At 42.0% G+C, this 57,671-nt stretch carries 44 protein-coding genes and 2 tRNA genes (2 of these 46 cut by a window edge); 24 read left to right on the top strand and 22 right to left on the bottom strand.

Annotated features, from left to right (window positions below):
* The 3 genes from feoB to glmS form a co-directional block, all read left to right on the top strand.
* A protein-coding gene (gene feoB, locus J3U75_RS08825; RefSeq protein WP_267391592.1) for a Fe(2+) transporter permease subunit FeoB crosses the window boundary here: on the top strand, positions 1 to 120 show its 3' portion. Its footprint begins 2,205 nt before the window's first position; the window shows 120 of its 2,325 coding nt (coding positions 2,206–2,325); its start codon lies beyond the left edge, outside the window; its stop codon occupies positions 118 to 120.
* Between the two features lie 133 nt (positions 121 to 253).
* Positions 254 to 580: a FeoC-like transcriptional regulator gene (locus J3U75_RS08820; RefSeq protein ID WP_267391591.1), complete on the top strand. Its 327-nt coding sequence runs from the start codon at positions 254 to 256 to the stop codon at positions 578 to 580.
* A gap of 353 nt (positions 581 to 933) precedes the next feature.
* Positions 934 to 2,775 (top strand): glutamine--fructose-6-phosphate transaminase (isomerizing), encoded by a 1,842-nt coding sequence (glmS, locus tag J3U75_RS08815; protein ID WP_267391590.1) that lies wholly within the window; start codon positions 934 to 936, stop codon positions 2,773 to 2,775.
* Positions 2,776 to 2,841: 66 nt separating this feature from the next.
* Here the strand turns inward: glmS and J3U75_RS08810 are convergent, their stop codons facing one another.
* Complete coding sequence (locus J3U75_RS08810; protein ID WP_267391589.1) at positions 2,842 to 7,098, bottom strand: hypothetical protein; 4,257 nt, start codon at positions 7,096 to 7,098, stop codon at positions 2,842 to 2,844.
* A 611-nt stretch (positions 7,099 to 7,709) separates the two neighbouring features.
* On the opposite strand from J3U75_RS08810, the gene hutW reads away from it, so the two are divergent.
* Genes hutW through J3U75_RS08795 form a run of 3 tightly spaced genes read left to right on the top strand, consistent with a single transcriptional unit; the run spans position 7,710 to position 10,291 of the window.
* Positions 7,710 to 9,092, top strand: a complete 1,383-nt coding sequence (gene hutW, locus J3U75_RS08805; RefSeq protein ID WP_267391588.1) for a heme anaerobic degradation radical SAM methyltransferase ChuW/HutW — start codon at positions 7,710 to 7,712, stop codon at positions 9,090 to 9,092.
* A 42-nt stretch (positions 9,093 to 9,134) separates the two neighbouring features.
* Positions 9,135 to 9,647 carry a heme utilization cystosolic carrier protein HutX gene (gene hutX / locus J3U75_RS08800; RefSeq protein WP_267391587.1) on the top strand — a complete coding sequence of 171 codons (513 nt, stop codon included), beginning with the start codon at positions 9,135 to 9,137 and terminating at the stop codon, positions 9,645 to 9,647.
* Positions 9,647 to 10,291, top strand: a complete 645-nt coding sequence (locus J3U75_RS08795) for an NAD(P)H-binding protein (RefSeq protein ID WP_267391586.1) — start codon at positions 9,647 to 9,649, stop codon at positions 10,289 to 10,291. Before hutX ends, J3U75_RS08795 begins: the two co-directional genes overlap by 1 nt.
* A 108-nt stretch (positions 10,292 to 10,399) precedes the next feature.
* Here the strand turns inward: J3U75_RS08795 and J3U75_RS08790 are convergent, their stop codons facing one another.
* From J3U75_RS08790 to J3U75_RS08780, 3 genes are all read right to left on the bottom strand, one after another.
* Positions 10,400 to 10,738 (bottom strand): zinc ribbon domain-containing protein YjdM, encoded by a 339-nt coding sequence (locus J3U75_RS08790; RefSeq protein WP_267391585.1) that lies wholly within the window; start codon positions 10,736 to 10,738, stop codon positions 10,400 to 10,402.
* Between the two features lie 113 nt (positions 10,739 to 10,851).
* Positions 10,852 to 11,640: a YaaA family protein gene (locus J3U75_RS08785; RefSeq protein WP_267391584.1), complete on the bottom strand. Its 789-nt coding sequence runs from the start codon at positions 11,638 to 11,640 to the stop codon at positions 10,852 to 10,854.
* A gap of 306 nt (positions 11,641 to 11,946) precedes the next feature.
* A complete protein-coding gene (locus J3U75_RS08780; RefSeq protein ID WP_100140785.1) occupies positions 11,947 to 13,338 on the bottom strand; it encodes an NAD-dependent succinate-semialdehyde dehydrogenase in 1,392 nt (463 codons plus the stop codon).
* A 473-nt stretch (positions 13,339 to 13,811) separates the two neighbouring features.
* Here J3U75_RS08780 and J3U75_RS08775 point away from each other — a divergent pair, with 473 nt between their 5' ends.
* Positions 13,812 to 14,363, top strand: a complete 552-nt coding sequence (locus J3U75_RS08775) for a flavodoxin family protein (RefSeq protein WP_100140719.1) — start codon at positions 13,812 to 13,814, stop codon at positions 14,361 to 14,363.
* A gap of 114 nt (positions 14,364 to 14,477) precedes the next feature.
* Here the strand turns inward: J3U75_RS08775 and J3U75_RS08770 are convergent, their stop codons facing one another.
* On the bottom strand, positions 14,478 to 15,458 hold the full coding sequence (locus J3U75_RS08770) for a TerC family protein (RefSeq protein WP_323811362.1): 981 nt from the start codon (positions 15,456 to 15,458) through the stop codon (positions 14,478 to 14,480).
* A gap of 1,158 nt (positions 15,459 to 16,616) precedes the next feature.
* Here J3U75_RS08770 and J3U75_RS08765 point away from each other — a divergent pair.
* The 3 genes from J3U75_RS08765 (at position 16,617) to J3U75_RS08755 (ending at position 19,053) form a co-directional block, all read left to right on the top strand.
* Positions 16,617 to 17,579 carry an urea transporter gene (locus tag J3U75_RS08765; RefSeq protein WP_267391583.1) on the top strand — a complete coding sequence of 321 codons (963 nt, stop codon included), beginning with the start codon at positions 16,617 to 16,619 and terminating at the stop codon, positions 17,577 to 17,579.
* A gap of 491 nt (positions 17,580 to 18,070) precedes the next feature.
* Positions 18,071 to 18,271, top strand: coding sequence for a hypothetical protein (locus J3U75_RS08760; RefSeq protein ID WP_267391582.1), 201 nt, complete (start codon positions 18,071 to 18,073; stop codon positions 18,269 to 18,271).
* A 302-nt stretch (positions 18,272 to 18,573) separates the two neighbouring features.
* Complete coding sequence (locus tag J3U75_RS08755) at positions 18,574 to 19,053, top strand: contact-dependent growth inhibition system immunity protein (RefSeq protein ID WP_267391581.1); 480 nt, start codon at positions 18,574 to 18,576, stop codon at positions 19,051 to 19,053.
* Between the two features lie 257 nt (positions 19,054 to 19,310).
* Here J3U75_RS08755 and rpmE read toward each other — a convergent pair whose 3' ends face one another.
* Both rpmE and cysS read right to left on the bottom strand, forming a co-directional pair.
* Positions 19,311 to 19,526, bottom strand: a complete 216-nt coding sequence (gene rpmE / locus J3U75_RS08750; protein WP_100090964.1) for a 50S ribosomal protein L31 — start codon at positions 19,524 to 19,526, stop codon at positions 19,311 to 19,313.
* Positions 19,527 to 19,814: 288 nt separating this feature from the next.
* Entirely contained in the window at positions 19,815 to 21,224 is a 1,410-nt protein-coding gene (gene cysS, locus J3U75_RS08745; protein WP_267391580.1) for a cysteine--tRNA ligase, read from the bottom strand.
* Positions 21,225 to 21,525: 301 nt separating this feature from the next.
* On the opposite strand from cysS, the gene J3U75_RS11345 reads away from it, so the two are divergent.
* On the top strand, positions 21,526 to 22,221 hold the full coding sequence (locus J3U75_RS11345) for an OmpA family protein (protein ID WP_100151878.1): 696 nt from the start codon (positions 21,526 to 21,528) through the stop codon (positions 22,219 to 22,221).
* A 1,217-nt stretch (positions 22,222 to 23,438) separates the two neighbouring features.
* On the opposite strand, the gene yidC is transcribed toward J3U75_RS11345, so the two are convergent.
* Genes yidC through rpmH form a run of 4 tightly spaced genes read right to left on the bottom strand, consistent with a single transcriptional unit; the run spans position 23,439 to position 25,824 of the window.
* Complete coding sequence (gene yidC / locus J3U75_RS08735; protein ID WP_267391579.1) at positions 23,439 to 25,094, bottom strand: membrane protein insertase YidC; 1,656 nt, start codon at positions 25,092 to 25,094, stop codon at positions 23,439 to 23,441.
* A gap of 21 nt (positions 25,095 to 25,115) precedes the next feature.
* Entirely contained in the window at positions 25,116 to 25,325 is a 210-nt protein-coding gene (yidD, locus tag J3U75_RS08730; RefSeq protein WP_267391578.1) for a membrane protein insertion efficiency factor YidD, read from the bottom strand.
* Positions 25,322 to 25,681, bottom strand: coding sequence for a ribonuclease P protein component (gene rnpA / locus J3U75_RS08725; protein ID WP_267391577.1), 360 nt, complete (start codon positions 25,679 to 25,681; stop codon positions 25,322 to 25,324). The genes yidD and rnpA overlap by 4 nt, the downstream gene beginning before the upstream one ends.
* A gap of 8 nt (positions 25,682 to 25,689) precedes the next feature.
* Positions 25,690 to 25,824, bottom strand: coding sequence for a 50S ribosomal protein L34 (gene rpmH, locus J3U75_RS08720; protein ID WP_004283944.1), 135 nt, complete (start codon positions 25,822 to 25,824; stop codon positions 25,690 to 25,692).
* Between the two features lie 222 nt (positions 25,825 to 26,046).
* On the opposite strand from rpmH, the gene dnaA reads away from it, so the two are divergent.
* The 5 genes from dnaA to J3U75_RS08695 all read left to right on the top strand — a co-directional run bounded on the left by dnaA (position 26,047) and on the right by J3U75_RS08695 (position 35,139).
* The gene (gene dnaA, locus J3U75_RS08715; RefSeq protein WP_267391576.1) at positions 26,047 to 27,672 is read left to right on the top strand and encodes a chromosomal replication initiator protein DnaA; all 1,626 of its coding nucleotides are present in this window, start codon (positions 26,047 to 26,049) and stop codon (positions 27,670 to 27,672) included.
* 15 nt (positions 27,673 to 27,687) lie between these two features.
* Positions 27,688 to 28,791 carry a DNA polymerase III subunit beta gene (gene dnaN / locus J3U75_RS08710; RefSeq protein WP_267391575.1) on the top strand — a complete coding sequence of 368 codons (1,104 nt, stop codon included), beginning with the start codon at positions 27,688 to 27,690 and terminating at the stop codon, positions 28,789 to 28,791.
* 310 nt (positions 28,792 to 29,101) lie between these two features.
* Positions 29,102 to 31,492: a DNA topoisomerase (ATP-hydrolyzing) subunit B gene (gene gyrB / locus J3U75_RS08705; RefSeq protein ID WP_267391574.1), complete on the top strand. Its 2,391-nt coding sequence runs from the start codon at positions 29,102 to 29,104 to the stop codon at positions 31,490 to 31,492.
* Positions 31,493 to 32,134: 642 nt separating this feature from the next.
* Positions 32,135 to 32,860, top strand: a complete 726-nt coding sequence (locus J3U75_RS08700) for a hypothetical protein (protein ID WP_267391573.1) — start codon at positions 32,135 to 32,137, stop codon at positions 32,858 to 32,860.
* Positions 32,854 to 35,139, top strand: a complete 2,286-nt coding sequence (locus J3U75_RS08695; RefSeq protein WP_267391572.1) for a DEAD/DEAH box helicase — start codon at positions 32,854 to 32,856, stop codon at positions 35,137 to 35,139. Before J3U75_RS08700 ends, J3U75_RS08695 begins: the two co-directional genes overlap by 7 nt.
* A 421-nt stretch (positions 35,140 to 35,560) precedes the next feature.
* Here J3U75_RS08695 and J3U75_RS08690 read toward each other — a convergent pair whose 3' ends face one another.
* The 4 genes from J3U75_RS08690 to J3U75_RS08675 form a co-directional block, all read right to left on the bottom strand.
* Complete coding sequence (locus J3U75_RS08690; protein ID WP_267391571.1) at positions 35,561 to 36,535, bottom strand: hypothetical protein; 975 nt, start codon at positions 36,533 to 36,535, stop codon at positions 35,561 to 35,563.
* 316 nt (positions 36,536 to 36,851) lie between these two features.
* Positions 36,852 to 38,072 carry an RtcB family protein gene (locus tag J3U75_RS08685; protein WP_267391570.1) on the bottom strand — a complete coding sequence of 407 codons (1,221 nt, stop codon included), beginning with the start codon at positions 38,070 to 38,072 and terminating at the stop codon, positions 36,852 to 36,854.
* Between the two features lie 58 nt (positions 38,073 to 38,130).
* Positions 38,131 to 39,708, bottom strand: coding sequence for a slipin family protein (locus tag J3U75_RS08680; RefSeq protein WP_267391569.1), 1,578 nt, complete (start codon positions 39,706 to 39,708; stop codon positions 38,131 to 38,133).
* Positions 39,709 to 39,984: 276 nt separating this feature from the next.
* A tRNA-Leu gene (locus J3U75_RS08675) sits at positions 39,985 to 40,056 on the bottom strand.
* 320 nt (positions 40,057 to 40,376) lie between these two features.
* Between J3U75_RS08675 and rtcR the strand changes: the two genes are divergently transcribed.
* The gene (rtcR, locus tag J3U75_RS08670; protein WP_267391568.1) at positions 40,377 to 41,990 is read left to right on the top strand and encodes an RNA repair transcriptional activator RtcR; all 1,614 of its coding nucleotides are present in this window, start codon (positions 40,377 to 40,379) and stop codon (positions 41,988 to 41,990) included.
* A 130-nt stretch (positions 41,991 to 42,120) separates the two neighbouring features.
* On the opposite strand, the gene galU is transcribed toward rtcR, so the two are convergent.
* The 4 genes from galU to ampD form a co-directional block, all read right to left on the bottom strand.
* Positions 42,121 to 42,987: a UTP--glucose-1-phosphate uridylyltransferase GalU gene (galU, locus tag J3U75_RS08665; RefSeq protein WP_100151929.1), complete on the bottom strand. Its 867-nt coding sequence runs from the start codon at positions 42,985 to 42,987 to the stop codon at positions 42,121 to 42,123.
* Between the two features lie 11 nt (positions 42,988 to 42,998).
* On the bottom strand, positions 42,999 to 45,419 hold the full coding sequence (gene ligA / locus J3U75_RS08660) for an NAD-dependent DNA ligase LigA (RefSeq protein WP_267391567.1): 2,421 nt from the start codon (positions 45,417 to 45,419) through the stop codon (positions 42,999 to 43,001).
* 88 nt (positions 45,420 to 45,507) lie between these two features.
* Entirely contained in the window at positions 45,508 to 46,770 is a 1,263-nt protein-coding gene (locus J3U75_RS08655; protein ID WP_267391613.1) for a cell division protein ZipA C-terminal FtsZ-binding domain-containing protein, read from the bottom strand.
* Between the two features lie 107 nt (positions 46,771 to 46,877).
* Complete coding sequence (ampD, locus tag J3U75_RS08650; RefSeq protein WP_267391566.1) at positions 46,878 to 47,462, bottom strand: 1,6-anhydro-N-acetylmuramyl-L-alanine amidase AmpD; 585 nt, start codon at positions 47,460 to 47,462, stop codon at positions 46,878 to 46,880.
* A gap of 236 nt (positions 47,463 to 47,698) precedes the next feature.
* Between ampD and J3U75_RS08645 the strand changes: the two genes are divergently transcribed.
* A tRNA-Phe gene (locus tag J3U75_RS08645) sits at positions 47,699 to 47,774 on the top strand.
* A gap of 211 nt (positions 47,775 to 47,985) precedes the next feature.
* On the opposite strand, the gene J3U75_RS08640 is transcribed toward J3U75_RS08645, so the two are convergent.
* Complete coding sequence (locus J3U75_RS08640; protein ID WP_267391565.1) at positions 47,986 to 48,375, bottom strand: MarR family winged helix-turn-helix transcriptional regulator; 390 nt, start codon at positions 48,373 to 48,375, stop codon at positions 47,986 to 47,988.
* A 69-nt stretch (positions 48,376 to 48,444) separates the two neighbouring features.
* On the bottom strand, positions 48,445 to 48,876 hold the full coding sequence (locus J3U75_RS08635) for a hypothetical protein (RefSeq protein ID WP_267391564.1): 432 nt from the start codon (positions 48,874 to 48,876) through the stop codon (positions 48,445 to 48,447).
* A gap of 377 nt (positions 48,877 to 49,253) precedes the next feature.
* Between J3U75_RS08635 and J3U75_RS08630 the strand changes: the two genes are divergently transcribed.
* The gene (locus tag J3U75_RS08630; RefSeq protein ID WP_267391563.1) at positions 49,254 to 51,125 is read left to right on the top strand and encodes a non-ribosomal peptide synthetase; all 1,872 of its coding nucleotides are present in this window, start codon (positions 49,254 to 49,256) and stop codon (positions 51,123 to 51,125) included.
* Positions 51,126 to 51,193: 68 nt separating this feature from the next.
* On the opposite strand, the gene J3U75_RS08625 is transcribed toward J3U75_RS08630, so the two are convergent.
* Positions 51,194 to 53,287, bottom strand: a complete 2,094-nt coding sequence (locus J3U75_RS08625) for a condensation domain-containing protein (protein WP_267391562.1) — start codon at positions 53,285 to 53,287, stop codon at positions 51,194 to 51,196.
* Positions 53,288 to 53,713: 426 nt separating this feature from the next.
* On the opposite strand from J3U75_RS08625, the gene J3U75_RS08620 reads away from it, so the two are divergent.
* The 5 genes from J3U75_RS08620 to J3U75_RS08600 form a co-directional block, all read left to right on the top strand.
* Entirely contained in the window at positions 53,714 to 54,655 is a 942-nt protein-coding gene (locus J3U75_RS08620) for an ABC transporter permease (RefSeq protein ID WP_267391561.1), read from the top strand.
* Complete coding sequence (locus tag J3U75_RS08615) at positions 54,655 to 55,599, top strand: iron chelate uptake ABC transporter family permease subunit (RefSeq protein WP_100151897.1); 945 nt, start codon at positions 54,655 to 54,657, stop codon at positions 55,597 to 55,599. Before J3U75_RS08620 ends, J3U75_RS08615 begins: the two co-directional genes overlap by 1 nt.
* Complete coding sequence (locus J3U75_RS08610; protein ID WP_100156536.1) at positions 55,596 to 56,366, top strand: ABC transporter ATP-binding protein; 771 nt, start codon at positions 55,596 to 55,598, stop codon at positions 56,364 to 56,366. Before J3U75_RS08615 ends, J3U75_RS08610 begins: the two co-directional genes overlap by 4 nt.
* Before the next feature lie 2 nt (positions 56,367 to 56,368).
* Entirely contained in the window at positions 56,369 to 57,355 is a 987-nt protein-coding gene (locus J3U75_RS08605; RefSeq protein WP_323811361.1) for a siderophore ABC transporter substrate-binding protein, read from the top strand.
* Positions 57,356 to 57,457: 102 nt separating this feature from the next.
* A protein-coding gene (locus J3U75_RS08600; RefSeq protein WP_323811360.1) for a TonB-dependent siderophore receptor crosses the window boundary here: on the top strand, positions 57,458 to 57,671 show its 5' portion. Its footprint extends 2,051 nt past the window's final position; 214 of the gene's 2,265 nt are visible here — the first part of the coding sequence; it begins with the start codon at positions 57,458 to 57,460; its stop codon lies off the right edge, out of view.

Genomic DNA, 57,671 nt, shown 5'->3' with positions numbered 1-57,671 from the left:
GGTGTAGCTATTTTACTGATCCTCGTAATCTGTGCCATGAAAATCATCGGTAGCCGGCGCCAAACCTGTCAGATAGCCATGAAAACCTGTCCACATAGCAAAGGCAGCTGCTGCCACTGACCAGATGCACATTTTTACCAGCCGCTAAAACAGATTTACCCAAACAGATAGTGATATCTGCCCTATCGTCACTATCTGTTTGTTTTCAGATACCTAACCAACAGGAACCATAAAAGCACAGGATAGACAAAATATGCTCATCACTGCCATTCGCGATTACCTTATCAGCATCGGACAGGCCAGCCTGCAAGATTTAGCACGCCATTTCCAAGTACAGGAAAGCGCTATGGAACAAATGCTCAGCTTTTGGCTGCGTAAAGGAACCATACGCCAAATTAGTCTTACTCAGCCCGGATGTAGTCCAAACCAATGCAGCAACTGCTTCGCCTGTCCCGATGGTGCCAAAAAAATTTATCAGGTCATCAGCAGCCCCCGCAAAACCATCCCCATCACCTCCGCACAACACAGCATCGAAAAAAGCCAGATTCAGTCAAAATTGATTAGCAAAGTGACAGCATAAATCAATACCAGCAACATACCGCATGTAAGTACAACCGCCGTCGACCAGCATATAAAAAATCAACTTTATTGATAAATAAAAATAAATTTTCCTAAATCATTAACACAACCCAACCACATCCCTACCGAATAAACAAACACTCAGCTGCCTGCATCAGCAAACATTACTGTGCAAAACGCCTATTTCCATTACAATCGTCTTCTTAAGCAATTGAAAACAGCATAGACAGGCATGGCACTGCGCACCAAATAGACGACCGCTGCATTCATCTCTCATACACAACAGCCGCGGCCAGTCTTACCCTTCACACGCGCAGCCACACCAGCAACCAGCCTGTAGTAAAAGGATAAAACATGTGTGGCATAGTTGGCGCCATTCGCGCTCAGAATAACGTAGTAGAATTTTTAACCAGCGGTCTGGAACGACTGGAATATCGCGGTTATGACTCCTCTGGTATTGCCGTCTGGACACCCAATGGCATAGAGCGCGTACGTCGCGTCGGCCGCGTTAAACTAATGGAAGAAGCCGCACAAGCCGCAGGTCTAAAAGGCAGCCTTGGCATCGGCCATACCCGATGGGCAACACACGGCGGTGTTACCGAACCCAATGCCCATCCCCATATTTCAAATAACCTGATAGCCATCGTCCATAACGGCATCATCGAAAACTTCGAAAGCGAACGCAACCGCCTCGAAGCACTGGGCTATCAGTTCACCTCACAAACCGATACCGAAGTGATTGCCCACAGCATTCATTACGAATACACCCACAGCAGCAATGGCAACCTTTTTCAAGCAGTACAACACGCCTGCCAGCGTTTCCAAGGAGCCTACGCCATCGGCGTTATCGCTCGCGATAACCCCGAAAAACTGGTAGCCGCCCGCATGGGCTGCCCGCTGTTAGTGGCACTGGGCGAAAACGAAAGCTTTATCGCCTCGGATGTCTCCGCTGTAATTGCCTATACACGCCGCGTGGTATTCTTGGAAGATGGCGATATCGTACAGTTATCCACAGACGGCATCGACCTGCTGCTCGACAAACACCAGCAACCGGTGGAACGCGAAATCAAAATGTCCGAACTGTCACTCGCATCGCTCGAACTTGGCCTGTACAGCCACTTTATGCAGAAAGAAATCCACGAACAGCCCAAAGCCATCACCGACACCGCCGAAGTATTTTTAGTTGGCGGCTTCGAACCGGCCAACTTCGGCATTAATGCTGCCGCCATCTTTGAGCGCATTCGCAGCATCAAAATTCTTGCCTGCGGCACCTCCTACTACGCCGCCCTAACCGCACGCTACTGGCTCGAAGCCATCGCCCAGATACCCACCGATGTGGAAATTGCCAGCGAATACCGCTACCGCAAAGTGATTGCTGACCCCGAACAACTGGTGATTACTATTTCCCAGTCCGGCGAAACCCTCGACACCATGGAGGCGCTCAAATATGCCCAATCACTGGGCATGCAGCACAGCCTCTCTATCTGCAACGTAATGGAATCTGCGCTGCCGCGCGAAAGCGAGCTGGTACTGTATACCCGTGCCGGTGCCGAAATCGGCGTTGCTTCCACTAAAGCCTTCACCACCCAGCTAGTGGCCTTGTTTGGTCTGGCGGTTACCCTAGGCAAAATGCGCGGACTGGTTACCCCTGAGGAAGAAGAGCAATACACCAGCGAACTGCGCCTGCTACCGGGCAGCATCCAGCATGTACTTAATCTGGAACCGCAAATCGCCGGCTGGGCAAACCAGTTTGCTGCCAAAAACAACGCCCTGTTTCTCGGCCGCGGCATCCACTACCCCATCGCCCTTGAAGGTGCACTGAAACTGAAAGAAATCACCTATATTCATGCAGAGGCTTATCCTGCCGGCGAACTCAAACACGGGCCATTGGCACTGGTAGACCAGAATATGCCGGTAGTGGTTATCGCGCCCAACGACAGCTTACTTGAGAAAGTCAAAGCCAATATGCAGGAAGTTGCAGCACGCGGCGGCGAACTGTTTGTCTTTACCGATTTAGACAGCGAATTCACCGCCGGCGAAGGTGTACATGTTATTCGCACACCACGACATATGGGTGTACTGTCGCCAATTGTTCACACCATACCGGTACAGCTACTGGCGTATCACACCGCACTGGCACGGGGTACCGATGTGGATAAACCGCGTAATCTGGCAAAATCGGTGACGGTGGAGTAAGTTTAATTTTATTTTCCATGGTTAAAGCTAAATAAATCCTCTACTTAAATTCAAAACGTAGGGGATTTATAATTTCATCTTGCAATTATTGTTTATTTTACTGGAAAACTTTTTCTTACCCTTATTTTTATCTTCGTAATCATTTAACATCGATGAAAATTTGCCTTTTATTTTTTTATCTGAACCGGACAAAAAGTAGACTCCTGAAAGTTCATTAGTTTTATATTTATCAAAGCCAGCACCTGCACACTTTTTAAAAAAAGATTTCTCACCTTCAAATGTCCAAAAAATCTGCAAATTATTTTTAGAAAGAAAATCTAAAAAAGGTTCTTTTTTAATCAAAAGAGTATATTGATTTTCTGATACATCATTCACAAAAATGCAAATGGGTTCCTTATTTTTATTAGCCCATTCGTAGAAACTATCATTACAGCTCAAATCCATTTCATTATATATTTCTCGACAGGGAATTATTGCCCAATAACTTTTATTACCATAAATTTCTTCCCATTTATGATTGATGACACATGGTAAAATATTAAACGATTTTTCTAATTCAGATGTCCCTGAATCGAGTTGAATACATTCCCACATATTATGTGGAAGTCCTGTAAAAGATTGCATTAAATAGAATTTTTTATAATCTATATTATAAATAGTAAATGCTTCATTTTTGATAATTCTATGAAAGGAAAATTTTTCAATCATTGATTTCACTTCATTAAATTCATTTATTTTTACAAAATAGCCATTAATTGAGAACCTAAAATTTTTAAATTCTTTTCTAAAATCCAATTTATCCGGTTCATCCTGATTAATGATTCTTTTCAGTACTAACCATTTTTCGCCATTTATTGTTTGTTCAATCAATGCAGGAATATCAGGTATATCTTTGAAGTTTTTAATCCAAATATTTTGATTTTTCTTCCAAAAATCTTGCGCAATGAAGCGTAAATCTTTTCTAAGTTTATAGTGAAATGTTTCCTCTTGATTAGAAGGCAAAATATATATTTGTATTTTGGGTAAAGCAAATTCATCAATTTCTTTTAGCCATTCATTTTTTTTGTCATGACTATTTTCAGTTACGAAAACCTGATAGTTATCCATTACTCTGGCTAATACTTCACTCAAAGCCAACCATTGGTATTTCTTACCAATACGCTCTATTTTATCGTAGCGATTGTTATCAGATATGTATTTATCAAATGATGCATGTTTATCTTCATCATACCCGTATTTTGTAAATATTAAATAGCATGCATAATTACTTAATAAGTTAGCATTGATACCTTCAACTTGTTTAAAACTTTCATTCCAAAATCTTAAGCTTGCTTCAAACACATAACGGCCAAAATCACCATATTCACCTGAATTTCTGCCTAACCCTGGACGCATCGAATGTGTTATTATTTGCTGATGCAGTGTAGTAAATTTATTATCGATTTCTTCATTCGTTGGCAAACGTTCAGGTAAGATACTGTTATAGGGTGGCGTTATTCTATTACGAATCTGTAAAACCTTCTCTATAGAATATTCATTTTTTAATAATGAAAACTCTATAATATAGCGAGCATGGTCTCGAACAATAACATTTGGGCAGATTTCTTCACCATTGGCTTTATTAAAAATAGAATTATCAATCGTATTTGCTAATTCTTTCAGACCACCTAAGTTTTCTGAATTTAGTGCCGCAGCTTCAATGGCGGCCAATATTCCTTGCAATATATAAGGGTCATTGATTTTTTCAAATAACTTAAAAATTTTATTAGCCAAAGTTAAACGATTAACAAACAAATAAGATAATGAAATTAATGCATTATTACGTTGTTTAATATATGTTACAGGCAGTACCCAACATAATGATATGGCTATTAATGATAGCATCTCTATATCATATTCTTTGTTTTTATTTTGTCTGCACCATTCCAATAATCTTTTAATGGCAAGAAATTTGTTCTGATAGCTCTGCAAGTTTTTTAAATACGATACTAATCTCGCTGACCATTGGGCATCTCTATCTCCCATAGACATAGGAAATAGTAGCTTATTCAGATAATAACTATTAAGTGGATTTTTAGGTTCAATTGCTAACTGATATATAGAATCTATAAAAATATTGTTATCGACTCTATCAAGATTTTGAATTATAAAATTGGTCAAGTGTGTTACATTTATAGATTCTGGCCTTCGCCAAGGCAGATTTCTGATAACAAGATTGATTATATTCGAACGATATTGACTCCCTCGGTTATTCCATATATCTGTTTCAAACAATTCGAATCCTAACTGCTCTGGGATTAAAACACTGAAAGCTTCCCATAACTTTTGATGTTGATAAAATTCAAAAGTAAAATTTTGCCCTTGATTTGTATTTAACCAATTATTAAATTGGTGAACATTAGCTATATCTTGCAGGATAGACTGAGCAGATAAAAAATCACCTATTCGCTCGTATGTGAAATAAATAAATTCTTTTTCATTTTGCGTAAATGTATTCAAAAAACCTTTTTTTTGCAGTAAATTTATAAGTTTTTTGACTGAATCAATATCAATTACATCTTGTAACTCTTTTCTGATGTACTGCCGAATTGACACATAGTCTGTACATATTCCATTAAGATTATCTTCTACAATTTTATTTATAACACGCTGAACCAAATTTAAACTTAATGGCTCATCCATTTCTTCAGCAATTTCTCTCTCAACATTTTGAACATAACTGAAAATAAGTAAATTTATCCCAATTCCACCTTTAGGTATTATTTTATTTGGCTGTTTCTGCAAATTTTCGCAATATAATTTTAGATATAGTGGATTATTAAACTCGCGATTAAGTAAAGGAATTGTCGGATACGGAAGGTTATAAAGATCAAAAAAAGATTCTATAGCTATTAATCCATTTTCAGCAAAACCTTGATGCTCAATTATACAAATTTGCTTTTTTATTTCTGGATTCAATTTTTCATATATAACTTCTTGATAAGTATTCCGAATACTTAAAATTAGCCCAATATATGGATGTTCTTGAATTTCTCTGATAAAACTATTTAAATTATTCTGCCATAACAATTTGTCTCTACTTTCGTTTAACGCATCAATTACAAGAAAAATCCTTTCTTTTTGGGCTTCAGCAATTGAATCAAGAATAGATAAAAACAAATTAGACGACATATCAGAACCTAAATTTAATTTATTATCTATAATCTGTCGCCAAAGATTTGAACTTTCTGTAAATTGCTGTCCTAGAAAAAAAAGAGAAAATTTATTATTATCGTATCTAAAATTTATTAGATCGGCTAACAAATGAGATTTACCCACACCTGCTTCACCAGTTAACCATAGAACATTTCCATTGAATAACTTAATTTCATTTGAATTTAATATTTCATCAAATAATGAATTTAAATACATTAAAATAATATCAACATCTTTTTTAATATCGATATTTTCATTAACTAATTTATTTTCAGCAAACTTACAAATCTTCAGTATAAATGATCTTATACATTTACTGATAGCATTAACAGGAATCTTATTCTCAATATTGTAATTATTTAAATTTAATTTTCTTCGTAAATGTTTAAATTTTTTTTCAGCTTCATTTTTTAAGTCTGGAAACTTTGACAGTGAAGGAATTTCTTTATAAATTTGAATTAATATATCATTAATATTATTTAAAATATCCTTATTATATTTTTTATCTCGAGATAATGCTTTAAATTTTTCTGAAATTGGCAACTTTATATTAAATTTCGGAGTATATCTACGACCCAAATCTTCAATGGCAAGTTTATTTTGCCTTTTGAACCAATCACTATTAAATATTTTTTTTTGAAACCAAAAATATATTCTTCCTTCATTTTTTTTCAGCGATAAAAAACCAATTAACTCAGAACTACCCCAGAATTTTATGTCAACCTCCCTTCCCTTCTCCTTAGCCCATTCTTTCCATTCCAGCACTTTGTTATCCCATTTGTTTCTAAAAGATTCTTTTCCTTTTACACAAGGATTATTTCTATCCAGCGGTACACATAGAAAAAAATGGGTCAGATTAGGATAATTAGTCACGGCGTTTTCAAAAGAATCTTTTATTTGCTGCCATTGAATACTGGTAAAACTATACAGAAAATATTTAGCCTGCCAGCCATACACCCTGCCATCATCAAATTTGCAGATGGCTTCCAGTCCTCCGTCTGGGGTACCAAAGCGTGTAAATTCGCCTTCATTACCAAACTCCTCCCGAGCCAACTGGCACACCAGTTCTTCGAAAGCATTATTCTGGGAACCATTAAACGGTCGGATTTGGTGCCAGTCTATTACCATGTTCTCACTCAGCTTAATTCATCAGTTATTCATATACTTTATGTTTTAATTTTAGCAAAGAATAAGCTAGGACAATGACTACTTAGACCAAATTATCCGGAGGGCTAGCTAAAACAGAACAGAATTAAAAAAGTGAGGACTAAAAATAACCGCAGTACTTAATGGTTAATGGCAATACAAAAAGTATGGATTCGCAATATTCCATGATACTGCTCAAAATGTAAGCAGTTAATTTTTAAATTTTTTCAGTACCCAAGTGTTAACTACAGCCAGTCGTGTAGAGTTTGGTAAATTATTAGTTATTTTAAATTTTATATACCAGATCCATTAGTAAGATAGCAGTTGGGATGTTGGATTGGTTGGTAATGATTAATCCGTCTGGAAATATCAGTGTAGCTACACTAATTTAATCGCATTATTTTTTCCGCATGTTGCTCATCAAGCATGCAGGTAGGGGCACTTTAGTACATCATCTAACAGTATCTTAGCAATTTTATGTCTGTTGATATGTGTCAATAAAGCGGAAGTTGTAGCATTTTGCTGACTTAAAACCATTGCCATATGAGAATAATTATTATTTAATCCTGACACTTTGATTTGATGTCTGTGTTATGAACTCTTTGGATTTAAGCCGTTTTTACGCCGCCTCTGCGGAGCTGCCGTTTCAGGATAGATGGGCGATGATGCCATTACGTGCCAGTTTGCCTTTAGCTGCTGAAAAGATAGAAAAGCAATGGACTTTATTGCAGCAATCGCCAATATCTGGCAATAAAAGGCTGATTTATATTCATATTCCTTTTTGTGAAACGCATTGTCAGTTTTGTGGTTTTTACCAGAATCTGCTGCGCAAATTTGATACGGATAAGTATATAACGACTTTACTAGCTGAGATTGCTCTGGAAATGAATAATCCGGTGATGCAGTCTGCTCCGATTCACGCTGTTTATTTTGGGGGCGGTACGCCATCTGCTCTGCCCTCCGGCCAACTGGCGCGGGTTATCAGCTTACTCAGACAATCTTTGCCACTGGCGCCAGATTGTGAAATTACGATTGAGGGGCGAATTTCTGATTTTGATGAGGCACGTACAGAAAGTTATATTGCCGCCGGTGCGAATCGGTTTTCTATCGGTGTGCAAACTTTTGATACGGATATCCGGCAGAAGCTGGGACGTTTATCCAGCCGTGAGCAGATTGTTGAGACATTTGAGCGTATTGGGCGGCTAGACTGTGTGGCACTGGTGTGTGATTTGATGTTCGGTTTGCCGGGGCAAACTGTGCAAAGCTGGCAGCCTGATCTGGAGCTGGCCGCCGCTTTGCCGCTGGACGGGTTAGATTTGTATGCATTGAATCTGCTGCCAACTACGCCTTTGGCTAGAAGAGTAGATAAAGGACAGCTTGAATTGCCGGCCGTGGCAGCTAAATGTGATTTTTATTTACAAGGTGAGGCATTTTTACGCCAGCAGGGCTGGATGCAATTGAGTAACAGCCATTGGGCAAAAACCACGCGTGAACGAAATTTATATAACCTGTTAATTAAGCAGGGAGCAGATTTTTTTGCTTTTGGCTCCGGCGCAGGTGGGCGTTTAAATGGGCATTCGTTTATGCTGCATCGTGATCTGGCTGAATACTATACACTGATGCAGTCAGGTAAAAAGCCTTTGATGATGCTAACGGATAAATCATTGTTGGGTAGCTGGTTACATCAGCTTCAGGCAGGGATTGAAGTGGGACGGGTGAATTTACCCGCGCTAACGTCTCAGGCGGAATTGTTGGAACCGCTGCTTATGCAGTGGCAGCAGGCTGGTCTGCTGGTCAATGAAAGGGGCTACGTGCGTTTAACGCCGTCTGGCCGTTTTTGGTCAAGTAATCTGTTGCAAGCATTGCAGCAGTTACTGCTGGCTTTAAATAATCCTGAACATATTGAGTGGCAGGAAAAAATGATGCAACGCCACCCCACCGGCAAACCAATACAGCGTTTTGCCACAACGTCGTGACAAAAATACGTTTAGTCCAATTGACTTGATTAAGGGAAAACGATGACAAAACATTCACAAAACAATAATCTGCAACTATTTATGCGTAGCAATCCAGAAGGGACGCTGGAACAGATTGCGCAACAATATCAGGTGACACTGGCTGAGGTGATTAAGGCAATACCGGATGTGGTGATAACCGCTGGCAGCCACTTTGATGCAGTGTGGCAAGATGTGCAATCATGGGGAGAAATTACTTTTCTGGTGCATACAGCAGATATTATTGCGGAATTTTCGGGTTTACTACCAGCAGGTAAATATGGTGCCGGTTATTTCAATCTGCAACATCAGCAGGGGTTCGGCGGCCATATTCGCGCAGAAAACTGTGCGCAGATTGCTTTTGTAGAACGCAGTTTTATGCAAATGGCTACGGCGTCGATTATTTTTCTCAACCAGCATGGTGACGCAATGTTTAAAATTTTTGTGGGGCGAGATGAGCAGCGGCAGCTGAAAGCAGAACAATTAAATAAGTTCCGCAGTCTGGCACAGCGTTTTGCCACCACACAGGAGCAATGATGAAAACATTACTGTTGTTCGGGGTAAGCCAAAAAATGGGCACAGCTTATCAGGTATTGCAGCAGGCTTTACAACAAGCCGGTCGCTGGCGCTGTGTGGCACTGGTACGGGATGAGGATTTTTCCCGCCAGTTACAACAGCAAGGAGTGGAAACAATAGTTGGTGATGCCACGAATGAATCCAGTGTGCGCGAAGTGTGCAAGCTAGCTGGTCAGGATACTGTGATTGTGTCTACCTTGGGTGGTTCGGCAGGCGCGCACTATCTGGCACAGCGGTTGATTATTGATACGGCAGAGCTATGTGGTATCGGCCAGATGCTGCTGGTGACATCATTGGGCTGTGGTGATACTTGGGGAACAATGTCAGAGCGTGCGAAAAAAGCTTTCGGACATGCAGTGCGAGAAAAATCTCTAGCTGAGGTGTGGCTGCAAACCAGTACGCTAAATTATGAGATTTTGCGTCCGGGTGGTCTGGCGCAAGGTGAAGCTACTGGCACTGGCAAGTGTTTTTATCAGCAGCAGGTACAGGGTTATATTCATAGAGCAGAGTTAGCGCGGATAATTTTACAAAGAATCAGTGCGGATAAGCTTGATAACCGTGTGTATGCTGTAGTTGATCCGGGGCTTGATACTGTGGATAACTAAGCAGTAATAACAGTTTGTGGATAATTAAATGATCCACATATAAAAACCGCCAGTCTACAATGCTTTGTTTAGGCACTTAGATTGGCGGTATTTCTATCGTTCAGTGTATCAGGCTTTTTTAACAAAGCATGCCTTGAGCATGATTTTCATACCGTCTACTTTACAGTCTATCTCGTGGTCACCTTCAACCAGACGGATTCCTTTGGCTTTGGCACCTTTTTTTAATACGGTGCTACTGCCTTTAAGCTTGAGGTCTTTAATCAGAATCACATCATCACCGTTGGCTAACGGATTGCCGTTACTGTCTTTGACATCCAGCTCCTGTGTGGCTGAAGTTGTACTATTAGCATCCCATTCATGTCCGCATTCGAGGCAAACAGTAAAAGTGCCATCAAAGTAATTTTGTTCACTAGCGCATTGCGGGCAAATCGGCGTTGTTTCAGACATGGTCAGATCTCTATATGGTTTAAAGCGGGGATTGTACCGAAATCTACTGCAACCACCACATTTTTATGTGTAACTTACGCGCTTTTTCAGCCGTTAGTATCCGGATGCTGAAATTAATTCCGATTTTGATACTGCTGCGCCGTTTTTTCAGAACGTTTAAACACCAGCTCGTGTTCATTCGATTCTTTTGCACAATACTGGTAACCATGGTCGCTGAATTCATGCAGCATTTTAGACGACTCAAGTTTGTTTCGCACAATAAAGCGAGTCATCAAACCCATCGCTTCTTTATCATAGGCGTTGACATTCATGTATTTACCGGCTTTTTCATCGAGAAATACAGGTTTAATTATTTTGGCTTTCAGTTTATCGCTATCAATTACTTTGAAATAATTGTCAAAGGCTAAGTCGATGATGGTATCGGTTTCAATCTGATTCAAATGGTTGGTGAGAATGTCATGCCAGAAATGATACAAATTGATTCCCTTTGGATTTTCCAGTCGCACGTTCATACTCAGACGATACGGTTGAATTAAATCCAGTGGCCGCAGTAAACCATAAAGTCCAGAAAGAATGGATACCGTTTTCTGCATGTAGTCTAGTTCGTGCAATGATAATTCACTGACGCGCAGACTATTGTAAATATCACCGCCATAGGCAAAGATAGCCTGTAAAGCATTATCGAGGGTAAATGGCGGCTTCCAATCGCGAAAGCGTTGCTGATTCACTTCAGCCAGATGCGGGCTAATGTGCATAATTTCTTCTAATTGTTTGAGGCTAAGTTTGCGGCAGATCTGTACCAGCTGTTCACTCTGTGTCAGAAATTGCGGCTGGCTATAAGTTTCGCTCAGGCGCGGATTAGCAAAGTCTTGTGTAGTGGGTGCGGCGATTATGGTTAGCATACTGCCTCCTGTCTATTTGCTGGCACGCTTTAAAAAGCTAATTATTATCAACATGATGGTACACATGAAGTTCATTAAACTACTTTAGCTGAAAAATGATTGGAGCAGGATAAGTTGGCTGACTTTTACCACAATGCTACATTTATATTACATTTCAGTAATATATCTGTCTCATCTTTTAAACACTTCTGTTTGGATGGCTGTTGGCCCAATGTTATTCAGACAAAATATTTGTGAAAGAATTATCTTAAAAATAAAAAACGGGGCTGCTATTTGTCCAGCAGCCCCGTTAGTTTTCAAACAAATTTAGAATTCAGCGTCGATGTCTGCAATACTTACCAGTTTAGCATTCACGAATTCTTTTAATCCTAAATCAAGCAATTCGCGTCCGAAGCCGGAGCGTTTCACGCCACCAAACGGCAAATCAGCTTTAACCATGGTGGGATGATTAATAAAGACCATACCCGTATCAATCTGCTGAGCCAGTTTGGCACCGCGTTCTTCATCAGACGTAAAGATAGAACCACCTAAGCCATATGGGGTATCGTTGGCGATTTCAATGGCATGAGCTGCATCTTTGGCGCGGTAAATAGAAGAAACCGGACCAAAAAATTCCCAGTGACGTGCCGGATTATCCGGCTGAATATTGGTCAGGATAACCGGTCGGAAAAAACAGCCTTGAGCAGGCATATCCAATGCAATTTCTTCAGCATGAGCTCCCAGTTTTACCGCTTCATCCAATTGTTGTTGCAAACCAGTCACCGCAGAGCGAGAAGATAGCGGTGCCAGTGTGGTAGCGGCATCCATCGGGTCACCCATGCGCAGCTGACGCACTCCTTCGCGGTACAGATTCAGGAAACGATCGTAAACACCTTCTTCTACAATAATGCGTTTGGCACTCACACACACCTGCCCTGCATTCCAGTGACGGCCAAATACAGCCCATTTGGCTGCTTTTTCGATATCGGCATCATTCAGAACGATAAATGCATCGGCGCCACCAAGCTCAAGAGTACATTTTTTTAATGCTGCTCCAGCCTGTGCAGCCACAATAGCACCAGCACCTTCTGAACCGGTTAAGGCTACACCGCGTACGCGCGGGTCGGCAATGATTTTTGCCAGTTGTGCATGCGTTGGGTACAGGTTCTGAAACGCACCATCCAGTAAACCAGCCTGTAACAGCATGGCAGCCATTTTGGCGGCACATTGCGGCACATTGGACGCATGTTTCAGCACAACCACATTACCGGCAGCAAGCTGCGGGGCTGCAATACGGGCAATCTGATAATATGGGAAGTTCCACGGCTCAACTGCCAAAATAATACCTTGTGGAGCAAACTCAATGCGAGCACGGTTGCCCTTGTTGGAAGTAACTGGCAACACTTCCGGCTGAAGCTGACGCTCAGCATGAACAGCATAATACTCAAAAATCTGCGCAGAAAGCTCGGTTTCAGCTTTAGCTTCGCTAAACAGTTTACCCATTTCCAGTGTCAGTAACTGGGCATATTCATCAATATTGGCTCGAAGAATATCAGCAGCATTCTGTAAAACACGCGCACGCTGGGCAAACGTAGTGTTTTTCCACTGTTTAAAAGCAGCATCTGCATGATTCAAAGCAGTTTCCAGTTCAACATCGGTGGTATCAGAAAATGCTTTTACCTGTTGCTCGGTGTAGGGATTGGTACTTGCGTACGCCATATATTTACCTTTCATTTATAGAAGTTACACCACGTTTGCTGCCCTTAAGCATACAAATGAATGGCTGCAGTTCGGGCAGGTTTTGAGACAATCTTTTGTGTTTAACTATCTGGAAATGGTTGTGTGCCTGATGTGAATGCTACCGCGCTTCTGTACACCAATATTTCAGATGAAATCAGGCGAGGTTTTCTTTTCATACCTGAAACGTTTCAGACATGATTATGTATTTAATTCAGTTTAACAATTATTTACTGCGTTATCAAGTATGCAACTAAACTGTGCAATATAGTCTTTCATCTGAGTCTGCAAAGGGTCGTTTCTGGATCAATTACCGGGTTGTAAAGAATTTTATACCCAAGCATTGATAGTTTACTGTCAGGCAATAATCCTCGTTTTTATTTCCTGAATCATACTTGCGATAGTAGCGCCACCCGCTTAAGCTGTTTTGGTAATTAATCATAAGGAACAGATACATGAGTAAACTAGCTATTTTGGTATTTTCCGGTTATGGCCATACACTTAAAATTGCTCAGGCAGCTGCAGCCGATACCGATGCTGTACTGGTAGAAATCGATGCCAATGGCGAGCTGGATGATGATCAGTGGCAGCAGTTGCATCAGGCCAAAGGTATTATCTTTGCCGCACCTACCTATATGGGCAATGTACCTTGGCAGTTTAAGAAAGTAGCCGACGCCACATCCGGCCTGTGGGCGGAGCGGGCATGGCAAAATAAAGTGTTTGGCGGCTTCACCAACAGTGCCAGTTTTAGTGGCGACAAACAAGTAACCTTAATCTGGATGCAGACACTGGCAGCACAGCATGGCGGCATCTGGGTAAGTCTCGGACTACTGCCGGCTAACTCCAAAGAAGCGGCGCGCAATGATGTAAATGTACTCGGAGGTTCCATCGGAGCAATGGTTCAGACACCAGCCGATGCCAGTGTCGATGAGATTCCAGCCGGTGATATCGAAACTGTAAAAATCTACGTAGCTCGAGTAAGTGAAATTGTAGACAAATTGGCCTGAGCTTTTCATTCTGTTTTTAGCTTACTTACAGAGTATCAGCCCGCCAGCCATTATTGTGTGTATTAACATTCAAAATAAGCTGAAGCGGGCTATTGTGAAAAATTCCTTTGTCGTCTACAGATTATGCGGCTGCTTTCTGGTTTTCCACCATGAAGCCAGAATCGCCAGCAGTAAAGCAGTAAATACCACAGCCAGTGAAGCAAAAGAAGGAATGTGCCACCATTTTGCCACCAGCATTTTGGCACCGATAAAAGTCAGAACCACGGCCAACCCATATTTGAGAAAAACAAATTTTTCAACCACATTGGCCAATAAAAAATACATCGCACGCAAACCAAGCACCGCGAAAATATTCGAAGTAAACACAATAAACGGGTCAGTGGTCACAGCAAAGACAGCCGGTATACTGTCTACAGCAAAAACCACATCACTCAATTCAATCACTACCAATGTAAGCAATAATGGCGTGGCCATGCGCTGACCGTTTTCGATGGTAAAAAATTTCTCACGGTTAAATTGCTCACTTACACGCATATGGCGGTACAGCCAACCTATCAGTGGGTTATCAGCCAAACTTTTATTCTCATCTTTTTCCGGCAGCATCAGCTTAATCCCGCTATAAAGCAGGAATATACCAAACAGATACAGCACCCACTCAAAGCGGCTGACCAGAACTGCACCCAAAGCCACCATCACAGCACGTAGGACAATTGCCCCCAATACTCCGTACAATAGCACTCGGTGTTGATACTCTGCCGGCACCTTAAAATAACTAAATATCAGCACGAAGACAAAAATATTGTCCACCGATAACGATTTTTCCAGCACATAGCCAGTAAGAAAATCCATCACCGAATCAGCAGCCACCTCACTGCCCAGCATCGGATTATGCAGCAGCTCAAAATAGAGCCAGACAGCAAAACCAAGTGAAACAGCAATCCAGACGCATGTCCACAGCAGCGCTTCTTTAGTGCTAACGCGATGTACGCCTTCTTTTTTCAGCGTGAGCATATCTATCGCTATCATTACAATTATGATGACGATAAACACCCCATAAAATAAAGGTGTGCCCACTGAATTCAAATGAGGCTGCATAAATTCTTTCTTCTTAATATTTTTATCATTCAATTCCCGTTGCTGGAAGCCACTCTTCTAAACAAAATCAGAAACGAGCCAGTATTAAACAATAACATAGATACAACTATTACTGGCAACAGTTGTGCATATACAAACACTATTCCGGTTCCAAGTAAACGGATAATTCATTGCAATAACTTCCAAAGCAGAAAACCAGGGTCTGACTGATACATGCATCATGAAATAAAACTGCGTTTTAAAAATCATCCCAAAACAGCGATAATAAAGCCCATCCCTACCACGGAGAACGATTTAAGCTCATTTCAGCACATTTCAATTATTATCAACCTTACTTAATACCAAGCATAATGCTGAAAGTTTCAGAATACAAAATCATCGCTAGATTTATATAGAAAAATAAAACTGAGATGGCAGTTCTGCCACTACAATCTTCAAATTTTCAGCTGTCATTTTTTACTTTTGGTTAAATCCAGTTTGCCTTTAATTTCACTGATCACATACTTATAATTGAAAGAGCCCATTCTTTATTAATATCAACCAATTCAGTATAGGTGCAACTTTAGAAAGCAGATATCGCTTGGTTTAGCTTATTTAATTATTTTGCGTGTTACTCAGAGCAAAATTGTTTTCTGATTGTACCGTGTCACTGCTAGCCTGACGGCCAGATACAGATTTAGAATAGTCACATCTTTAGCCTATTTAATTAAATTTAGAAATAATATTTTAATCATTTCTTCTTTAATATTACAAAAATTATTCAAAATGCAAATTTAGTACAAACTTCAACTTTTCTAAGCTGAATTTGATTTTACCAACCAATCAATGTTTACTTGCTTTAAATTTCAGATTCTTAAACGTTTCAGCACTACTTACCTGCCCAAATAAAAAACTTATAAACATGTAATATTAAAAAACAAACTAAACAATAAAGAACTAAAGCCAAACAACAGCACTGAAAAAGCATACTCTCAATTTGGCAGGAACATTTTCATCATCAAATATTTCAAGCTCTTAAAAAATAAAATTTTCCGCCCAACCAGCATTAAATATCGTATATTTATTTCCATCCCACATTACCAGAACATTTACCTACGCATAAACAGTATAAAAGCAGTCTAACCTACTGAACCGAAATATTAATAAAGGAGAAAACGAATGAAAACAATGTCTGTAGCAGCGCAATGGCATCAATTATGCAACCACAACCACTGTATCCGCTTTACCGATGTGATTCTCCGCAGCTACGGTCAGGTCATGCTCCAAAACAATGCATTATCTGGACTGATTTTTCTGCTAGGGGTACAGATGGGAGGGTGCCTTACCGGCAAACCAATTATTGGAGTAGCCAGTTTAGTGGCCGTAATCAGCGCCAACATCATGGCCTATGTGTATCAGCTTAATGTAAAAGCATGGCAGCAAGGAATCTATGGCTTTAATGCCTGTCTGACAGGCATTGCATTAGCTACGTTTTGTGAAAATTCACCCTATTTATGGTGCACTATCGTGCTGGCATCCATACTTTCGGTCTTCATTACCAAAGCCCTGAGCACAATATTACAGCAATGGTATTTACCCTGTCTGACCATGCCCTTCATCCTGATTACATGGATATTCCTGTTGGCAATTCCTTCTTTTTCAGCGCTGTCACGAGTACAGGCAGATACCGCTACCGCACACATTACCAGCTTTACACTGTTGCACCTGCTGCCAAACAGCATTCTTGGCATTGCTGAGGTATTTTTATTCAACAGTACACTGGTGGGAATAACATTTTTAATCGCTCTGGCTGTTAATTCCCTCCGAATCACCCTATATGCCATAATCGGTTCAATCCTTGCCATCGGCATCGCCCTACTGTACGGAGGTCAACTTGAGCTTATTACACTGGGGCTTTATTCATTCAATGCGGTATTAACTGCTATTACATTGATTACCTTCAGCAATTCACCAGACAGTAAAACCAATTTATATATTTTACTGGCTATAATTCTCACCGTATTTACTCAGTCTGCCCTTACTACTCTTCTGAAACCCTATTCACTTCCGGTACTGACAATGCCTTTTGTACTGGTCAGCTGGTTATGGCTGCTGATTAACCAGACACTAAATCAACGCTAGTTAAATGCAAAAATAAAAACATTCTTTTATGATAAAAAGATTCATTAGTAAAAATGATTTTGAGGGTAAAAATAAAACACTTAGTGCTCTGCATAAGTATATTCATACTAGTGTAGATCCGGTAAATAAATTCGATCCAAGCGGATATATGGGGTTGGGCGATGTTATGACATGGCTTAATATCCAATTAAATTTGAATTTATTTAATACAGCCTAAAGAATACTTAACGTATACCATAAAATTAATGCTGTTTTAGATGTACTCCTTACTGTTCGAATGATTGGTGTTGTTGGAGGAAATATGCTCTATTGGAAAATACAATTGCCAGTGCAGTAGCATACAAGGGATTTGATTTTTCTGATGCAGGTACTCAATTTATAAGGTATGAAACATAAGCATTAACTTATAGGAGAACCAAGGTTGGGAGCTGGATATATATCAAAAATTGAACGTTAAATATTTGAAATTATATATATTATATAAATCAACAATGTTACCTCAGGCACAATCTCAGTTTCGTTTAGATAAAGTCAATGGACATCCTGTAAAACTATCATTTGGTTTTGGTGGACCAGGAAAAAATGAAACAGGAGCTATTTTTGGTACAGGTGTGGAAATGTCTGGAGATCGTCAATTATTCAGGATTAACTATGATTTTAAAGGAAAAATGATGCTTATAGCGGAGCAATAGGTTTTAAAATAGAAAAGATTAAAGTGCTTTGAGATAAAGATTTTCCATATCATATGGTTTATAAATGGGAGCGAGGAAATAATGAAAAGAAATTTAGATGATAGTGAAATAACACTACGGAAATAGTATTCATATTATGCGCTTAGTGCACTGCAAAAAAATATTACTTAGTGTAACTGAAAATGATGCGGCAAATGTAGAACAGGCTTAAATGCATGAGCAAATTCAGCGATAGGCTGCTTTTCGTTGGTCAGGAATTTCTGTAATAGTACAATCCATACCATAAATTAAGGAGTAGAAAAATGCTGCACGAACCGAAAGCAAAGGGATGTAATTTATATATACTACCTGACGATTCTGTGATTATACAAGGATTCTTTCATGATAATTACGGTCCTGGTCTTGTCCATTCTCACGTCAGAGCGCGTATTTCAAAAGAGCTGATACCGGTATTGTTAGGTAAACTTGTATTAAAGATAACCAATACTTCTAAGTTTATTGACGTTCAAGAATGGGTAAAAGATGAAGATTCATATAACAAGGCCTTTTTAAGCTTTGCTGGCTATAAAAATTTTAGAAGGCTGGAAAAAGAGACTGCCTGTGTGATAATTAAATTGGCGAATAATGTGATCACGATTACGCCAACAGAGTATGACCGTAAAGATGGCGGATTTTCACACCTTGTCGATAAAGAGGTAACGTGCTCTCCCGATGCAGAGAGTATTTATGAACATTTGATTCCTTTGCTCAAACGCAGTAACTATGAGCATTTAGCCTCTTAACTGCAATACAATAGCCAGTAGTTAGGTTGCCTTAATTAAAAATTTCTCAGAAATTTCATGTTTCTGAGGATTTTTGCGTAAATAAAACGGATATAAAATAGATAGATTTGATTTTTTTGATCGTATGAGTAAAGTGAGTAAAGAAATTTGAAAAAAAATTTTGATAATATCCCATCGGATAAAAGGCAAATTAATTTACTATTAAAAAAGACTGCCATAATGGCAGTCTTTTTGGGTGCAATATCTTGCAAACAAGATTAACGTTTGAACATATTGCCGTATTTCTGATTGAATTTGTCCACGCGACCAGTAGAGTCAACGATTTTCTGTTTACCGGTATAAAACGGATGACAAGCAGAGCATACTTCAATATTGAAAGTATCTTTTTCCATTGCAGATTTAGTTACAAAAGTATTACCGCAGGAGCAAGTCACAGTTACGTCGTGGTAGTTAGGTTGAATGCTGTTATTCATAGTATCGTCCTTAGTTAAGCGGGCACAGGGGATGTGCCTGTACCTCTTGAAACGGATGTCTGGAATCGGGCGATTATACTCGCATGAGTAAAATTTTCAAGTAAATCAGCACACAGAACAGCCATATTACACAGATGACCTGTGAAAAAGATGCACTTATTACCAGATTCAAAACATACCATACATTAAAAGTATAATACTGCTGTCAAGCCCCTGATTCAGAATAGATCCATAGTCTCTTTAATATCTGTTTTAGATAAAGAATATCTGTTTTAGATAAAGAAAAAATCAGGCACGGCGCCAGCTTGTACCATTAGCACCATCTTCCAACACAATACCGGCAGCCGTTAGCTCATCGCGAATACGGTCTGATTCTGCCCAGTTGCGTTCTGCACGCGCCTGCTGCCGTGCAGCAATCATCGCTTCAATGGTGGCATTATCAAGACCTTGTACGCCTTCACCCACTTCATTCTGCAAAAACGCCTCCGGATCACGCTGTAACAAACCCAGCAGACCACCCAGCCCTTTTAAGCACCCTGCCAATTGCGCATCATGAGTTTTATTAATTTCATTGGCCAGTTCAAATAGAACGGCAACAGCTTCCACTGTAGCAAAATCATCATTCATTGCAGCATAGAACCGGCGCGTATAATCATTTAAATCCGCATTAACTTCAACATCTGCGGCTGTTGTGTTTTTCAATGCTGTATACAAACGCGTCAAACTGCCTCTGGCATCATCAAGATGTGCGTCAGAATAATTTAAAGGACTGCGATAATGGGCACGCAAAATGAAAAAACGCACCACCTCTGCATCGTATTTTTGCAACACTTCGCGGATAGTGAAGAAGTTTCCAAGGGATTTAGACATTTTTTCATTATCCACACGAATAAACCCATTATGTAGCCAATATTTTACATGGCTAGCAAAGTGATTTTTTTCCGTGCAACAACCTTGTTTTTCTGCACCGCAGCTCTGAGCAATCTCATTTTCATGGTGAGGAAACTGTAAATCAGCTCCACCACCGTGGATATCAAAATTCTCACCCAACAAAGCTTTGCTCATAGCCGAACACTCAATATGCCAGCCCGGCCGACCACGTCCCCACGGGCTGTCCCACGCCGGTTCATGGGGTTTGGCCGCTTTCCACAACACAAAATCCAAGGGATCACGCTTGTAGCCATCCACATCCACTCGTTCACCAGCGCGCAAATCATCCAAACTCTTACCGCTCAGCTGGCCATAGTCAGGAAACTCACGTACCGCATAAAATACATCACCATTCTCAGCCAAATAAGCTTTACCATTTGCCATGATCTCTTCAATCATGGCAATCATCTGTCCAATATACTGTGTGGCTTTCGGCTCATGGTTTGGTGGCAGCACACCTAAAGCAGCCGCATCCTCATGCATAGCCAGAATATAATAATCAGTCAGTTCAGAAATACTGATGCCGCGCTCATTTGCCCGATTAATAATCTTATCGTCTATATCAGTAATATTACGCACATAATCAAGCTTATAGCCCAGCTCACGTATCCAGCGCGCCACCATATCAAACACAATCATCACCCGTGCATGCCCCAGATGGCAATAATCATAAACGGTCATGCCACACACATACATACGCACCTGTGGTGGATTAATCGGTGTAAATTTCTGTTTGTTTCTAGTTAAGGTGTTATACAAGCTGAGCATGTCTGGTTCCAAAGTGACTGATAGTAGCCCTGAATACAGGTAATTTAATTGAATGAGGCTAAACTGGCCGTTTTCAAGGGCGAACGAGCCTCAAACACGTTTAAATAAGACTAAATTGTAATATAGCGCAGTAAACTTGTCGCTTAAACCAGCATTGCTACAAAATAAATTACAGATATGCAAACCGGACAGAATATTTTCAGTTTGCGCACCTCCTCCCTCCCTCACTTGCTTTTCTGCTATAGATAGCATAAAACATACATGTGAAAACCATAATCAAATTTTAAGAGAAGGAGTAAGTATGACCATCATGAAACCATTGGCTGCACTCGCTGCCGCCACTACCTTAGCCCTGACTGGCTGTGTTACCGATCCTAGTACCGGCCAAACCCATGCCAGCAAAACCGCTGTTTACGGCCTAAGTGGAGCTGCCGTGTGCGGAATCGTTGGTGCAATTACCCACAATAGCCGAGGTGCACGTAATGCTGCTCTGGGCTGTGGTGCTATCGGTGCTGGCATCGGCGCTTATATGGATTACCAAGAAAAACTATTGCGTCAAAAACTGGCTAATACAAATGTTGAAGTACAGCGCGAAGGTGACCAGATTAAACTCACCATGCCAGAAAACATCACATTTGCAACTAATAGCTCTGAATTAAGCAGCGCCGCCACATCTTCCCTATCTTCTGTAGCTGAGATTCTGGCTAAATATGTGGATACCAATATCACCATCGCTGGTTATACCGACAGCACCGGTAATGACAATATCAATAGGCCATTATCACAACGTCGCGCTGAGTCTGTTTCCACATTCCTGAGCGCCCGTGGCGTCGCCAGCAATCGTATTAGCGCAGTAGGCTACGGTTCTGCTAATCCAATTGCCAGCAATGCTACAGTGGAAGGCCGTGCCAAAAATCGCCGTGTAGAAATTCGTGTTAACCCTGTTCAACAAACAGCTACCACTACTACACAACAAACCACTACCTACGTACAGTAACGACTAAAAGGCGTGATAGACACTATATCGTTTCATTCAGTCTGTCACGCCTTAAATTTACAAGTTTTTCAAAATGATATTCATTTACAATATTAAATGTGTTAATATTTAATAACATTTATTAACTATTGAAATGAATAATTATGCAAAATACAACAAAAAATAACACTTTCAACTCTTCTTCAGGCAACCTTGCGCCAGTCATGTCTATTGGGGACTGGCTCATAATGTTTATCGTGTTTTGCATACCCATTGTCAATCTGATCATGGTTTTAGTCTGGGCTTTTAGTGGCAACGGCAATCCTAACCGCTCTAATTTTTGCAAAGCATACCTGATAGTCGTGGCAATAACGATAATACTATATATAATTGCCCTAGCCATTTTCGGTAGCATTATCGCTAATTCAGCGCATCAGTTTTAAGGCTTAAAGCAATGATGATTAAGTTTGATAACTTAATCACAATTAAGCCAAGCTATCCATCATCTAATCCGTAATAAAATATGCGCAATAATCACCAAGCACTTCAGACAGAAGTGCTTGTTTTAAAATAAAATATGATAGTATTAATAATAATACTAACGTAAAAAAGAGATATTAAAAATAAAAAATTCATAGCTCAATTTGGAGGAGTTAATCCAGCCAAAAGCAAATTTGAGCAGATATAACGACCATCATTGCAATACTAAAGTCGGATAGACTTACTAAATTCCGACAATCTTAATTTACTGTAATTACCCGAACAAGTTACTATTCATACCAATCTCATTTTTCTCCTAAAAGAATAAAACATAAATATGCAAATTGATTATTGATAAATAAAAATCTGAATACAAAAAACATTTATCGCGATTCTCAAGCCAAAAAACCGATAACGGTCAGTGATGCATTCCATTAAAAATTAAATTTAATTCCCTACCATAAGTATTTTTGTTTATTTTTTTCATCTAGAAATCAAGTACCTGATTACATTTAATACACATCAGCTTATAAAAAAATAAGCAAGCATATTTTCTACATAAACTAATTTATGAAAATACCTGAACGAATATCATAAATGTGCACCAATGCTCACAGTAGAAAATATAAGAGCAGCTTCAAACTATTTATATAGACAAACTCATTAATGATTAACTCTTACACCGGCGATATGTCTCTGAAGCACTGAACAAATAAAAAGCACTTCAAACTGAAGTGCTTTTTACTAACAAGCTATACTCATACATCCAATGAGCGGTGCAGTTTCGCCTGCCGTTCAATACGTTTATTAATAAACCATTGTTGTGCTAGCGTTAAAATATTGTTCGTCAGCCAGTACAGTACCAAACCGGCAGGGAAAAAGAAGAACATCACAGAAAACGCTACCGGCATGATTTTCATCATTTTAGCCTGCATCGGATCCGTAGGAGGCGGATTCATAAAGGTTTGCAGATACATGGTCAGTGCCATCAATACCGGCAAAATGTAATAAGGATCCTGACGTCCCAAATCGGTAATCCAGCCAATCCATGGAGCACCACGCAATTCTACCGAAGCAAAGAGTGCCCAATACAAACCGATGAAAACCGGTATCTGCAACAGCATAGGCAGGCAGCCGCCAACAGGATTGATTTTTTCCTTTTTGTACAACGACATCATTTCTTGCTGCATACGCATGCGGTCATCGCCATACTGGTCTTTCAATGCCTGCAAGCGAGGTGCTACAGCACGCATCTTAGCCATGGACTTATATGAAGCATGAGTAAGCGGGAAAAGAATAGCTTTTACTGTAAGCGTCAGCAGAATAATTGCCCAGCCCCAGTTCTGTACCAGTCCATGCCACCAGTTTAACAGCCAAAATAACGGCGAAGAAAACAGCGATACCTTGCCATAATCTTTAATCATCTGCAGATGATCAGCAACCTTAGTAATCACTGAATAAATCTGCGGACCAGAATATAAAGAAATGCCGAAGCTAGCACTGGAATTAGCGGGAATATCTTTTACTGGTACGCGCACACCTGCCGAATATAAGCCATCACTACGTTTGCGAATATCAATTTTGCAGTCATCATTGCTGCCACAAACACTGCTGCCCTCTTTCGGCTGCAGAATCCACGTAGTCATAAAGTAGTGCTGGGTCATACCAATCCAGCCGGTATTGGTTTTACGCTGATAGTCTGCTCGGTCACGACCGGAAGCATAATCGCTGTCCAGATCTTTAAAAGCCACTTTTTCAAATTTGCCATTGGGCGTATACAGCACCGGACCCGTATAGGTGTGATCGAAATAGCCAGTACCTTCCGGCTCCTTGTCATCACGCAAAACCCGATAGGCCACATCCATTTGCAGCGGCTGTGCATTGTGATTGGCAATTTCATAGCGAAGGCCAATCAAATAACTACCTTTAGTAAAGGTATAAATCTTACTTACCTGCACACCGTTCTGTTCTGCTGCTGTCAAACGCACATCCAGCTTGTCGCCATTAAGTGTGTATTGTTTTTGCGGCGCAGTAAAAATCAGATTTTTAAACTGATAATCACCCTGACGGTTTAATAATACCGACTGGGCAATGTACTGATGGCCATCCGCACCATTATCCAGCAGCACAAATGGCTTACTGGCATCACTGGTAGCTTTGTATTTAGTCAGTGTAAGCTGGCGCAAATCGCCAGTTTTTTCATCAATAACCGCCTTAACAGTATCCGTAGTGACCGTAACTGGCTCAGTTTTACTTAATGCACCCTCAGCTCCCACGCCAGTGGAAACTGCATTGCTCGTAGATGATGTTTGTTGTGCCGCTGGATGATTTTCGGGTTGTGGGTATAATTTTTCCCAACCCAGCAAAATGGCCATGGTCAGCACAAAAAATATCAGTAATCGTTTAAAATCCATAGTGTATTCCGTGTGTATTCGCTAAGGAAGTGGGTCATGACCGCAACCACCCCAAGGATGACAGCGGCAAATGCGCTTGATTGCCAGCCAGCCACCCTTGAATACCCCGTATTTTTGCAGAGCGAGTACTGCATATTGCGAACAGGTCGGGCTATAGCGGCAACGGGGCGGTAAAAGCGGGCTGATGGCATACTGGTAAAACCGAATCAGACCCAGCAATAAATATTTCATTGCGACTTTGCTTTACACCCGTCAGCTGCCACAAGCAACTGTTGTAAAGTATTGATTACACCAGCATAATCCGCATGCCGGAAGGGCTGGCGTACACGAATGATTATATCTGCCGGCGGCAATTCATGCCGGTGCAGGCGAAACCATTCTCTTAATACACGTTTCATGTAATTGCGCCGATTGGCTCGTTTGGCCACTTTTTTGGCCACTACCAAACCCAGACGCGGAAAACCAAGTGTATTGCGTGCATGAAACACCTGAATCCAAGCACGGCTTTTCTGGCAACGTAACGCAAAAACGGATGAAAAATCATCCGTTTTTAAAAGGCGATATTTTTTGCCAAAATGATAATCCATTCTTGTGCTTACACAGCCAAACGTTTACGACCCTTGGCACGACGGGCAGCCAGTACAGCACGTCCACCGCGTGTTTTGCTGCGAACCAGAAAGCCATGAGTGCGTTTGCGACGGGTAACGGATGGTTGATAAGTACGTTTCATAATTTATTCCCGAATTAACTTTAAATAAAACGTAGCATTACACAACAAGAACAGCACTTTGTCAATCAATATAATCTACAGGAAACCCAGACTGCAAACGGGTTAACACAGAGTGCAAATCGTGGTCATAAAGCTCTTTATTGCGTATAATTAGCATAATAGGCGATACCTGTTTCCATTACTCAAGCCAAGCCCCATTGGCAGACAAAATAAGCTTCACGCATGACCCTAACAGAATTTTGGCCGCAGTGCCTGTTACAACTTAAACAAAACCTACCGCCCCAGCAATACCAGATGTGGATTGCTCCCCTAACCGTAGGTGAAGAAAATGGCAATTGGGTAATATTCGCGCGCAATACCTTTGCATTCAACCATATACGTGAGCGTTTCTGGCCAGCTGTGGAAAACGCCCGTCAGGCCATACTCCCACACGGACAAACTCCTTTAATCCTCAAAATTGGTCAGGGGCAATCTTTACAAGCAGCTACACAGGCTCGGGCAATTACCAATACCATTAATTCTGTGAAAGCTGAAAGCGGCACTCCGGTTCAGGTGGAGACTGAAAACCTTAATAAACATGAACCCTTAAACACAACCCCTGCACCTGAAGAAGCCAAACCGCGTTCAACAACTAAACGCACAGAATCCGCTCAGGACATTATTGCCAAAAGGCTAAAAAATAATCAGTCTAAAAGTGATAGCAATACGGCTGAAAGCAGTGAAGTCAACCCTAGCAAACCAAGCAAAGTAGATAAAAAAGAAACATCTATACCTAAAACTGAGTCTGATAATGTACTGACAAACAGTAAAAAATCACGCTATACCGACACTAATCTCAATCCTGAACACACCTTCGCTGCACTGGTACAAGGCAAAGGTAACCGGCTGGCTCATGCGGCCGCCCTCTCTATAGCTGAAAACCCAGGCAATAGCATGTACAACCCGTTTTTTGTTTACGGCAGCACCGGTTTGGGTAAGACTCACTTAGTACAGGCCATTGGTAACCAGCTCTTTGCTGCAGATGCCAAAGTCAAAATCCGTTATATACATGCCGATGAATTCATCCGTGGCATCATGAACGCTTTCCATGCTAAATCTTTCGATGCCATGCGTCAGCAATACCAACAGGTGGACTTGCTGATTATGGATGATGTTCAGTTTATTGCTGGCAAAGACCGCACCATGGAAGAGTTTTTTTACGTCTACAACCATTTAATTGACGAAAAAAAACAGGTTATTCTTACATGTGATACCTTGCCTACTCATATTGATGGCATGGACGATCGCTTAAAATCACGCTTTTCATGGGGACTAAGTCTAGAGCTGGAACCACCTGAACTGGAAATGCGTGTTGCCATTCTGCAGAAAAAAGCCGAGCTGGCTCAGGTAAAACTTGAAGACGAAGCTGCGTTCTTTATTGCCAAACATATCCGCAGTAATGTGCGCGAACTAGAAGGCGCTTTCAAGCGCGTTGTGGCTCAAAGCCGTTTTGCCAGCCGGCCGATTGATGTCGGTTTAGCCACAGAAGCACTACAGGATATTCTGGCCGTCAATCACAAACCAATGACACTGGAACACATCCAAAACACCGTAGCCAAATTCTATGGCATCACCATCAGTGATATGGTAGGCAAAAAACGTACACGTAATCTGGCACGTCCGCGTCAGATGGCCATGACCTTGGCTAAAGAACTCACCCCACTTAGTTTACCAGCTATTGGCAGCGGATTTGGTGGCCGTGACCACACCACAGTCATGCATGCGGTAAAAAGCATCTCCAAACTCCGTAAATCAGATGCCGAGACAACCAAAGCGTACGAAACCTTAATGATGATTTTGCGAGATTAAACCAAGGAAAACAACATGCTGATTCTACAAGCAGAACGTGATAGTTTACTTAAACCTCTGCAAGCCGTAACCGGCATTGTCGAGCGTCGCCATACCTTGCCGATCCTGTCTAACGTATTACTGGAGAACCATCAGGGGCAAATCAAAATTTTGGCCACCGATCTGGAAATTCAGATTGATACCATAGGCCCAAAAAGCGAAGCTGAAGATTTCCGCATTACCACCAATGCCAAAAAACTACAGGATATTCTGCGTGCCCTACCAGCCGGTGCCATGGTTTCACTAGACTGGAACAATAACCGTCTGGTCCTAAAAGCCGGCAAAAGCCGCTTTAATCTACAAACTTTGCCGGCAGAAGACTTTCCACTGATGAGTGTAGGAGAAGACGTAAATGCCAGCTTCTCCCTCCCTCAGGAGACCTTCAGAGAAATGCTGTCACAGGTCCAATACAGCATGGCCATTCAGGATATTCGATATTATCTAAACGGCTTACTGATGCAGACCGAAGGCAATCAGCTGCGTTTAGTAGCCACAGACGGGCACCGCTTGGCCTATGCCGCCTGTAGTCTCGATACTGATTTACCTAAAGCAGAAGTGATTCTGCCCCGCAAAACGGTACTGGAACTATTCAAGTTGCTTACATTCCCTGAGCAACCGATTACTATAGAACTATTGAATAATCAGGTTCGCTTCCGTTGTAACGATACCATCATCGTTTCCAAAGTAGTAGACGGCAAATTCCCAGACTACAACCGCGTGATTCCGCTAGATAATGACAAAATCTTCCTTGCCAATCGTAGCGAATTACTCGGCGCTTTAGAACGTGCAGCTATTCTGGCTAATGAAAAATTCCGCGGTGCGCGTTTACAAATCCAGCCGGGGCTGCTCAGCGTCACTTGTAACAATAATGAACAAGAAGAAGCACGCGAAGAATTGGAAATCGCTTATCAGGGTGAAACACTGGAAGTCGGATTCAACATCAATTATCTGATGGATGTATTACGCAATTTACATGCCGATGACTTGCAACTGGCATTCGGTGATGCCAATCGCTCAACATTATTTACCATCCCCAACAATCCTGATTTTAAATACATAGTCATGCCGATGAGAATATAAATATCTCTTATACAAAGACTTAGCAACTGCCCTAAATCAGAATAAATGATTCCCTCATCCATATCTGATTCAGGGCAGTTTTTTCTTTACATTTAACATGATTATCATTCAATAAAAAATCCGATAAAACATCACCTTAAACATATCAACCGGCTGAAAAAAAACTTAATTTCTGCTATAATAACTATCTAATGAATTATTCGATTCAGCCCTGTAAATATGGCAAAATTGAGCATCCTTAATATTCTTTTCTGCCTACAGGCATCATATTAAAAGCATAACCGCTGCCCCAGATTTATAAAGAATTCTTATGACAGATCAACACCCTGAAGATTACAGCGCCGACAGTATCAAAGTATTAAAAGGCTTGGATGCCGTTCGCAAGCGTCCCGGCATGTATATTGGTGATACCCAGGATGGTACTGGTTTACACCATATGGTATTCGAAGTTCTGGACAATGCGATTGATGAAGCGCTGGCCGGCTATTGTGATCATATCACCGTAGCAATAAACGCTGATAACTCCATTACCATTGAAGACAATGGCCGCGGCATTCCCACCGACATGCATCCCGAAGAACACCGCTCTGCGGCTGAAGTTATCATGACCATCCTGCATGCCGGCGGTAAATTTGATAACAATAGTTATAAAATTTCTGGTGGTCTGCATGGCGTAGGTGTATCTGTAGTGAATGCCCTATCCGATTGGCTGCGCCTGACTATCTACCGTAATCACAAAGAACATTTTGTAGAGTTTAATCACGGCGACGCCATCGCACCACTATCCGTAGTCGGCGATACCGATAAACAAGGTACGCGCGTACAGTTTCTCGCCAGCACCGAAACATTCGGCAATATTGAATATCACTTTGACATTCTGGCTAAACGTATCCGTGAATTGTCTTTCCTGAATAATGGCGTCAGCATTGAACTTTTTGACAAGCGTGACGGCAAACATGAAAATTTTGCTTTTAGTGGCGGCGTGGCTGGTTTTGTGCAATACATGAACCGCAATAAAACTGCGCTACATAACAAAGTTTTCTACGCCAGCGGCGAAAAAGACGGCATGAGCGTTGAATGCGCCATGCAGTGGAACGATAGCTATCAGGAAAACGTGCAGTGTTTTACTAATAATATTCCTCAGCGTGATGGCGGCTCCCATCTGACTGCTTTACGTCAGGTCATGACCCGTACCATCAACAATTATATCGAAGCCAATGAAGTAGCCAAAAAGGCCAAGGTAGACACCAACGGCGACGATATGCGCGAAGGTCTTACCTGCGTATTGTCAGTGAAACTGCCTGACCCGAAATTCTCATCACAAACCAAAGACAAACTCGTTTCCAGCGAAATTGGACCGGTGGTCAATGAAGTTTTAAGCAAAGGTTTGTCTGAATTTCTGGAAGAAAACCCTACGGAAGCCAAAATCATCACCGGTAAAATCATAGATGCTGCCCGTGCCCGTGAAGCCGCACGCAAAGCACGTGAAATTACCCGCCGCAAAGGCGTTATGGATGGATTAGGTCTGCCGGGTAAACTGGCCGACTGTCAGGAAAAAGACCCCGCATTGTCTGAGTTGTATCTGGTCGAAGGGGATTCGGCCGGCGGTTCTGCCAAGCAGGGTCGTGACCGCAAATTTCAGGCCATCTTACCGCTTAAAGGTAAAATTCTGAATGTCGAAAAAGCCCGCTTTGAAAAAATGTTGGCTAGTCAGGAAGTGGCCACCCTGATTACTGCACTGGGTGCCGGCATTGGCAAAGAGGAATTCAATCCGGAAAAACTGCGCTACCATCGCATCATCATCATGACCGATGCCGACGTAGACGGTGCCCATATCCGTACCTTACTACTGACTTTCTTTTACCGGCAAATGCCTGAACTGGTAGAACGCGGCTATGTATACATTGCCCAGCCTCCGCTTTACAAAGCCAAGCATGGCAAACAGGAACGCTACCTGAAAGATGAGTTTGAAAAAGACCAGTTCCTGCTAAGTCTTGCTCTGGACAAAGCACGCCTGAATATTGGCGAAACCATCCTTGAAGGAAATGCACTGGCGGAGATTGCCAAACAGTTCATCTTAGCGCAAAGCATGATTATGCGTGAAAGCCGCATTATCGACAGCGCCGTATTAAATGCCCTGCTCTACTGGAATGAAAATCTGGATTTAAGCAATGTAGCCAGTGCAGAAAAGGCCACACAAGCCTTAACTAATCTCATCAATGATGAAAACCTCACACTGGAACGCATCGGTGCCGAAGACGAAGTGCAAATGATTAAAATCACCCGTCAATTGCATGGCAATCAGATGGTGAGCTATCTGGAACAGAAATTTGCCGAAAGCCGTGCCTATCAGATTATCCGCCAGACCGCTGCAACCTTAAGCGGTATTGTGGATGCCCCGATTGAAGTTGTGAAAGGCGAAACAAAAACCGCAGTAACCGGCTTTGCGCAAGCATTGGATTTACTGATGACCACAGCACAAAAAGGGCTATCTATTCAGCGCTATAAAGGGCTGGGCGAAATGAATCCAGAGCAACTATGGGATACCACCATGGATCCAACCGTGCGCCGCCTGCTGAAAGTTAAAATCGAAGATGCGATGGCTGCGGATGATGTATTCGTTACCCTGATGGGCGATGAAGTGGAACCACGGCGGGCTTTTATCGAAAACAATGCGTTGAATGCGCAGGTGGATATTTAAGCAAGTTTTCTTTAATCAAAAGGGATGGCCTAGCCATCCTTTTTTTATTCTTAATTTATACTATAAATTGATACAACCTGATATGTAATGAAGCAAACTAAATTTTTACAACTATATTCTAAGCTAGCCACAGATTGGTTAAAGACAGCATTAGTTATGGCTGCCTGAGCGTATTAATATCCGAGCTGGTCTTGTGGATTTTTCGGTATGGGTTTTATTTTATCTATTAGTTATCAGACAAAGATAACAGAATTTGCTATTTTTATTTTATATTTTCAGGTTCAATTATTGAACATATCCGAAAAGAAAAAAAGTAAATCACGAAAGAAAAGCTGGCAGTTGAAAGAGGTAAAACTACAACAGCTCAGCAAAAAGCAAAAGCGGAAATAGAACGTCGGGAAAAACTTGAACATGCAACAACTGATGCGCATTATTGACTAAAGATGTGCCAATCGAAGAAATTGCCAAAATTATGGATATTCTAATCAAAAATGTTCACAAGCTAATAAATATTGATAATTAAAGAAAAGAATATATACTTTTTATAAATTTTACATACAGAAATATTCAAAACTGTTTGTTTGTTCTGGAAATATATTAAAATATTAAAAACAATGTGAAATGGAGTAGTGAGACTTTTTAATGGAAATTATTAATAATAAAGATGACTCAACACACGGTTGTCGATATACTCAAGTAAAAGTGGATTATTTACCAGATAAAATCAAAATTTGTCTAGTAAATATTGATTCATTGCAAGTAATAGCCAACAAAATTAGCACATTAATTTTAGACCATTCTTGGATAATATCTTTAGATCCTACAGCGCGATTAGCATATGAAGGTACTGTTGAAAAAACATCCAATATACTCAATGATATATGCAATAGAATAATTAAAAACCCTGAAATAGAGAGCGACTTTGGCGAAATAATGGTTTCAATAACAGCTTCTGAATCGTTGAAACATTTATTTAACCATATCTCCTTACCTATTTCTGAATTATGGAAAGAAAAAGCTAGGGGAAATCCTGGATTTGATTTTCATACTGTATGCCAAGAAGATTTAATTCATTTTGGCGAAGCAAAATATTCTTCATTAAAAAATCCTTATGAAGCTGCAATCAATCAAGCAAATGATTTTATAAATAAAGACAAACATCATTATGATATAATTCATCTTGAAAACATAATTCAAAAGAAAGAGCCAATTGAAAATTTAGTTAACAATTATTATAGTATTGTTGCGGCATTTTCAATAAATTCTGATAACCACCAACTAATAATTAAAAACGCAATAAATAAAATTTCTAATTTAGATATATACACTAAAGCTACAAATATTTATTTGATTGGGGTAATATGTTAAGGTCAATTATAGATGATTCAAATCCAGCCCAGAGTATAGAGGAGATTATAAAAGAACTACATATTAATGGACCGGTAAGTAGTACAATAATTGAAAAACTTTCTTATTATAAACGATTCCATCAAAATGTTTTCGAAATTTATGAAGAAAAAATTCTTTCGGTTTTGGGATTATTCTATAAAAATAAACATCCCACCAATCTTTATTCTTTTGTTTTAGCTCAAATAGGTGAACTTTATCAAGAACAATATAATAATTATTTAACTCCCGTACAAGCAAGCATACGATATGCTATTAATTCAAAAAAATATATTTCCATTTCAGCCCCTACCAGTGCAGGAAAATCTTTTTCGATTAAACATCATATTTATGAAACAAATGGTGATGTTGTTATTGTCGTTCCTTCGCGTGCATTAATTGCAGAATATATTGAAACGATGAAAAAACACTTTGAAAATGATAAAAGTGTTATGATTTTGCCCTTTGTTGAATATGTATTTAAATCAAGAAACTTAAGAAGAATATTCATATTAACACCAGAACGAGCTAGAGAATTATTTACACAAAAAGAAACACCTAACATAACATTATTTTTTTTTGATGAGGCGCAAATATCAGAAGAAAAAGAAAGAGGCGTTAAGTTTGATGTATTAGTGCGTCGGGTTGAAAAAATATTTCCTTCTGCCAAACTTATATTTGCTCATCCATTTATAGATAATCCAGAAGCACAAATTAAAAAACATTCATTATCAGATGAAGATGCTTTTACCTATTCATATAAGCATAATACAGTAGGAAAAATCTTTATCCAAAAACATAAAAATGGAAGAGATTATTATTTTTCACCCAATATTAAAGATGGTCATCAGTTAAAAAATTGTATCGAGTTTGATGGAAGCTTTAGAGATTTTGCGTTTGATAGAAGTAAAACTATTTTGATATTTGTCAGTAAAAAATCCTTATACAATGGAAAATATTTGGATAATTATTCAGACTATATCAAAAAGCTAACGGAAGTTACTGAGCAAAAAGCTTTAGACATTATTGCTAGGGTTGAAAATTTAATAGGAGCAAATCCATCGCATCAATCTACATTGGTGTATTTATTAAAAAAAGGGGTTGTTATCCATCATGGTTCTGTACCTTTAGAAGTAAGATTTTTGGTAGAAAAGTTTATAAGATTAGGATTTGCAAAAATCTGTTTTGCAACTAGTACGTTAGCCCAAGGCATCAATATGCCTTTTGATATCGTCTGGCTTGATAATTTACGAATGTCTGATACGACAGAAAAGCATCGCGCTTTAGCATTTAAGAATTTAATCGGCAGAAGTGGACGGTTAACTGATAGTCCTAAATTTGATTATGGTTATGTTTATACAGAAAATGCTAAGTTGGTGGCAACTCGTTTAAATACTGATTATCAATTATCAGAAGAATCTATTTTAGAAACTGAAATTAATGTAGATGTTGATAATAAGGAACTTATCGAATCAATTTTAAATGAGAGTTTTAACGATGAATTGAATCTTCCTCAATCAAAAATTGAAAGGTTATCTAATCAAACTACATTAGACATAATAATATTGATTCTAGATCTTATTTATGATAATTCAGAAAATTTAGGTTCAAACTTACTAGGAAAAGAAAACGCTAGAAAGCGTAGCTTAATAAAAGAATCATTTCAAAAAATATTTCAAATATCATTGAATCGTGAACTAAATAAAGCCGAAGATAGAGTTTTTAGTAATGCGATTGCAATTATTTTGCATTTAATGCAGAATCGTTCTTTTAAACAAATTGTAAGTATAAGATATAACAATATATCTAAACGTGGTAAAAACCGTGAAGAGCCTCCAGAATTTTCACAGCCGGCTCATAGACTGCCTTCAAAGAATTTAAAGGAGTTTTCTCTTTTCGAGAATAACATACAAGCTAAAAATATTAGTTATGATACAGTTGTTTTTGATACTTATGATTATTTAGATACGGTGATATCGTATTCGCTTTCTGATGTATTTTGTGGTGCATTTCAAAACTACCACAATATTAATAAAGATGATCGTGCATTAAATATTATAAATTTGTTTAAGTATGGAACATTTAATCCAAAGCATATTTTATTTTTAAGATATGGATTTTCCGCTGAACAAATTGTTACACTGGAAAATTATGTTTCCCACATTACAGAAGATGAAATTATTTTTGATACCCCTAGCCTTGCAGACTGTCCTGAAGATATTCGTAATTTAATAGACTGGTACTTGCCTGATTCGATATAGTTATATTAGTAACTATAGGAAGTAAAAATAGTATTACAATTTTAGATTCTTGTTCTAAAGCACTATTCACTTTATTGTTACGCTATTTTCAGTCAAATTAAAAACCACTATAAAGAACACAATATAAAAAGGAGGAATATAGACCCTTACATATAATTGCTGTAATACTTGCTAATGTTGGTGCTTGATTTCGAGCAACTCATTTTACTTGGCCTACACAACATCTAAATTTTTATATAATTAAGCAATTATTTTAAAAGGGCTTTATTTTACATAAAATTCGAACTAATAAAAGATAAGAATTTTGAAACACAATTTATTGATAGCAAAGATATTTTGCTATCAATAAATTGTTGAATTAAACTTAAAATGCTTTAGTAATAGCAGAAATTTGTTGGGCAAATTATAACTCTACAAAATTTTATTCATTCCCGATTGTTTCAATTTTGTATGCACAATCACTACATAAGCCTTGAAATACTATTTCATCTAAAGTTAATTTTTCGTAACAAAATTTACATTCTTCATATCCTAGATGATAGTGACATGCTAGGCAACGCTTCTCAACAAGCGAATAGGAATCATAAAAACACATTGGGCAAAGGCCTGTTTGAGATTCCTCAATACCCTCAGGAATTTTATAATCACTGTATAAAGCATTAGCAATTGATGAACCTATCATATCTTGATATGTAGACATTTTACCACAAGCTTTACAACAAATATCTGGGTCTTCTTTTTTGTGGACATCAACTGCTAGAATTAATTCTGAATAACAATTTGGACATCTTAATTTATTAATACTATTTCTAACTTGTTCATACTCCCATGGAACTGTTTTCAAACTTTCTAAACACTTCTGCCTTTCTTCATCATAAATTGTTGAAACATTAAGCATAATTTTCCAGTAATCTTGACCTAATAACGTATCTGGTTCATGTTCAATATAAGGGCAAAATTGGTAAATTAGATGAAAAGCCTTTGTTATAACTTCTTTTACATTTATTCCAGTTTGTTGCACATAATAATGCTCAGTATCATTACGTACATCCCCTAACGCTTTTAGATTATCCTTGTTAATTGAAATATTTAATTTCTTAAATCGTTCTATTATTTCATGCACATTAACTGTTCTTTTTCCACTTCCTTTCAAAGAAATAAGGCCTGTTTTAGCATTCTGTTGAGGAACAATTTTTGATTTAAGTAATACTTCATTTGAACCATCAGGACTTAGTTGCTGTAATTTATATTTATAGAGAAGTAAAATCCCCGCGTAGATATTTCGTATAGAGGATAACTCTCTACGTGGATCTTTATCTATGTCTTGATAATCTTCTAGGCCAATCTGGATAGATTCAACTGCATTCTTTAATAATGGGTTCTTTAATGTAGACATTATTACTCCTTTCAAAATGATTATTCACAATATTTTTTAATAAGTTACTACTTAATTGGAAAATTTTCTTCTCTGTACAATATTTACTCTCCGAATAATTTTATTTGTGTAGATTCTGCACAAACATAACAAATAAGATAAATATTAAGATGCTGTTATATTTTACTTTATTATCCAATAACTTATTGGAAATAGCAGTTATTGTACGGTTGTGCATATGAGCAAAACCTTGCTTGCATCAGGCTATCTATTAACAGTATCAAGGTTGGTGATATTCGATATTTTATTGATATCGAGGATTTCTCCTTGATGCGTTTTATCCCTTAACACACACTACCTGCCGTAATTGATGCACGATTTCCACCAGTTCTTTTTGGGCGGCCATGACGGCATCGATATCTTTGTAGGCCATGGGTATTTCATCGATTACATCTGCGTCTTTACGGCATTCAACATGGGCAGTGGCTTTGATTTGGTCGTCTATGGTGAATTGTTTTTTCGCATCGGTGCGGCTCATTATTCTTCCTGCGCCATGTGAACAAGAGTAAAAACTTTCTTCATTACCTAATCCCCGCACGATATAGCTTTTGGTGCCCATCGAACCCGGTATGATGCCTAGTTCGCCTTTACGCGCTGATACTGCCCCTTTACGGGTAATAAAAATCTCATCACCAAAATGCTGTTCTTTTTGCACGTAGTTGTGGTGACAGTTAACAGCGGATAGGTGTGTAGTAAATGGTTTGGTGATGATTTTGCGCATTGCGGCGATAACGTTATGCATCATGGCTTCACGGTTTAGCCTCGCAAATTCCTGTGCCCAATGTACGGCCTCAACATAATCTTGAAAATGCTCTGTCCCTTCCTGAAGATAAGCCAGATCTATATAGGGTAGATTTCTGATATGCTCTTCCATATCTTTTTTAGCCAATTCGATAAAAAAGTTGCCGATAGTATTGCCTATGCCTCGTGAACCGCTATGCAACATTATCCACACGCTATCGGTTTCATCGAGACAGATTTCGATAAAATGGTTGCCGGTACCCAGTGTACCTAGATGTTTGTGACTCTTGGTTTTTAAGAAGCGTGGATATTTTGCGGTTAATTTTTCAAAACCCGGTAACAGTTGCTGCCAGTATTGATTAACAATTGGTGGTGGATTTTGCCAGCTACCGTTATCTCGTCCACGGTATTTGGTGGTCATGCCATGTGGCACGGCTTTTTCGATAACTTGACGCAAAGGCAATAAATTATCGGGCAAATCAGTTGCGACTAAAGAGGTTTGCACGGCAATCATGCCGCAGCCGATATCTACGCCCACGGCAGCCGGAATAATTGCACCCATGGTTGGGATAACACTTCCGATAGTCGAGCCTTTACCGATATGGACATCGGGCATGACGGCAATATGTTTAAAGATAAATGGTAATTGGGCTGTTTTGATTAGCTGGTTTTTGGCTTCATCTTCGACTAATACGCCTTGTGTCCACATTTTGATTGGTTTTGCATTTTCCGCTTGCAACAAATTATATTGAGTCATTTTTATTCCATGGTTTTATCATGCCATGGTTGATGGCATGATTTTGTGTTTTTGTTTTCTATATTTTTGGTTGGATATTAATTAATCCATGCAATATCTGATCCAGTCCGCCAACTACGGAAATTTTGTTAATGCGTTCGGCGATGCGTTCGAGTGTTTCCATTTCTTTTAAACGCAGGGCCACTGGATTGTTTTCCATTACGCGGGCGGTATTAAGCAGGGAGCGGGTGGCGGAAGTTTCTTCACGCCGGCGAATGACATTGGCCTGTGCCGCTTTTTCTGCTTCCACTACCTGCGAAAGTATGATTTTCATGTCTCCCGGCAGTATGATGTCTTTGACGCCGACACTTACGGTTTCGATGCCATAGCCCGCCATATTTGTTTGCATATGAGCATTTATTACTTCATCGATTACTGTTTTGTTTTCCAGTAATTCATCCAGTGTGCGTGTGCCAATCGCTTCGCGCAGTGCAAATTGCAGTTGTCGGTACAACAAATCCGTCGGCTGTGCAACTTTGGCATAGGCGGTTAATACATCGGTGTAGCACCAGTTGGCCACTAGATTGATACGCAGATTGACTTTGTCGCGGGTGAGTATTTCCTGACCGGATATTTCTTTGGTCTGCAAGCGTGTATCGACGATGTCAACGCTGATTTCACGGTTGAAACGCCAGTAGGCGGTGATACCCGCATCCAGCAGTTTTTCCACTTTGCCATTTACTTTCAGTACTCCAAGGTGATAGGCCGGTACTTGGGCAATCAGTACGCTGCTGTCTCCCTGCACTTCTTTATGGCGCAATTTGGGCTGTAATAGCTGCTGCACCATTTGTTCAGACAATTGATAGCCATCGCTTAGTTCTATGGTCTGCATGTGTTGCTTGCAGTTATTCTGCCAATATAGGCGTTTGGTACCCGGTGGCAGGATTTCTACCAATAAATCATCTTCAAATCGTAAGCCGGCCTGATTGGCGCCCACCTGCATCTGCACGCAAAATTGTGCCATTTGTGCTGGTGCGTTCTGCTCTATCGATGCTGCCAGTACGTCGTTAATGTGGCTATCCTGTAATTTGAATTTGCCCAGTATCAGTTTATGTTTAAATTCACACATGCCGAATACGGATTTGGGCGGAATAATCTGCACAAATTGGTTATCCACAAACAGGGTACCAATCTGTTCGTCAGTAAAATAATGCAGGGTTAGAGTGTTTAAGCCTTTTATTACTTTACCGGTATTTTTAGCCTCAATAAGCTCTAGGGCTATTTCATCCGGCAAGCGGTAACCTTGTTGCAAAGTCACTTTTTTTAGTAATTGTGGTTTATAACTCTGCCAGTACACTGTTTTGGTAGTGGGCATTATTATTTCTACCAGTTTGTCTTCTTCATAGCGCAGGACTATTTCATCCGCTGCTAGGCTGACGTGATGGCAATATTTTTCTACCAGTTGTGGATAAAAATTGATGAGTTTGTTGGCGGTGTCCGGCTCGATTTGTATATCAGCCAAATCTACCTGTGTAAAGGTTAGTACGGAAAAGGGATTCCAAAAAAAATGACGGCCTGCGGTGATGATGTTATCAATCTCTCCGCGTTTTCTGACTATGGCCAGTTCACCCTTTTTTACATTTATGATGGTCAACATTTTAATTCTCCTGTTGAGGCAGCCAGCAAACAGGATGAACACATTCAAACGGATTAATTAACGAAATAACAGGGGAAAGATTAAGCTGCATAAGCTAGAAACTGCCTGTTTATGCTTTTTTAATTTTTTGCCTGCTATCCGGTTTTTTTATCCGGATAAATCATCTTAAGCTGATTTTGTCCGGTTAATCGGTTTTTCCTGTGCCTAAGCTTTAACTACTAGCTTATTGCTGTTTACTGGCTGGTATTGCTTTTTACAACAAAGTTTTATGACAAGGATTTGAAACAGGAATCGAACCTGCTACAAATTGGATCTGGTCCAATTACTCTACCACTGAGCTATTCAAATATTCTCCGTTGTGAGGAGTTGTCTGTTCTACGCAGAAATACATGTTGATAATGTAATTGAGCTGGTTTGTACCTGTTCTGGCTACATTCGCTATGCACCTGACTGCCCTATCAGACAGTCTGTATGACAGACACCATTCTTATTGCAATTTCTGTACCAAGTGGGAACTTTTTGTATAAAAAGTTCATAAGTGATTATTTTTAATACTTAAATAAATATATTTTAAGTTTTTATGCACATTTTTATTGCAAAAAATACTCCATTTTTTTATCTATTTATATATAATTTTATGGATATTTATAAATGATAAGAAAGATGAGATGAATAAGAGAAACGTTGTTTTTGGCTTTTTGGGTAATGTTCTAGACCAGCGCGGCAAGGGGAGAAAACGCTGGGGGCGCTGGCGGCCTACGTTAGATGTCTGCAATCATCCAGAATTGCCGGTTTCACGCCTTGAGCTGTTGTATCAAGCCTGTGATAAGAGATTACTGACTGAAATTGTGCAGGATATTCACACTATTGCGCCGCAGACTCAGGTAAATCCGGTTGAGGTACAGATACGCGACCCGTGGGATTTCGAAGAGGTGTATACCTGTTTATTGGATTTAGCTAAAAGTTATCAGTTTGATGCTGAAGCGGAGAATTATTTTTTAAATATCACGACTGGTACGCATGTGATGCAGATTTGCTGGTTTTTGCTGGCTGAATCACGCTTTTATCCGGCTAGATTGTTGCAATCTTCCCCACCTGAAAAAAATACAGCCAAGGCGGAAAATGTGTTGTCTGTAGCTGAAGAACACCAGCATCTGTGCAGTAGAGGGCAGATTAATATTATTGATTTGAATTTACACCGCTACGACCAGATTCTGACTCGTTTCCAGCAGTATGCCAGTCAGGCGACTGAGTTACTTAAATCAGGTATTGCCACCCGAAATCAACATTACAATCAGTTAATTTCTGAAATAGAACAGGTGGCCAGCCGCTCACATGCGCCCATTCTGCTGTGTGGCCCTACTGGTGCGGGTAAATCATTTCTGGCTAAGCAAATTTACCAGCTTAAGCTGAATCAGCATCAACTAAGCGGGCAGTTTGTGGAAATTAATTGTGCCACGCTGTGTGGTGATAATGCTTTGTCCACTCTGTTTGGTCACCACAAAGGGGCATTTACCGGCGCCATTACGGCCAGAAGCGGCTTACTGAAACAGGCGGATAATGGTTTGCTGTTTCTGGATGAAATTGGCGAACTGGGGCTGGATGAGCAGGCTATTCTGCTGAAAGCGATTGAAGAAAAACAATTTTATCCGCTCGGTTCGGATAAGCTGGTATCCAGTCAGTTTCAGTTGATTGCCGGTACCAATAGAGATTTAAAGCAGGCTATTGCAGAAGGCAAGTTTAGGGAAGATTTGTACGCGCGCATTAATTTATGGAGCTATCAATTGCCCAGTCTGGCGGAACGTAAGGAAGATATAGAGCCAAATATCGATTTTGAGCTGGCGCGCTTTGCACAGGAATATGGCACCATGCCGCGCTTTAATCAGCAATCTAGAAGCCGTTATGTGAATTTTGCCACGTCGGCTACTGCTCTGTGGACAGGCAATTTCCGCGAGCTTACTGCGTCTATTACGCGCATGGCAACGTTAGCCACCCAAGGAAATATTACTTTGGTACAGGTTGAAGATGAAATTCAGCGTTTACAGCGACATTGGCAGCAAAACACTTCTAGGGATGCGCTGATTCCAGCTGAATTAGATGAATTTGACCGCTATCAATTAGAAAAAGTGCTGGAAGTATGCCGCAAAAGCCGAACTTTATCTGAAGCGGGTCGCTATCTGTTTGCGGTGTCACGAGCGCAGAAACAGCGTGCCAATGATGCTGACAGGCTGAAAAAATATCTGGCTAAATATGATATAAGTTGGGAACAAATAAAAAACTGATCTTGTTAAAACCTTTTAGCTACCGGAATTTAGAAATAGATATTTACTCTGACTGGTGTCTGAATTAAATAACGTGATTATCATAACCGGCCTAGGAGCAAAACCTGATACAGGCCGGCTATTGAAATAATTAACAAACCATTTGTTGCAATAGCTTCCGGAAGTCTTCCCCAACTAAAGGATGTTTCAAACCATAAGCTACGGTAGCCTCAAGATAACCAAGCTTATCACCGCAATCATAGCGGGTGCCGCTGAATGCATACGCAATCATCTTCTGCTCAGTTAGCAGGCGGGCAATTGCGTCCGTAAGCTGAATTTCACCTTCAGCACCACGCGGTAGATTTGTCAGAAAATCAAATACCCGTGCAGACAAAATATAGCGCCCTACTACACCTAGATGTGAAGGTGCATCATCAGGATGTGGTTTTTCGACGATGCTCTGGATATAATCATCCGTATCTTCACGGGCGATTTCCACGATGCCATATGCACCTGTCTGCTGCGGGTCAATATTTTCCACGCCCAGTACATTACAGCCAGTACGATAATAAACCTCCATCATCTGGCTTAATGCTCCCGGCTGGGCATCTATCAGGTCATCAGCCAGAACCACGGCGAAATTCTCTTTACCAATGGCCGCACGGCTGCATAATACTGCGTGCCCCAGACCTAATGCTGAAGGCTGCCGGATATACAGACAGGTAACATTGGGTGGCAAAATATCCTGCACAAAATCTAGTAGTTTATTTTGGTTACGATATGCCAGCTCGGTTTCTAACTCATACGCTTTGTCGAAATGATCTTCGATACAGCGTTTATTACGGCCGGTAATAAAAACCAGCTCGGTACAGCCGGCTGCCACTGCTTCTTCAACTGCATACTGAATCAGTGGTTTATCTACAATCGGTAGCATTTCTTTAGGGCTGGCTTTAGTAGCCGGTAAAAAGCGGGTACCCATCCCCGCCACCGGAAATACACATTTACGAATTGGTTGTATTTTCATCAGTTCTATTCTTTTATTCCCAACATGGTCATCAATGCGCTTTGGTCTAATATGGTAACACCAAGTGCTTCCGCTTTGGCCAGCTTACTGCCCGCATCTGCTCCAGCCACTACAAAATCGGTTTTCTTTGACACACTGCCACTTACTTTTCCACCACATTCTTCAATATGCTGCTGAGCCACATCGCGCGACCAGCTAGGTAAAGTGCCAGTAAGCACAAAGGTTTTACCGACTACGGCTTCATTGGCTGCTGATGTAATTTGTTCCGGCTGAACGGCAAGCAACTGCTCACATAAAGTTATGGTTTGTTTTAATAATTCATGATTTTGTGGTTCAGCACACCACAGCTGCCAGCTTTCGGGTAAAGCTTTATCGGTAAAAAGCTTAGCCCAGTCCATACCGGCCAGTTGCCATAATTTCTGTGCTCTCGACTCAGTCAGATTTGCTCCTGGTAAACGCGCGAGTATACGCTCAGGAATAAAATAATCTTGCAGTGGCAAACGACGGGTTTCCGGCTGAGGTTGCACACCAGCAGCAAGCAATTCCTTTAACTGGCTGGTTTGATCTTTCTGACTGAAAAAATAAGCCACAGAATGTGCTACTACACTGCCTATATCTGGCAAACAGGCCAATAAAGGCTCGGTAGCCTGTGTTAGTGTAGTCAGATCACCAAAAGCCTGTGCCAATTGTTTGGCTGTACGTTCGCCCACATGAAAAATACCTAAAGCATAGATAAGATTAGCAAGCGGGCGCTGACGGCTAGCCTGAATGCCTGCGAGAATATTTTCAGCCCATTTGGAAGGCTGCTGCTTGGCCGCTTTACCGGTTGTAGATAAGGCAAGCTCATCTGCCGCAGACTCTTCACTATTGGCCGCTTCCTGTTTAGCCTGCTGCTTCATCGCCAGTAAATCATCTAGTTGCAGATGATAGACATCAGCAAAATGGTGAACGCGTTTCTGAGCTACCAGCAATTCAATTTGGCGCTCGCCCAGATTTTCGATATCCATGGCACGGCGTGATGCAAAGTGAATCAGCGCCTGTACCCGCTGTGCCTGACACAGCATGCCGCCACTACAGCGCGCTACTGCTTCGCCCTCTTCGCGCACAATTTCATGACCACAAACTGGACAATGCTCCGGCATACGAAATGGCGGATACTTTGGTACTGCTTCTGCAGGTGTGATTAAATCGGTTTGTTGTTCCACCATCGGCCGCTGTGCCAGCACCACCGATACAATTTCCGGTATTACATCACCGGCACGGCGCACTATTACGGTATCACCCTCGCGCACATCTTTGCGCTGAGCCTCACCTTCATTATGTAATGTAGCATTTGTCACGGTCACACCGCCAACAAATACCGGCGTCAATCGCGCCACCGGTGTTACCGCACCGGTTCTTCCCACCTGCACATCAATGGCTTCTACCGTAGTCAACATTTCCTCAGCTGGAAATTTTTGCGCAATAGCAAAGCGCGGCGCGCGTGCCACATAGCCCAGTTTGTCCTGCTGTGCCAGATTATCAACTTTAATCACCACACCATCGATACCAAATGGTAAATCAGCACGCACCTGATAAATATGTTCATAAAAGGCAAGTATTTTTTCGATATTGGCGTGGTAACATAAAGTATCTTGCGGCGGAATGGTTAAGCCCAACCGAGCCATTAAAGCTAATTCTTCACTGTGACTTGCTACGGCAAAGCGTTCATCCAGTTGTGCCACACCATAAGCATAGAAATGCAGGCGTCGTTGCGCGGTAATTTTTGGGTCAAGCTGGCGCAAACTGCCGGCGGCGGCATTACGCGGATTGGCGAAAGTTTTCAGATTTTCTGCCTGCTGGTGCGCATTGAGCCGCTCAAAATCGGCTTTCAGCATCAGCACCTCACCCCGCACTTCGAGCACACTGGGTACATCGTTTTCTTGCAGGCGCAAAGGAATATTGATAATGGTGCGTACGTTTTCGGTTACGTCTTCGCCCGTATAGCCATCGCCACGAGTAGAAGCCTGTATCAATAAGCCGTCCCGATAAAGTAGACTGATGGCCAGACCATCAAATTTCGGTTCCACAATATAATCAGGCTCAGCACCCAGACCATCACGCACACGCTTATCAAAAGCATACATTTCGCTGTGGTCAAACTTATTATTATCGTCCAGCGGTGAAAATGCGTTATTCAGCGATAACATTGGAATCTGATGCACCACTGCAGTAAATTTTTGCTGCGCCTGCCCACCCACACGTCTGCTTGGGCTGTCTGGTTGGCGCCATTGCGGATACTGTTCTTCCCATGCTTGTAACTGTCGAAACAGCCGGTCATATTCAGCATCTGGGACAGTAGGCGCATCCAAATCATAGTACTCATGGGCATAGCGATTAAGCAGTGCAGTTAAATCAATTATTTGCTGTTCGCTTACTGAATCCATAGCAGTCTTTCCTTAAAGCAGCTAAAAAAAATGGCAAACCCCATTCTGCGGCTTGCCATCTCTTCTTTAATTAAAATCTCAGGCAATATCAGGAAAACAGTCTTTTTGCCAGTTCACTTCCGGGGTCCAGCTCAACTTGCTTCATTTCTTTCTGCCGGTCAATCACATAACGGCGCACTTCTCGCAGCCATTCAGTGGATAATTCTTCCACTTTATCATTAACCAGATCCAGACCCAGCTGACTAGAAAGCTTAACTGCCATATCCATAAACTGATCAAAACATTTTTCGCCGTTCGGTATATGTACTATATCAAATAACATACTGAATCCACGATAATTTTGATTTGCTAACAAAGTGGATGTAAACGGCGTGTTATCCAAGGTAACAATATTAAACAAAGGTTCACCATCACTACCGGCATAAAAGAACGCCCCATCGTGCCCAAGCTCAAATCCCTGTTTTTCCACCGCCGTGCGCAATTCCATTCCACTAACATTGCTACGCGATACTAGATGAATGGCAATGGTCTGATCAACACGGGCGCACAGCTCATCGAGCGGCCGCGCCACATCGAGGAAAGTGTTAATATCAGTTAACAATAACTGACCATCCATCTGCTCAGCGAAGCGATTTGCCTGTTCACCAAAATGCGCCAGCTCTTCATGGGTCAGCAGACCGCTACGACTGATTGCCTGTAAACCAACCACAAATCCCTGATAGTAAACACTAGGAATCGGCTCGGCTATCTGATACCGGTCGTCCATGGTGCAGCCCACCAGCCTAAAACGGGAACGGCTGCTCAAGCGCGGCATAGCATGCAATTCTTTCGGTTCGTACAAAGCAATATAAGCCAGATAATCAAAACGAACATCAAACCATGGCAGTGGCTGTTTGGACATATCGTGTACGTCCAGCAAAGTTTTACGTCCTTTTACTGCAACAGTACGTGATAATGGCACCATCGGGGCACGTTCAGATGTATTCCCTGCTGCAATCTCTTCAGAATCCGCTGCCGGCACAGGCTCTACCGCCTCAATGATTTCTTCTTCCGCTGCCAGCTCTTCAGAGGCTTCGGGCACGACGTTTTCACCGGTAAATATGGTTTCAGCCTGCGCCGCCACAGCATCTGCAGCTTTATCCTCCTCAGGCTCTGGCACCATGGCTTTGGTATTCAGCACCGACTGTGCTTCTGCACCATCGCGTACTGAATTTACCTGACTGTCCAGTAAAGCATCTTTATTGGCATGACCAAACTGATCACGCAACTGCTTGCGGTATTGGCTTTCCTGATAAATATTATAGGCCAGTACCGCCAGAATAATGGCTGCACCCACCACCAGCACAATCAATACAGAATCACTCATTACATTCCTACTAGACAATTTGCGAAAGCCGCAATTTAATTAACAGTTAACCGGAATTATAACCAAAAATACCACCCACAGGCAGCTTTAAGCTACAAAGGCCATTGATAATCCGTTATTACTGGCAAATGATGCTCACAGAGCCGCGGCCACTGAAAAAAATGCCCTGGGTCAGACTTACGTCCCGGCGCCACATGCTGATGACCAGTAATTGCGCGTATCGGATAACGGACACATAATGCTTGCAATAACTCAATTAGCTGTGCATATTGAAACTCTGTAAACGGCTCAAAATCGCAGCCTTCAAGCTCAATACCAATCGAAAACGCATTACAGCCTTCTCGCCCCTCAAACCGCGATACGCCCGCCTGATATGCTGCATCATCACAGGATACAAACTGCACTAAAGCACCACTGCGCTCAATCAAGAAATGACTGGATACGCGCAAAGCAGTAAGCGAGCGCATAAAATCATCCGGTTCATCCGCTTTAATCTGATTGGTAAACAGCCGCTGTACTGCTTCCTGTCCGTATTCAAAGGGTGGCAGGGAAATATTATGTAACACAATTAGCGATATATCGGCCGGCTGCGGGCGGGGACTAAAATTCGGCGACGGTGTATGCGTACATTGCTGCCACCAGCCATTTAACCATTGCGGCTTATCTTCGCCCTGCATCTGTTTCGCCTTTGTGATAAAAAATGCTTACCTTAATACAGCTCCGTTTACCCGTCCACTATTAACCAAAAACCAGACCTAGAAAGCATTTAGAGTGGAGCATTGGCTGCCAATATAGCAAGCAAAATGTCATGAATCAGATTTTTCTGTTACAGAAACAATCATATAAACAACCAAACCAATAAAATACTTGCCAAGCACGCTAATATCTGGTTTAATGCGCACTCTTCCCCGATGGCCAGATAGCTCAGTCGGTAGAGCAACGGACTGAAAATCCGTGTGTCGGCAGTTCGATCCTGCCTCTGGCCACCATTAATAACCGCCAAGAGCGGTTATTTTTTTGTATTCAATAAAACAATTTTTATTCAAATATAAATCAATCTTTGATCATAATTGTGGCAAATTTTTCTATAATTTGGGGAAACAATGATTGGCAATATCAGCCAATTGCCATATAAATGATGTTGGTATAATTAACATTTTAAGTCTACTATAGTTAAAGTAAACCGAAGAAAACTTAGTTTTAAACTTTCAACAGGGCTAAAAGCATCTGATGGAAGCGGTTTTTATTTTTCCCTAATGCCGCGAAAAACTGCTGGTCTATGTGCTCGACTAGAGGCACGGTTTGATTGGCCTTGTCGAAGCCGGCTGGTGTGAGGGTAATGGATTTGGCACGGCTGTCTCTGCTGGAAACGCTGCGGATGATATAGTCTTTTTTTTCTAGATTTTCCAGTATCTGTGAGATGGTCATGACGTCGATATTGGTTTTATCGGCGAGTAAGACTTGTGTGATTTCTTGCTCATATTGTGACAAATAGGCAAGTGTGGCCAGTACGATAAACTGGGGATGGGTGATGTGCTGCTGTTTGAGACAATTTTTTATTTGGTTGTGCCAGGACGAATAAGTTTTCATGAAAACAAAACCAATTGAATCGCTATCTTTGGTAAATTGTGTATGAAATTTATTGTCCTGACTCATTTTTTAGTTCTCGACGAGATGTTTCAATGCGTATGCTTTGTCCATAATATCATCAGAGATTTGTTTTAGAAAATCACGAGTTGCGGCATCATCAAGTTTTTCATCAGGAATGAGCGCAATTTCAGCTTTTAAGGCATATTGGTCTTTTGATAGCTGCACTATCTGATGGGAAAAATATAATAAGCCGATATCGGGCATATTAAATTCTTCAGTAAATTCCTGATTGGTTATGACTTTTGAAAGTGTTACAGGCATTGCGGGCATATGCTGAATTTTAAACATGCCCTGTACGCCGGTTTTGAGTTCGCCTGTGAGGCGAAATTCTTCTAGATCGGTTTCCCACTGCTGTCTTAATGCGATTTCAGTGAAGTAAGGCCAGATTTTTTCTGGTGTAGCTGTGGTTGGCAAAGTGAAAGTGATTGCTATTTTGTCCATTGTTTTCCCTTTTTAATAAGTAAACTTATTATATGTATACTTAGAATAAGGAGCAACAAAAATATTGTTGTGATTTATTCCTGCTAAATGTTTGCGGCTGTTTATGTTTTATACAAATCTGCTCTTTCAGCCAATTTGTCCCTACTCTTCTGCGTCTGGCAATTATTACCTGCTGAGTTTGACAAGATATATCTGACAATCAGATACGATTAGAAAAATATTTATAAATCATACCGATATTTATAAATGAAAATAATTATTATTATCTTTTAAAAAGCGTTAATCATGTATAGAATGTGTTTGTCTGCAGGCAGTTAACTGAGCGGGCAATGCTTGATGGCTGCCACTGTGTTTTCACGATAATGGGAGAAATTGATATGCAATCTGACCAAGCCGCGCTACAACAACCCTACCCTTCTGCATCAGATGACTATGTACCGGACGGATTGCATACAGAGGGTACAGGGGAGCAGGTGTTTGATTTTTTAGACCGTATCCGGCGTAATTTGTTTGCGGGTGCGGTGGATAAAACGGCACTCTTTTATGCTGGTCAGGCCATTAGTTATCCACAGATGGGTGAACAGGTGGCCAGATTCATGCAGGCATTGCAACAAAAAGATTTACAAGCTGGCGCGGTGGTGGCGGTGTGTCTGCCTAAAAGCGCGGAGCATGTGTATGCGGTGGTGGCATGCGCGCTGCTGGGCATTATTTGGTTACCGGTGGATATGGACGCACCACCGGCACGGCGTATGTATTTGCTCGACAATAGTGAGGTTGATGTCGTGATTGCACAAGCGCATATTGCTGGTCGGCAATGTATTGTGCTGGATGAGCTACCGTCAGCTCCGTTAATGCCGATGGCGGAATGCCGCTACCGGCTGGACAGAAGTGCGGCTTATTATTTGTATACTTCCGGCAGTACGGGGGTGCCGAAATGTGTGGTTCTGAATAATCAGGCTACGGCGAATGTGCTCGAACACACAATCGACAGGTGGCAAGTACGGCAGGAAGATGTGTTGATGGCGGTAACGCCATTTCATCATGATATGTCGGTATTCGATGTGTTTACGGCGATGGCTCAGGGAGCAACGCTGGTAGTGCCAACGATAATGCAAGTGAAGGATGCGTGTGCATGGGCTGAGCTGGTAGCCGAACATAAGATTACAGTGTGGGTGAGTGTGCCGGCAATTGTGTATATGCTGTGCAGTGTGGCGCGGCCGGAGCAATTACAATCGTTGCGGCTGGTGGCACAGGGAGGTGATTATATTAAGCCTGCTCTGATTGAGTATTTACGCCAGCAACTACCACAGGCTCGTCTGTTTTCGCTTGGGGGGCCGACGGAAACCACTATCTGGAGTATATGGCATGAAATAACAGCACAAGATGTGGATGTGATTCCTTATGGTCAGGCTTTGCCACACAACCGTTACTATATTCTGGACGAAGCATTGCAGCCGTGTGCGCTTGGTGAGGTGGGGCAAATGTATATGTCAGGTGTGAATCTATCCAATGGTTATCTGCTTAATGGGCAGATGCTGACCAATGATTTTGTGCCACTGGACTGCGCAGGCGGAAAAGTTGCATTACGTATGAGTGATCTGGGCTATATCCGTGAGGATGGCAATATTATTTTTGCGGGGCGTACGCAAGGTTATTTGAAGATTAAGGGAGTACGGATTTCGGCGGCAGAGGTGGAAGCGGTGCTGGCTAAATCCGGCGGCCTAGCCGATAGTGTGGTGGTGGGCTGTACGCATCCGGTAACAGCGATGCAGGAACTGGTGGCCGTGTATAAGCTGCCGGCGGGGATGGAGGATGTGGATATTTTGGCGTTGAAAGAACATCTGCTGTTGAGCCTGCCTAAATCACATATTCCGACACGCTGGCTGGCGGTTGAGGAAATTCCGCTAACACGCAATGTGAAAATTGACCGCAAGCTGGTTCAGCAAATGGCACAGGAACAGTTGTATCCGTCTGCACCGCAGGCTGAGACCACTTCAGTGCAGGAGCAGACTCTGGCTGCGGATATTGTGGCGATTTTCCACGACTTCCACTCGCAATCGGCTGCCAGTACCGAAAATATCACTGGACACACTGAGATTCTAGCGATGGGCATGCGACTGAAACAATTGATGCAGGTGGCTGACCGGATTAAAGAGCAGTTTGATATTAAGCTTGAGGCGCCGTTGCTGCTGCGTTGTAAGACGATACAGGATGTGGTGCGACAGGTGCAGCAGAAGATGCAGCATTAGTGTTAGAAAATAATATCAATAAAGTGCTTAAAGTAGATTTAAGCACTTTATTGTTTTGGGACTTTGGTTTAGCGACCAGCTTTGATGACAGCCTGAGCGGCCAATTGCAGCAATAACTGTTGTATTTCAGCGGCAATGCGTTGGACTAATGCGCTCGGGAAGCGGTGTGCCTGATAGGTGATGATCATGCTCAGGCTGGGCTGGTTGTTGATGAGGTTTTCCATGATTTCGAAATGCAGGCCAAACATGGATTCATTGCGTTCGGGCAGTATTTGCCGGTAGGGAACCGTACCCTGTGGGGTGTTGAGCTCACCGTTGAGGGCGTTGCCGGAGTGGATGTGGATGTATACGTCAAACATTAAGCCCTGATTATCGGGGATGCCGATGGCTTGCTGGATATAGTTTATCGGGATATCTGCATATTCCATGGATTCGTTGATTTGCTGGCTGGTGGCAGCTAGCAGGGAATCGAATGTCTGATGCGGACTAAAACGGATACGGTGAGCCACCATGGTGGTGAAGTAGCCGACGGTGTCAAAGTAATTTGGGTCGGTACGGCCGGAAGCTGAGGTGCCGATAACGATTTCTTGTAAATCGCCCTCTTTTTGCAGCACGCTGGCGATGGCGGTGTAAAACACGCTGAAAATAGAGGCGTGGTGGGTTCTGGCAAAGGCAGAAATTTGTTGATGGAAGGTGTGGTCGAAACTGAGTTGCAGCCATTCTACCTGTGGGATGCTGTTGCCGGTTGCGGGGACGGCTGTTTTTAGGTTCAGGCCGGTAACGGCTCCTTGCAGACGGCTGCGCCAGTATTCGAGGTGTTGCGGGTCGATGCCGTGCAAACGTTGCTGGCGTGCAAATTCATGAATACTCGGTACGCTATTTGGCCATTCAGGCGCTTTACCTTGCAGGCGGGCGGCGTAGGCGGTGTTTAAATTGGCCATGATGGTATTTAGAGACCATTCGTCGATGACCATGTGATGCACGAGAAAAGAAAGAATGGTGTGGTCGTTTTTGGCTTTTAATAACCGGATTCTGAGTGGCAGTTCGCGGGTCAGGTCAAACTGGTAGGCAGCTTCGGAGGCCAGGATTGCGCCGGTGCTGTCGCTGCTTGGCCAGAACCAGTGGTATTGCTTTAGTTCGGCTACAGGCACGGTGTATTGTATGGTTTGCTTTCCATCACTGCGAAATAGTGTACGCAAACCAACGTGGCGGATGATTAAGTCCTGAAAAGCCTGATGCAAAGCTTCTTCATTGATTGGCTGCAGAAATTCTACAGCAAAGGGTAAGTTGTATATGGGACTAAAGTTGAAAGCACGGTAGGCCTGCCATAGAAAATCCTGTGCCAGTGTTAGGGGTGCCTGCTCATCCGGCTGTGCTTCAGTGGTGTTGGCTGGTGCCTGCTCTTGCCGCGCAACTGCAGCCAGTGCACGGGCGGTGGGTGATTTGAAGAAGTCGTTGAAGGTGAGTTTGACGCCATGGTTGTTTTGTAGGTTGCCAATGACGCGGGTAGCCAGCAGTGAATGTCCACCAAAGTCGAAGAAGTCATCGTCCGCTGACATATCCGGCTCAGCCAGTGTGTTTCTGAACTCGGTCAGAATAAGGTCAGAAATGGCACTGTTAGCGTGTGCCTGAACCATGGTGTTGAGGCCGTCTAGATTAATGGGAATCAGCTCGGGCGGGCGGGTAGAATGACTCAACTTGGTGTAATCAGCCATTATTTCTTCACATAGTTCTTCGGTTGTGAATGATTGTGAGAGTATTGGATGGAAGCGAAAGGCCAGTGTAACGCCAGTGCTGGTGCTGATGATATCGGCCAAAAACGGGGGCATGCTTTCTGGTTGCCATTGAAGCTGCGCCAGAGTAGTTAATAAGCCGGCAACGCTGTCTGAGTCTGTCTGCTCATGATGTATGCAGGCTGTCCAGTCTGTGTCTGGATATTTGTATAAATCGCCATCATCGGTGAATTCGTAACGGGTATTTAAATCGGGATGGTTGCTGAGCAGATTTTGAATGCTTTGTTGCAGGATGGCAGTATCCGGAGCAGGATGCATCTGCCATGCTGTGAGCTGATATTTTATCTGCTCCGGTTCCTGCAATTGCTGCATCCAGATGTATTCTTCGTGTTCGGTTGCGGGTGATGGTGCTGTTTGGGTGTTGAGCATGCTGTTTAACCTCTCTTGTCTTGACTATGCTAAGTGAGTAAATGTTAATTGATGGCCGTTTATTGGTATAAAAAGCCAATAAATTAACTTTTATTAACTATTTGAGGGGCTTGTGTCGGTGTTATTCTGCTTTTGAAGCTAGATTGTTTTTATTGTATTAATAAGACTTTACATATAATTTAGCAATATAATACAATTGATTCTCATTTCCATCAATAATAATCGGTGTTATCTATTTTGGGCATATGTTATGAATCATGTGCTCATGAGATAAGAATTCAATACACCTTCTTGAGGAGAATCAATGCGCGGGCGGTTTCAGCCAGAGCAGGCGCAGAATTTATCCTGCCGGCTTGCAGTTTTTCTTATTTTCAATTCAATGTCGATAGCAAGGTGCTGTTGTCACGCTGATAAGGCTTTAGGCTGATGTATCGCGCGCTGACGGCTGTGTTTATCAGTTTGTGCATTGTGTCTTTGCTGGTAGGCTCAGATCCGGTGTCATGGTCGGGCTTACTGGCCGGTGCCGAGGGTGACTGGCTGACGCTACGCGCCAGCCGTCTGCCGCGCCTGATAGCCATTATTCTGACGGGTATGGGGCTGTCTGTTAGCGGGGTGATTTTGCAACAGATTGTCCGCAATAAATTTGTGGAACCGGAAACGGCTGGCGGGCTGGATGCGGCTAAGCTGGGCATTCTGGTATCGCTGGTGCTGCTGCCTTCAGCCGGTGTGTTCAGCAAAATGCTGACTGCACTGCTGTTCTGCTTTGTAGCCGGTGCGATTTATATTTTGATTGTTGCCAGAATCCGTTTTCAACAAGTTGTGCTGATTCCGGTTATCGGGCTGATGTATGGCTGTGTGCTCAGTGCTGCAGCTGAATTCTATGCTTATAAATATAATCTTCTCCAAAATGTGCAAGGTTGGCTAATGGGTGATTTTGCCCGTGTGGTACAGGGGCATTATGAGCTGCTGTATGTGCTGATTCCGGTGCTTGTGCTCAGCTTTGTGTTTGCTCAGCGGTTTACAGTGGTGGGCATGGGGGCGGAAATGGCCACTAGTCTGGGTGTGGGCTACCGGCGTACGGTGGCGCTGGGGTTGCTGCTGGTTTCGATAACGGTGGCTGCCACGGTAATTACGGTGGGATCGATTCCATTTATTGGGCTGGTGATTCCAAACTTGGTAGCGCTGAAATATGGTGAACATTTGGCTAAAACCCTGCCACTGGTGGCGCTTGGTGGTGCCTGCTTGCTGCTGTTGTGTGATATCTGCGGCCGTCTGCTGATTTATCCGTTCGAAGTACCGATTGGGCTAACAGCTGGAGCGGTGGGCGGCATTGTGTTTCTGTTACTGATTTTGCGGGGGTTACGCTGATGAACCGTCGCTTCTGGATACTATGTGCCTGCATTGTCGGACTGGCGTTGTTTTTTATGCTGTATGACTCCGGCTTTGATGTTGATTATGTACTGCCCAAACGCCTGTTGCGGCTCGGAACGATTCTGCTGGCAGGTGTGTGCATTGCGGTGTCATCGGTGGTATTTCAGACATTGGTGACCAACCGTGTTCTCACGCCAGCAGTGATGGGCTATGAATCGGTTTATCTGTTTTGGCAGGTGCTGCTGCTGTTTTTTCTCGGACAGAGTGGTTTGGGGCTGCTGGGACTCAATGGCAATTTCTTTGCTTCAATGGGTCTGATGCTGTTGTATTCATGGCTGATTCATCATTTTCTGCTGCCACGCGCACGGCAGAATCTGTGGTTATTGCTGTTGTTTGGACTGGTGCTGACGATGGTGATTACGACGCTGACGCAGTTTATTGAGCTGAAAATTAGCCCAGGTGAATTTTCGGTGTTTCAGGGTATTAATTATGCTTCGTTTAATCATTCGGAAATTCAGACTCTAATTTATGCAGCAGTAGCGATGCTGGTTGTGGGCAGCTTGGGCTACCCGTATCTATCCACGCTGGATGTGATGGCACTGGGTGAAGAACAGGCTGTGTCGCTGGGAGTAGATTACGCACGTTTTGTGCGCTGGGGATTTGGTCTGATTGCGGTGCTGGTAGCGGTATCGACTAGTCTGGTAGGGCCGACGGCATTTATGGGTGTATTTATTGCCAATATGGCTTATGCCTTTGCCGGCCATTTTCAGCATAAACGCATTCTATGGTTTGCCAGTGCGGTGGCGGTGGCGGTGTTTCTGGTGGCGCAGATTCTGGTGGAGCATGTGTTCAATTATAAGACCACGGTCAGTATTTTAATTAACCTGATTTGCGGGGTGTATTTCCTGCTGCTGATTGTGCGTCATCGGGGAATGGCATGATTGATATTCGGAATATTTGTAAAAGTTATGGCCATAAGCCGGTGCTGAAGGATATTAATCTGCAGCTGCCGCTGCATCAGGTAACGGCATTGATCGGGCCGAATGGGGCAGGTAAATCCACACTGCTCATGATTCTGGCCCGTTTACTATCCCCTACTTCGGGCACGATTCTGCTGGAAAAGCAGGATATCGCTGCCATCCGGACTGCTGAATATGCCCGTCTGGTGGCAACGCTGCGCCAGTCGACTTATTTCGGCCTGCGCCTAACGGTAAAGGAGCTGGTGTCTTTCGGCCGTTTTCCGTATGGGCACGGGGTGCTGTCTGCACGCGACCATCAGGTGATAAATGAGGCCATTGATTTTTTGGGGCTGGGTGCGCTGCGCGATGTGTATATCGATGAATTAAGTGGCGGTCTGCGCCAAATGGCTTTTTTAGCAATGACGATTGCACAGGAAACACCGATTCTGCTGCTGGATGAGCCGCTAAACAATCTGGATATGAATCATGCGGTACAGATTATGTCAGCGGTGCGGCGGCTGTGTGAGGAGCAACAAAAAACGGTGATTATGGTGGTGCATGATATTAATTTTACGGCCAATTATTCTGATTATATTGTGGCCTTAAAACAGGGACAGGTGTATTTCAGCGGGGCTACTCATGAAGTCATAACAGAAGAGCGTTTGAGCGGGCTATATGAACTGGAATTTGAAATCAGTCAGGGTAAGCATGGTTATGTGTGTCAGTATTTTCATACGTTGAAAGGATAAATATGAACGGGAAACTCAGAAAAAGTGCACTCGGTGTGCTGGGACTGACGGCGGTGATGTCTCTGCTGGCGGTGAGTGGATGTGATAAGCAGGCGGCACCGACAACCGCCACACCGGTACAAATGCGTGCCCAACCACTGGTTATCAAACACCAGCTGGGTACCACCACAATTAATGATGTGCCACAGCGGGTGGCGGCGCTGGATATGAATGAAGCAGACTTTCTGGATCAGCTCAATGTGCCGATTGCCGGCATGCCTAAGGATTTTATTCCGCATTTTCTGAAAAAATATCAAAATAATCATGATGATATTGCGGACTTAGGCGGTATTGTGCAGCCGAATATGGAGCGCATCCATACCTTGAAACCAGACCTGATTTTAATGACTCCGATTCAGAAAGACCATTATCAGGAGCTGAGTGAGATTGCACCCACGCTGTATTATGAAATTAATTTCAATAACAGTGAACACGGACATCTAGACACAATTAAGAACCATCTGCTGACGCTGGGTAAGATTTTCAACCGTGAAGAGCTGGCAAGCACTAAGGTGGCGCAGTTGGATGCAGAGGTGAATAAAGTACGCGCGGTAACAAAAGGACGGCCGGAAAAGGCGCTGGTGGTACTGTACAACAATGGTTCTTTTAGCAATTACGGGGTGGATTCCCGTTACGGCTTTATTTTCAGCGATCTGGGAGTAAAACCGGCCAGCAATGACACCAGCACCACGCTGCATGGACAGCCAATTTCCAGTGAGTTTATCAAACGGGCTGACCCAGACATTCTGTATATCATCGACCGCACTTCGGTAATGGAACATCAGCCAGTGATTACGGAGGCTCAGGTAACCAATCCGTTATTGCGCGCCACCAAAGCATGGAAGAATAAGCGCGTGGTTTTTGTGGATGCCGATGCCTGGTATACCACTGGTGCCAGCCCTACTTCGATGCGTTTGCTGATGCAGGATGTGATGAAAGGTTATCAATAATACTGATAACGATTTCACAACCAAACCCTTATCAGCCTACAGGAATCAACTACTGCCAATAAATTTAAACATTTTTGTAGACTGAATTTTCAGGAGAAATTGATGGGTAAACACACGCATCACCGCAGGCAGGATGGCCTGTCTGCGCCCCAGAAACGCGATAGCCGTGGCTTACAAGCTGCTGCTTTTGCACCCAAAGCGCTGCTACTGAGTATGGCCAGTGCCATGCTGATGTATGCGCCGGTGCTGTATGCTCAACCGGCTGATGATGAGGCTAAAGCAGCGGTGAGGAAAGCTTCTACTACTAAGGCACAAC

The sequence above is a fragment of the Snodgrassella sp. B3088 genome (genome assembly GCF_026535815.1).
GTDB lineage: Bacteria > Pseudomonadota > Gammaproteobacteria > Burkholderiales > Neisseriaceae > Snodgrassella > Snodgrassella alvi_E.
This window is presented reverse-complemented; position numbering and strand designations above follow the sequence as displayed.

What these genes read in the sequence shown, in the direction of transcription:
- J3U75_RS08820 (WP_267391591.1), top strand. Translation starts at nt 254, where the DNA reads ATGCTCATCACTGCCATTCGCGATTACCTTATCAGCATCGGACAGGCC.
- glmS (WP_267391590.1), top strand. Translation starts at nt 934, where the DNA reads ATGTGTGGCATAGTTGGCGCCATTCGCGCTCAGAATAACGTAGTAGAA.
- J3U75_RS08810 (WP_267391589.1), bottom strand. Translation starts at nt 7,098, where the DNA reads ATGGTAATAGACTGGCACCAAATCCGACCGTTTAATGGTTCCCAGAAT.
- hutW (WP_267391588.1), top strand. Translation starts at nt 7,710, where the DNA reads ATGAACTCTTTGGATTTAAGCCGTTTTTACGCCGCCTCTGCGGAGCTG.
- hutX (WP_267391587.1), top strand. Translation starts at nt 9,135, where the DNA reads ATGACAAAACATTCACAAAACAATAATCTGCAACTATTTATGCGTAGC.
- J3U75_RS08795 (WP_267391586.1), top strand. Translation starts at nt 9,647, where the DNA reads ATGAAAACATTACTGTTGTTCGGGGTAAGCCAAAAAATGGGCACAGCT.
- J3U75_RS08790 (WP_267391585.1), bottom strand. Translation starts at nt 10,738, where the DNA reads ATGTCTGAAACAACGCCGATTTGCCCGCAATGCGCTAGTGAACAAAAT.
- J3U75_RS08785 (WP_267391584.1), bottom strand. Translation starts at nt 11,640, where the DNA reads ATGCTAACCATAATCGCCGCACCCACTACACAAGACTTTGCTAATCCG.
- J3U75_RS08780 (WP_100140785.1), bottom strand. Translation starts at nt 13,338, where the DNA reads ATGGCGTACGCAAGTACCAATCCCTACACCGAGCAACAGGTAAAAGCA.
- J3U75_RS08775 (WP_100140719.1), top strand. Translation starts at nt 13,812, where the DNA reads ATGAGTAAACTAGCTATTTTGGTATTTTCCGGTTATGGCCATACACTT.
- J3U75_RS08770 (WP_323811362.1), bottom strand. Translation starts at nt 15,458, where the DNA reads ATGCAGCCTCATTTGAATTCAGTGGGCACACCTTTATTTTATGGGGTG.
- J3U75_RS08765 (WP_267391583.1), top strand. Translation starts at nt 16,617, where the DNA reads ATGAAAACAATGTCTGTAGCAGCGCAATGGCATCAATTATGCAACCAC.
- J3U75_RS08760 (WP_267391582.1), top strand. Translation starts at nt 18,071, where the DNA reads ATGTTACCTCAGGCACAATCTCAGTTTCGTTTAGATAAAGTCAATGGA.
- J3U75_RS08755 (WP_267391581.1), top strand. Translation starts at nt 18,574, where the DNA reads ATGCTGCACGAACCGAAAGCAAAGGGATGTAATTTATATATACTACCT.
- rpmE (WP_100090964.1), bottom strand. Translation starts at nt 19,526, where the DNA reads ATGAATAACAGCATTCAACCTAACTACCACGACGTAACTGTGACTTGC.
- cysS (WP_267391580.1), bottom strand. Translation starts at nt 21,224, where the DNA reads ATGCTCAGCTTGTATAACACCTTAACTAGAAACAAACAGAAATTTACA.
- J3U75_RS11345 (WP_100151878.1), top strand. Translation starts at nt 21,526, where the DNA reads ATGACCATCATGAAACCATTGGCTGCACTCGCTGCCGCCACTACCTTA.
- yidC (WP_267391579.1), bottom strand. Translation starts at nt 25,094, where the DNA reads ATGGATTTTAAACGATTACTGATATTTTTTGTGCTGACCATGGCCATT.
- yidD (WP_267391578.1), bottom strand. Translation starts at nt 25,325, where the DNA reads ATGAAATATTTATTGCTGGGTCTGATTCGGTTTTACCAGTATGCCATC.
- rnpA (WP_267391577.1), bottom strand. Translation starts at nt 25,681, where the DNA reads ATGGATTATCATTTTGGCAAAAAATATCGCCTTTTAAAAACGGATGAT.
- rpmH (WP_004283944.1), bottom strand. Translation starts at nt 25,824, where the DNA reads ATGAAACGTACTTATCAACCATCCGTTACCCGTCGCAAACGCACTCAT.
- dnaA (WP_267391576.1), top strand. Translation starts at nt 26,047, where the DNA reads ATGACCCTAACAGAATTTTGGCCGCAGTGCCTGTTACAACTTAAACAA.
- dnaN (WP_267391575.1), top strand. Translation starts at nt 27,688, where the DNA reads ATGCTGATTCTACAAGCAGAACGTGATAGTTTACTTAAACCTCTGCAA.
- gyrB (WP_267391574.1), top strand. Translation starts at nt 29,102, where the DNA reads ATGACAGATCAACACCCTGAAGATTACAGCGCCGACAGTATCAAAGTA.
- J3U75_RS08700 (WP_267391573.1), top strand. Translation starts at nt 32,135, where the DNA reads ATGGAAATTATTAATAATAAAGATGACTCAACACACGGTTGTCGATAT.
- J3U75_RS08695 (WP_267391572.1), top strand. Translation starts at nt 32,854, where the DNA reads ATGTTAAGGTCAATTATAGATGATTCAAATCCAGCCCAGAGTATAGAG.
- J3U75_RS08690 (WP_267391571.1), bottom strand. Translation starts at nt 36,535, where the DNA reads ATGTCTACATTAAAGAACCCATTATTAAAGAATGCAGTTGAATCTATC.
- J3U75_RS08685 (WP_267391570.1), bottom strand. Translation starts at nt 38,072, where the DNA reads ATGACTCAATATAATTTGTTGCAAGCGGAAAATGCAAAACCAATCAAA.
- J3U75_RS08680 (WP_267391569.1), bottom strand. Translation starts at nt 39,708, where the DNA reads ATGTTGACCATCATAAATGTAAAAAAGGGTGAACTGGCCATAGTCAGA.
- rtcR (WP_267391568.1), top strand. Translation starts at nt 40,377, where the DNA reads ATGAATAAGAGAAACGTTGTTTTTGGCTTTTTGGGTAATGTTCTAGAC.
- ligA (WP_267391567.1), bottom strand. Translation starts at nt 45,419, where the DNA reads ATGGATTCAGTAAGCGAACAGCAAATAATTGATTTAACTGCACTGCTT.
- ampD (WP_267391566.1), bottom strand. Translation starts at nt 47,462, where the DNA reads ATGCAGGGCGAAGATAAGCCGCAATGGTTAAATGGCTGGTGGCAGCAA.
- J3U75_RS08640 (WP_267391565.1), bottom strand. Translation starts at nt 48,375, where the DNA reads ATGAAAACTTATTCGTCCTGGCACAACCAAATAAAAAATTGTCTCAAA.
- J3U75_RS08635 (WP_267391564.1), bottom strand. Translation starts at nt 48,876, where the DNA reads ATGGACAAAATAGCAATCACTTTCACTTTGCCAACCACAGCTACACCA.
- J3U75_RS08630 (WP_267391563.1), top strand. Translation starts at nt 49,254, where the DNA reads ATGCAATCTGACCAAGCCGCGCTACAACAACCCTACCCTTCTGCATCA.
- J3U75_RS08625 (WP_267391562.1), bottom strand. Translation starts at nt 53,287, where the DNA reads ATGCTCAACACCCAAACAGCACCATCACCCGCAACCGAACACGAAGAA.
- J3U75_RS08620 (WP_267391561.1), top strand. Translation starts at nt 53,714, where the DNA reads ATGTATCGCGCGCTGACGGCTGTGTTTATCAGTTTGTGCATTGTGTCT.
- J3U75_RS08615 (WP_100151897.1), top strand. Translation starts at nt 54,655, where the DNA reads ATGAACCGTCGCTTCTGGATACTATGTGCCTGCATTGTCGGACTGGCG.
- J3U75_RS08610 (WP_100156536.1), top strand. Translation starts at nt 55,596, where the DNA reads ATGATTGATATTCGGAATATTTGTAAAAGTTATGGCCATAAGCCGGTG.
- J3U75_RS08605 (WP_323811361.1), top strand. Translation starts at nt 56,369, where the DNA reads ATGAACGGGAAACTCAGAAAAAGTGCACTCGGTGTGCTGGGACTGACG.